Below are 48249 nucleotides of genomic sequence, written 5' to 3'. Positions count from 1 at the left end.
GGGGCCCGGCGACGTGGTGGCCGTGGGCGGCCGCGAGGTGCCGGCGCCACCGCCTACGTGACGTCCAACCGCGACTTCTACCGGATCGACACCTCGCTCTACCCGCCGCAGATCGATCCCGGCACCTGGGAGCTGCGGATCCACGGGATGGTGCGCAATCCGATCACGCTCACCTGGGCGCAGCTGCTCGAGCGGCCGATGGTGCAGCGCTACGTGACGCTGGCGTGCGTCTCCAACGAGGTCGGTGGCGACCTCATCGGCAACGCACTGTGGCTGGGCACGTCGCTCAAGGACCTGCTCGACGAGGCCGACCCGTTGCCGGAGGCGGACCAGGCGGTCGCCCGGTCGAGGGACGGCTGGACGTGCGGCAGCCCCACCGCGCTGCTGCGTGACGGCCGGGACGCCCTGCTCGCCATCGGGATGAACGGCGAGCCGCTGCCGGTCGAGCACGGCTTCCCGGCCCGGCTCGTGGTGCCCGGCCTGTACGGCTACGTGTCCGCCTGCAAGTGGATCACCGAGATCGAGCTGACGCGGTTCGCGGACTTCGACGCGTACTGGGTGCCGCGGGGCTGGTCGGCGCAGGGGCCGATCAAGACCGAGTCGCGGATCGACACCCCCCGCGACGGCGCCTCGCGGCCGGCGGGCGAGACGGTGGTCGCGGGCGTGGCCTGGGCGCAGCACCGGGGCATCGCGAAGGTCGAGGTGCAGGTGGACGATCAGCCCTGGGCGGCGGCCACGCTGGCTCCCGCGGTGTCGGACGACACGTGGGTGCAGTGGTCGTACAGGTGGGCGGCGACGGCGGGGGACCACCGGCTGCGCGTGCGGGCGACCGACAAGGCCGGGCAGGTGCAGACCGAGCAGGAGGCGCCGCCTGCCCCGGACGGCGCGACCGGTTGGCACACCGTCTCGTTGTCAGTGGGCTGACGCTCGCACCATCGGTGACCGCTTCACTGCGCGCCGGATAACTGTCGCGGGGCACGGTCGGTAACTGTCAAGAGCGTGACACCGTGTCACGCGAAAGCCGCACTTTCGGTGCGACGACCCGGACAAGTTCGCTCATACGGTGGCTTGCATGTCCACGAACGCGGCTGACGTGCCGCAGAACGAAGCAACGCGGCACCCCTCGGGGGACCGCGTTGCCAGGTGTGTGGTGATGCCGCGCTCGGGACGTCGTCAGGCCGCCGGTGCTTGCCGTTGTGCCGGCACCGCCGTCTTGTGGGGCCGCCCGAGGCGGGCCTCCAGGCGGGCGAGGTCGACGCGCCCGTGAGTCCGATCGGCAAGGTCTTCCCAGCCGACCGCGAGCAGCCGCAGCCGCTCCGCTTCGGTCAAACCTCCCCAGACGCCGTACGGTTCACGGACCGCCAGGGCGTGTGCAGCGCACTCCGCCCGCACCGGGCAGGCACCGCACATCGTCTTGGCCTTCGCCTCGCGGCGGTTGCGGGACGACCCGCGCTCGCCGTCGGGGTGGAAGAACTGGGCACTGTCCCGGCCCCGGCACAGGCCGAGTCGCTGCCAATCCCAAAGGTCGGCGATGGGGCCCGGCAGTCTGCGAACGTTCGACATCAACACCCTCCTCCCGCGCGGCACCGCGGAGTGTTGTCGTGAGGGCCCTGGCTCAGGCCTGCCGCCCATCTACCCCGGCAAGCGCCGGATCACACACGACTTGTCGATGTCTTCGCCGGCCGTATCCCATCGGGCCGACAACCAGTACCGATGTTTCCTATTTTTTCCATCTAAAGCGCGTAATGCTGCGGCCCTCGCGTGATCTCCTCTGAGAGAGAAGGAGGATCACTGTGCGTACCGTCCTCGTGTGCGTCCGTACCCCACTGGCGGCCCAGACCGTCGCGTCCACCGCGGCCCGGCTCGGCATGACCGGTGTCGTGCGGACAGCGGTGAGCGAGACCGAAGCCATGATCCGTCTGGCTGAGCGGCCGGCCGAGGTCGTCCTAGCCGACACCGCCGTGACCCGTCCCGACAGCGTCGGCTTCACCCGGCGCGTGCTCGCCCGCGCCCCGCAGGCACAGGTCGTCCTCTTCGGCGCGGAAGACCCCCGGGTCGCCGCCGCCACGGTCGCCGCCGGCGCCCGCGGCGTCATCCGCGGAGTCGAGCACGACCTGGTCAGTGTGGTCGCCAAGGCGCTGCTCCTGCTGCTGTTGCCGGTACGCCCGCAGGGCATGCCGATCAACGGCGCCAACGCCCAGCCGGCCGCCGTCGGGCAGGCCGGGCGCAACAACAACTCGGCCGCCGCCCGGGGGCTGCACCGCGACGGGATGGCCATGGCCGGCACCCCGAACGCGGCGGGCATCCCGGCCGTCCTGCCCAACCCGATGGTCCCCGCCCAGCGCGGCGACGGCCCGGACATCGACCCGGCCACCGGCCGGCCGCTGGCCTGGCCCGGCAACGAGAGCCGGGTGGGCGAGGCGGCTCCGGCCGGCCGGCGGCTCACGCTGACCGAGCGCGAGCTGCAGGTGCTGCGCGGGATGGCCGACGGCAAGAGCAACGCGGAGATCGGGCGGGAGCTCTTCGTGTCCGAGGACACGGTGAAGACCCACGCCCGGCGGCTCTTCCGCAAGCTCGGTGCGCGCGACCGGGCGCACGCCGTGGCCGCCGGCTTCCGCGCCGGGCTGGTCGCCTAGCTGTTCCGGTGTGGGCGCGCGGTGACCCGGAGGTTGTCGCGCGCCCACAGCCCGGTCAGCGCCAGGCCGGTGGTCACGACGGGCAGGCCCACCACCAGGGCGACGGCTGCCAGCAGGGCGCCCGCGGTCAGGTCCAGCTCGAAGGCGGTGCCGGTCGCGACCTCGGCGCAGCCCTGCGCGAGCGGCACGGTGACGAACGCCGTCAGCAGCACCAGCACGCGGTCGCGCACCCGGCCCGGTGCCTGGCACACGGCTGCCAGCAGCACGGCGGCCGCGACCGCGAGCAGCAGGTCCTGCACGGCGACCAGGCCGAGGACCCGGGTCCACCGCAGCCAGGCCAAGGTGCCCGCCGCGTCGGCCAGGACCAGCGCGGCCAGGACGAGCAACGGTCCCACCGGCGCCAGGAGCAGGAGCAGGCCGCGCCGGCTCAGGACCGAGGTGGCCCGCCGGCCGCGTCGCGCGAGCGTGAGCAGAGCGGCCACGAGCGCTCCGAAGATCAACACCCAGAGCATCCGGACGATGCGGAACTCCTCGCCGGGCACCTGGATCGCGATGGCGACGACCTCGCCGGCCAGTGCGGTCACGCCCAAGGCGGCCGCCGACCGGCGCAGGCCGGCGAGCGCGGCACCCACGACGAGCAGCCACAGTGCCGCCCGGGCGCCGACCTCGGCGAGCTGGGCGGCGGTGAAGGCCTGGTCGTAGACGCGCAGCGCGCCCAGGCCGGCCGCCAGTCGCCGGAGCGGGGCGAACGCCAAGACCATCGCGCCGAGCAGTCCGGCCACGGCTGCCGCGTCGCGCCACGCCTCGCCCCGGACGGCGCGGAGGCCCTGGCCGAGCCGTGCGGCGAAACCGGCCCGGAGCAGGTCGGCGGCGTCGCCGAGGGACGGCCGGCGCTGTCCCGGACGGGTGCCGGTCATCAGGACGGCGAGCATCTCGTCCTCGTACTCCCGGCGGTGGGCTGCCGGATAGGCCATCATCAGCCGGCGGTAGCGCAGCTCGAGCGCGTGGTCGCTCATGCGGGACTCCCGCCGAGCTGGTGCCGGGTCCGCAGCCGGGCCTCGGCGAGCGACGCCTGCTCCCGGAGCCGGGCCGACTCGGCCGCGAGGAGCTTCTCGCCGAGCCCGGTCAGCCGGTAGTAGCGCCGCAGCCGCGACTGCACGACCTCCTCGCGCTCGACCTCGATGAGCCCCTCGGTCCGGAGCCGGTCGAGGGCGGAGTAGAGCGTGCCGGCGCGCAGCCGCACCCGGCCCCCGGTCATCCGGGCCACGTCCTCGAGGACGGCGTACCCGTGCTGTGGTTCCTCGGCCAGGGCCGTGAGGACGAGGAACGTCGGTTCTCGCAGCGGAGCAGTCATGGCCGAGGAATATACCGATGAGATGTATATACGGCTAGTGGGTGCGACCGATCTCCCCAACCGCCGCCTCCGCACTCCACGGACAGGACAGGTCGAGCGCGATGGGGAACCGCTGCGGTGGTGTGGCGCGGCTTACTCGGTGTCGTCCGAGCCCTCGGTGAGCGTGTCGTGGACGCCGTCGGCGTAACCCCGGGCGTACTCCCACGTCACGTAGTGATCGGGATCCGGATCGTAGGCGGGCTCGTGCACCCGCGGGCGCCCCGACGAGAGCAGGTGCCGCAGGTTGCCCCGCAGCAGATCCCAGTCGAAATAGTGCGGCTCGTGACAGTCCTCGCACTCGATGACCAGCCCGCGGATGCCCGTCGGGCTGAGCAGAGCCTGGTAGATCTCCAGGTCGGAGAGGTCCTCGAGGACGTCACGCCGCTCGGCCTCGGTCAGCGGATCCTGCTCGGCGTCCTCCGTGAGGTCGTCGAGTCCCGCGGCCGGGTCGGTGGGGTCGCCGCTGAACGGGTCGATCGGCTCATCCTGCACGCGTCTACCGTACCCACCACGCGGCAATGTGTGCTGGCCCGCACGCGCTGTCCGCCCCGTCGGGTACCGCGCGCGGATAGGTAGGATGGACCACTCCGCCTCTTCTCTAGGGATGATCTGTGGAAACTGACTCCGCCCGCACCGTTCCTCTCGGTCTGACGTTCGACGACGTTCTTCTCCAGCCAGGCGAATCGGACGTGGTGCCGAGCCGGGTCAACACGATCACGCGCATGACGCGCAACGTCGAGCTCACCATCCCGCTGCTGTCCAGCGCGATGGACACGGTCACCGAGGCGCGCATGGCGATCGCCATGGCCCGCCAGGGTGGCATCGGCGTGCTGCACCGCAACCTGTCCCTGGAGGACCAGGCGTCGCAGGTCGACCTGGTCAAGCGCTCCGAGTCGGGCATGATCAACAACCCGGTGACCTGCAGCCCGGACGACACGCTGCGCGAGGTCGACCAGCTCTGCGGGCGCTACCGCATCTCCGGCGTGCCGGTCGTCGACGCCGAGGGCGTGCTGGTGGGCATCGTCACCAACCGCGACATGCGCTTCGTCACCGACCAGTCGGCCAAGGTGCGCGACGTCATGACCAAGGCGCCGCTGATCACCGCCGAGGTCGGGGTCAGCAAGGAGGAGGCCCTGGCCCTGCTGCAGCGGCACAAGGTGGAGAAGCTGCCGCTGGTCGACGGCACCGGCCGGCTGCGCGGGCTGATCACGGTGAAGGACTTCACCAAGAGCGAGCAGTACCCGAACGCCGCCAAGGACGCCCAGGGCCGCCTGCGCGTCGCCGCCGCGGTCGGCGTGGGCGACGACTCCTACAAGCGGGCCCGGGCGCTCATCGACGCCGGCGTGGACGTGGTGATCGTCGACACCGCCCACGGCCACCAGCGCGCCGTGCTGGAGATGGTCGCGCGCCTCAAGAAGGACACCACCACCGACATCGTGGGCGGCAACATCGCGACCTACGCGGGGGCCAAGGCCCTCGTCGAGGCCGGCGCCGACGCGGTGAAGGTCGGCGTCGGGCCCGGCGCCATCTGCACCACGCGCATCGTCGCCGGTGTGGGCGTGCCGCAGATCACGGCCGTGATGGAGGCCTCCCGCGCCTGCAAGCCGGCGGGCGTCCCGGTCATCGCCGACGGCGGCATCCAATACTCCGGCGACATCGCGAAGGCGATCGTGGCCGGCGCCGACAGCGTGATGCTCGGCGGCCTGCTGGCCGGTTCCGAGGAGAGCCCCGGCGACCTCATCTTCATCAACGGCAAGCAGTTCAAGTCCTACCGCGGCATGGGCTCGCTCGGCGCGATGCAGTCCCGCGGCCAGGCCAAGTCCTACTCCAAGGACCGCTACTTCCAGCAGGACGTCACCGAGGACAAGCTGGTCCCCGAGGGCGTCGAGGGACAGGTGCCCTACCGTGGTCCCCTGTCGCGCGTCGCTCACCAGCTCGTCGGTGGCCTGCGCGCGGCGATGGGCTACGTCGGTGCCGAGACGATCCCGGACATGCAGGAGAAGGGACAGCTCATCCGGATCACCGCGGCGGGGCTCAAGGAGAGCCACCCGCACGACATCCAGATGACCGTCGAAGCCCCCAACTATCACTCCCGCTAACAAGAGGGCCTCTGAATCATGCGTGACGTAGTGGAGATCGGTCTCGGCAAGACCGCCCAGCGCGGGTACCACCTGGACGACATCGCGATCGTCCCGAGCCGCCGCACCCGCGACGTGGACGACGTGTCCACCGAGTGGAAGGTGGATGCGTACCCGTTCAAGATTCCCTGCGTCGCGCACCCCTCGGACGCGACCATGAGCCCGAAGTCGGCGATCGCCCTGGGCCGCCTCGGCGGCCTGGGCGTGCTCAATGCCGAGGGGCTGTGGACCCGTTACGAGGACCCGACGAAGATCCTCGAGGAGCTGGCCTCGCTCGACGAGGAGGCCGACGCCACGAAGCGGCTGCAGGAGGTCTACGCCGAGCCGATCCGCCCCGAGCTGATCGCCGAGCGGGTCCGCGAGATGCGCGAGGGCGGCGTCACGGTCGCCGTGCGGGTCTCGCCGCAGCACACGCTCGCGCTGGCCCCGGTGATCCTGGACGCCGGCGTCGACCTGCTGGTGATCCAGGGCACGCTGGTCAGCGCCGAGCACGTGTCGACGACCGACGAGCCGCTCAACCTCAAGGAGTTCATCGCCGACCTCGACCTGCCGGTCATCGTGGGCGGGTGCACGGACTACAAGACCGCACTGCACCTCATGCGCACGGGCGCTGCGGGCGTGATCGTGGGCGTCGGCGCCGACGAGTGGTCGACCACCGACACCGTGCTCGGCATCCGGGTGCCCATGGCCACCGCGATCGCCGACGCGGCGGCCGCCCGGCGGGACTACCTCGACGAGACCGGCGGCCGTTACGTGCACCTCATCGCGGACGGCGGCATCTCCACCTCCGGCGACATCGCGAAGGCGATCGGCTGCGGCGCCGACGCGGTCATGCTCGGCGAGCCGCTGTCCCTGGCGGAGGGCGCCCCGGCGGGCGGGGCCTGGTGGCACTCGGCGGCCAGCCACCCGCAGCTGCCCCGCGGCGGCTTCTGCATCGCCGGCGAGCCGGACGGCACCCTGGAGGAGCTGCTCTACGGTCCCGCCGACCGGCCCGACGGGCAGCTCAACCTCTTCGGTGGCCTGCGCCGCGCGATGGCCAAGTGCGGCTACCGCGACGTCAAGGAGTTCCAGAAGGTGGCGCTCGTCCTCGACAAGTGACCTTGCGGCCGCCTTTCACCCCGGCGACGTAGGGTCTCTCCTGCGAAGCGCCGGCGGGCGGCCGTGGGTTTCTCCTGCGGAGCGCCGGGGAGCGGCCGTGGGTCTCTCCTGCGGAGGGCCGGGGAGGTGGCTGCCGACGGGAGCGGGGGCGCGGATGCGGGTGCGGATCGTGGCGGTGACGGCCGTCGCCTTGCTGGTGGCCGGATGCACGGCGGACGGCGGCGACGAGTCCCGGGCCGCCGCGCCGAGCAGCAGCGCCGGTCCGTCCGCGGCGGCCAGCTTCGCGCCGGGTGCCGCGGGGGCCGGCGATCCCTATTTCCCGACGTACGGCAACGGCGGCTACGACGTCGCCGGCTACGACCTGAGCCTGCGCTTCGACCCGGCGAGCGGGCGCCTCGAGGGCACGGCCACGATCACCGCCACGGCGACGCAGGACCTGTCCCGGCTCAATCTTGATCTGGCCACGCTGACGGCGAGCAAGGTGACCGTCGACGGCCGGGCGGCGACGAGCCGGGCGGACAAGAACGAGCTGGTGATCACGCCGGCGTTCGGAATCGCCCGCGGTGCCGCGTTCACGGTCGTGGTGGCGTACGCGGGAATTCCGCAGCCCCTCACGAACGAGACGCTGGGCGTGGGCGGCTGGCAGCGCACGAAGGACGGCGCGTTCGCCCTCGGCCAGCCCGAGTCGGCGAGCAGCTGGTTCCCGGTGAACGACCACCCGTCCGACAAGGCCACGTGGAAGCTCGCGATGACCGTGCCGGACGGCATCGAGGCGATCAGCAACGGCGTGCCGGGCGAACGGACGACCGCCGGCGGCTGGACCACGTGGCGCTGGGCGGAGGCCGACCCGATGGCCAGCTATCTCGCCACCGTCGTGATCGGGCAGTACAGGGTGACGACCACCACGCACGCCGGCAAGCCGATGGTCGTCGCGATGCCGGAGTCGCTGCCCGCGACGGGTCCCGCGGCGAAGTCCCTGGCGCTGACCGGGGAGATCGCCGACTTCCTGGCCACCCGGTTCGGGCCCTACCCCTTCGACGCGTACGGCGGGGTGGTGATCGACGACACGAAGGTCGGCTACGCGCTGGAGACCCAGTCCCGCCCGGTCTACGGCAACGTCTTCTTCACCGGGGGGCCCAACGCCTCGGTCGTCGCCCATGAGCTGGCCCACCAGTGGTACGGCGACAGCGTGGCCCTCGAACGGTGGCAGGACATCTGGCTCAACGAGGGCTTCGCCACGTACGCGGAATGGTTGTGGGCCGAGCACCAGGGTGAGCGGACCACCGACCAGGCGTTCGACGCGGCCTACGAGGGTTTCGACTGGCGGGTGCCGACCGGTGACCCGGGCGCCGGCCAGCTCTTCGGCGACGCGGTCTACCAGCGCGGGGCGATGGTGGTGCACGCGCTGCGGCGCACGATCGGCGACGACACGTTCTTCGCCCTGCTCAAGTCGTGGGCGGCGGAGCACCGAAACGGCAATGCGACGACCGCGGAGTTCGTCGCGGCGGCCCAAAAAGCCTCAGGCCGGGACCTTTCCGGCTTCTTCCGGGAGTGGCTGCAAGAAAAGGCTCAACCAAAACACCCCTGACCCCCGTCTTATCTGTGTGAGAGGTGTGGTGGTGGCCGCGGTCGTCCTGGCGCTGGCCGGATGCTCGGCCGGCGACACCCCGGCCGCGGACGCCCCGGCGGCCCCCGCCGTCACGCCCACCACCGGCCCGGTCGCCGGATCCGCCGGGCTCGGCGACGGTGCGTTCCCCGCCCTGGGCAACGGCGGATACGACGTCCGCAAGTACGCACTGAAGCTCCGCGTCGACCCCGCCCGCCGCCGGCTCTCCGGCACGGCCACGATCACCGCGACCGCCACCGAGGAGCTCAAGAGCTTCTTCCTCGACCTGAGCCGGCTGCGCGTGAGCAGCGTCACCGTGAACGGCCGGCCCGCGGCGGACGCCGTCGTCGGCGCCAAGCTGGCCGTCACCCCACGGGCCTCGCTGCCCGCGGACCGCCCCTTCACGATCGTCGTGCACTACGGCGGCGCCCTGGTCCCCGGGGACCGCACAGTGACCGAGCCGGGCCGCATCCCGGTCCGGCAGCTGCCCGGCGGCTTCTACACCCCGACCGCGCCCGCGTCGGCCAGCTCCTGGTTCCCGGCGAACGACCACCCGTCCGACAAGGCGGCTTTCGCCGTGGAGCTGTCCGTGCCGGAGGGCGTCGCCGCCGTCAGCAACGGCATGCCGGGCGAGCGCTCCACAAGGGACAAGCGCACCACCTGGCGCTGGTCCGAGTCCGGGCCGATGGCCCCCTCGGCGGCCTTCCTCCTGGTCGGCCGGTACCAGGTGAGCACCCTGAGACACGCCGGCAAGCCCATGGTCGTGGCCGTGCCGGCCGGCTCCGCCCACCAGCCGGCGCTCGACCGGGCCGCGAAGATCGCCGACTGGCTGGCGCGGCGCTTCGGTCCCTACCCGTTCAGCTCGTACGGCGCCGTGGTGCTCCCGGACCCCTACGCCGCGCGGGGACTCCCGGCCCAGACCCGGCCGGCCTTCTCTGCCACGGCGCTCGGCCGCCCGACCGGCCCGGCCGCGGTCGCCGAGGGCCTGGCCGGCCAATGGTTCGGCGCCTCGGTCACCCCGCGCACCTGGGAGGACGCGTGGCTCGCCACGAGCTTCGCCAGGTACGCCCGCTGGATGTGGACCGAACACGACGGCGGCGCGACCGTCGAGGCCGAGGTGAGCCAGCGCTACGAGACCTTCCCGTGGCAGGCCTTCCCGGCCTACGCCCCCGGGCGCGCCGACGCCCTCGACTCGGAGATGGCGGCGGACCGGGGCGCCATGACGTTGCATGCGCTGCGCCGCCGAATCGGGGACACCGCGTTCTTCGCCCTGCTGCGATCGTGGACGGCGAGCCGCGCGTACGGGACGGCGACGACCGCGGACTTCGTCGCCGCCGCGGAACGCGCGTCGGGGCAGGACCTCGACCGCTTCTTCGACGTCTGGCTGACCGGCCCGTACCGCCCGACCTACTGAGGAATGAGCGGCGACGATCTCCGTCGGCGCCGGTCGCACCCGCACGTCTGTCGCCGGCGGATTCCGGCGCCGTGACTACTTGTTGATCAGGTCGGGATGCTTGGCGAGGAAGGGGGCGGGACGGCCGGCGGCGACGGCTTTGAGGAAGTCGCGGGCGAGCGGGTCGAGTTGTTCGCCGATGTAGCCGCCGTTGCTGAAGACCGAGCGGCCCGGGAGGTCGACGAGGGTGAGGTTCGCGGGGGCCAGGTCGCGGAGGGCGTACGCGTACTCCAGAGGGGTCCTGTCGCCGGAGAGCAGGACCGAGTCGCCGAGCGCCGTGATCACCCGCTGCAGGGTGGTGGGGTCGGTGGCGAGCCCCGCGCGCGAAGCCTGGTCGAGGAGGGCGCGGACAAGCTGGCGCTGGTGTCGTTGCCGGTCGTAGTCGCCGTTGGGCAGGCCGTAGCGTTGCCGGGCGTAGTCGATGGCCTGCCAGCCCACAAGTTTCCGGGTGCCGGGCAGGTAGGTCGCTTGTGGACCCGTGTAGTCGCCGCCGCCGGGGACCAGGGTGCGGTTGCTGCCGTCGGGCTGCTTGTGGATCGAGGTGACCTTGCGGTCGATGGTCAGGGTCACGCCGCCGAGGGCGTCGGTCAGCCGGCTCAGGCCGCCGAAGGTCAGCACGGCTCCGGCGTCGAACTTCTTGATCCCGGTGTACGCGGAGATCGTGCGCGCCAGGAGCTCGTACCCGCGGGCGGGGTCCGGTTTGTCGGTTCCGGGCACCTTGGCGCCGTTGCTCATCGCCTCGGTGATCTTGTGGCGGCCGAAGCCGGGGATGTCGACGCGCAGGTCGCGGGGCAGCGAGTAGAGATAGCCGCTGCGCAGGCCGGACTCGACGTGCAGCAGCATGATCGCGTCGGAGTGCGGCTGCCAGTCGGGGATGCTGACCCGGGTGTCGACGCCGATCAGCAGCAGGTCGAGCGGGCCGGTGATGTCCGCGCCGGGCGACGGGGGCGGCGGGGACGGACTGGCGGACGGCGAGGGTGACGGCGAAGATGATGCGGTGGGCCGGTCCGGCTGCTTCTCGCCCCGCAGCGACCAGGCGATGCCCGCGCCGGTGAGCAGCAGCACGACGACGGCCGCGGCCGCTGTCCAAAGTATCGGCCTCGTCCGCATGCTGGAACAGTAAGCGATCTAGCCACCCAGGTCGACGGCTCGCTTTCCCGGAGGATGGAACGGTGCCGTATTAACGTGAAAACCCCTCTACGCTGACCGCCACGACCCGCCCGGTGGGCGGATCGGACACGGGAGGCACGAGCTTTGAACAAGCGCATCGCCCGGCGTGCGATCGCCGGTGCGTTGTCCCTGGGTGTCGTGGCGGCCGGCGCGGTCGCGGCGCAGCCCGGGGCGTCCGCAGACGAGACGAAGGTCCGGCTGGTCGTCGGGCTTCAGGACGGGGTGGACTCGTCCGCCGCCGTCAAGGCTGCCGCCGCGTTCGGTGGCAAGGCGACCGACCTGGTCGCCCAGGCGCGCGAGGCGCTGGCCTCGCTCAACGCCCGCACGCTCGAGGTGCCCGCGTCGAAGCAGTCGGTGGTCATGGCCGCGCTGCGCGCGCAGCCGGGCGTGGAGTACGTCGAGGTGGACCAGAAGGGTGCGAGCACCCAGGACGTCCGCCCCAACGACCCGGAATACGTCTTCGGCTACCAGCCCGAGGTCGACCGGGTGAAGCTCCCCGCCGCGTGGCAGACCACCACCGGGTCGAACGTCAAGGTGGCCGTGCTGGACACGGGCGTCAACAAGTACGCGGACATCGCGAACGCGGTGACGACCGGCTACAACTACGTCAGCAACACCAGCAACACCACCGACAACAACGGCCACGGCACCGCGGTGTCGTCGCTGATCGCCGGGCGGGGCAACGACGAGGTGGGCATGGCCGGCTCCTGCTGGCAGTGCACGATCATCCCGGTCAAGGTGCTCGACGCCAAGGGCAACGGCTATTGGAGCGACGTCGCGAAGGGCATCACCTACGCGGCGAACAAGGGCGCCAGCGTCATCAACCTGTCGCTCGGCGGCGCCTCGGGCGCGAAGGTGCTGCAGGACGCCGTCATCTATGCCCAGGCCAAGGGCGCGCTGGTCGTCGCGTCGGCGGGCAACAACGGCGGCCGGACCAAGGCCCCGTACGCCACCACGAAGATGTACCCGGCGGCCTACGCGGAGGTGCTCGGCGTCGGTGCCACCGCCCGGGGCACGAACACCAAGGCGAGCTACTCCAGCTACAACAAGAAGGGCGACACCTGGGTCGACATCGGCGCGCCCGGCGACGACCTCGTGCTGGGCTACACCCCGAACAAGGATTACCCCAACGACCCGAAAAAGGGCACTTACGCCTACGAGATCTGGAGCGGCACGTCGTTCGCCGCGCCGATGGTCTCCGGGGCGGCCGCGCTGGTGAAGTCGGTGCACCCCAACTACAACGGCTGGTCGCTGCAGCGCGCGATCCTCTCGTCCGGCCACACGATCCCGGCCAACGGGTGGGCCAAGTTCGGTCTGCTCGACGACGCCAAGGCGCTGACGATGACGACCGACGGCACCGTGCCGACGGTCAGCATCACCTCGCCGGGCCAGGGCGCCCGGGTGCACGGGACCGTCACGCTGAAGACCACCGCCGGTGACAACTGGTCCGGCGTGCGCTACGTCGACTTCTACGTCGAGGGCAAGTACCAGGCGCGGGACATGACGGCGCCGTTCCAGTGGGGCTACAACACCAAGACCCATGCCAACGGCCGGGCGAACTACACCGTCCGGGCGTACGACAAGGCCGGCAACGTGGCGGTCGCCACCCGTTACCTGACGGTCGACAACACTCTGCCGACCGTGTGGATCGCCGCCGCCCCGGCGAGCAACACCAAGGTCAAGGGCAAGGTCACGGTGGAGGCCGGTGCGTACGACCTGGAGACCGGCATTCAGCGGGTCGACCTGCTGATCAACGGCAAGGTCAAGAAGACCGACACGACGAAGCCCTACAGCTTCACCTTCGAGGCCTCCGCGCAGCCGGCGACGTTCAAGGTGCAGTTCAAGGCGGTCGACTACGCGGGCAATGTGCACTTGTCCGGAACGCGGACGCTGAAGCGCTGACCCAGCACTGCCTGCACGGCCCCGGGCGACCTGCCCGGGGCCGTGCTGCGTCAAAGAAGCGTCAAGGGGCGCTCAAGGGAAACGCAACCTGACCGCAACCCGCCCGGTCCGACAGTTACGCCGGTTGTTGCCGACCGTGGGTCCATGATCGTTCGCGTCGTGACCACTGTCCTGCTCGCCGGCGGCCTCGGGCTCGCCGGCACCCCGGCCCGGGCGGCGGCCGAGCCGGTGTCCCTGGTCGTCGGGCTGCGCAGCGGCGGGGGACAGGCGGTCGTCGCCGGACTGGACCGCGAGGTGGACGTCCTCGGGAGCACCGAGCTGACCGGTGCCGTCAGCGTCGAGGTGCCCGCGGGGGAGGCGAGCGAGGCCGCCGACGCGCTGCGGGCCGACCCCGCCGTCGCGTACGTCGAGCCGGACCACGTGGCCCGCATGTCCGTGATCACCCCGAGGGACCCGTACTACGGAAGCCAGTGGGGAGTCACGAAGACCGGCGTCAACCAGGCGTGGGAGACGACGCGCGGCTCGAGCGGCACGGTCGTCGCCGTGGTCGACACCGGGGTGAGCGCCGTCCCCGATCTCGCCGGTCGCCTGCTGCCCGGGCACGACTTCGTCAACAACGACGACGACGCTTCCGACGACCAGGGCCACGGCACGATGGCGGCCGGGGTCGTCGCGGCCGCCGGCAACAACACGACGGGCATCGCCGGCGTCTGCTGGACCTGCCGCATCCTGCCGGTGAAGGTGCTCGGCTCGGACGGCTTCGGCGACTACAGCGTGATCGCGGAGGGCATCCGCTGGGCCGCGGACCACGGCGCCGACATCATCAACCTGTCGCTGGGCGGCGGCTCGGCGAGCCAGCTCTTCACGGATGCCGTGAACTACGCCACCGGCAAGGGTGCCCTGGTGATCGCCGCGGCCGGCAACGACGGCGTCGCGACCCCGCACTATCCCGCGGCGGTCCCGGCGGCGCTGGCCGTGGCCGGCTCCGACCAGAACGACAAGCGGTACAAGTGGTCCAACTACGGCAGCAGCTGGGTCGACATCGCCGCCCCCGGCTGCAACCCGGCGCAGGCCCGGACCGGTGCGGTGGGCGAGTTCTGCGGCACGTCCTCGGCGACGCCGTTCGTCTCCGGCGTCGCGGCACTGCTCAGGTCGACCAGCCCGACGCCGAGCGCGGAGGCGATCCGAACGGCGCTGACCTCGACCGCGGACGCGCTGCCGGGCGGCTGGGCCGGCGCCGGACGGATCGACGCCGCCGCCGCGCTGGACATCGCGCGGTCGATGCCGCTCACCACCGACGTGACGCGGCCCACCGCCTCCTTCCTCAGCCCGTCGGGCAACGCGCTGGTCCGGGGCACGGCCTCGGTCACCGCGCGGGCCACCGACAACGTCTCCGTGACGAAGGTCGAGCTGCTCGCGAACGGCAAGGTCGTGGGCGTCGACCGGGCCGCGCCCTACGCCTTCTCGTGGCGTACGACCGGCTTCGCCGGCACGGTCGCACTCAGCCTGCGGACCACCGACCGCGGCGGCAACGTGACGACCACCACGCGCCGCGTCCGCGTCGACAACCGGGCCCCGGCGGTCCGGGTCACCGGCGGTCCCGCCTCCGGCACGCACCAGGTGCGCAAGACCAAGTACCTCGCCGCGACGGGTTCCGACGCGAGCGGCATCCGGAGCCTGGAACTGCAGGTCAACGGCAAGACCATCAGCCGGTACGCCGGGAGCGCGCGCCGGTTCGCCGTCCCGACGTGGAAGTTCGGCGCATCGATGACCGTACGCGTGCGCGCCTATGACAAAGCGGGCAACGTCGCGCTGACGCCGGCCCGCAAGTGGTACCGGTAAACTTGCCCGCCATGAGTACACCGCGCCCTGTTCTGGTCGTCGACTTCGGCGCCCAATACGCCCAGCTGATCGCCCGCCGGGTCCGGGAGGCGCGGGTCTACTCCGAGATCGTCCCGCACTCGATGCCGATCGCCGAGATGCTCGCCAAGAACCCGGCGGCCATCATCCTGTCCGGCGGACCGTCCAGTGTGTACGAGCCGGGTGCCCCGATCCTCGACCCGGCGCTCTTCGCCAACGAGGTGCCCGTCTTCGGCATCTGCTACGGCTTCCAGGCGATGGCGCAGGCGCTCGGCGGCACGGTCGCGCACACCGGCTCCCGGGAGTACGGCCGCACCCTGCTCGCGCCCGCCACCGAGGCCGGCACGCTGCTCCGCGAGCTCCCCGCCGACCTGCCCGTCTGGATGTCGCACGGCGACTCGGTCGCCGAGCCGCCCGCCGGCTTCACGGTGACCGCCTCCTCCCCGGGCGCGCCCGTCGCCGCCTTCGAGGACCTCGCCACCCGCCGGGCCGGCGTGCAGTTCCACCCCGAGGTGGCGCACACCGAGCAGGGGCAGCGGATGCTCGAGCGCTTCCTCTACGACATCGCGGGCATCGAGCCCACCTGGACCCCGTCGAACATCATCGACGAGCAGGTCGCCGCGATCCGCGCTCAGGTCGGCGACAAGCAGGTCATGTGCGGGCTCTCCGGCGGCGTCGACTCGGCGGTCGCGGCGGCGCTCGTGCACAAGGCGGTCGGCGACCAGCTGACCTGCGTCTTCGTCGACCACGGGCTGCTGCGCGCGGGCGAGGCGGAGCAGGTCGAGAAGGACTACGTCGCGGCCACCGGCATCCGCCTCAAGGTCGTCGACGCGTCCGACGTCTTCCTCGGGCACCTGGCCGGCGTCACCGACCCCGAGCAGAAGCGCAAGATCATCGGGCGCGAGTTCATCCGCACCTTCGAGGGCGCCGCCCGCGAGCTCGACGCCGAGCGCAACATCGAGTTCCTGGTCCAGGGGACCCTCTACCCGGACGTCGTCGAGTCCGGCGGCGGCACCGGCACGGCCAACATCAAGTCGCACCACAACGTCGGCGGCCTCCCCGACGACCTGCAGTTCGCGCTGATCGAGCCGCTGCGCACCCTCTTCAAGGACGAGGTCCGGGCGCTCGGCGCCGAGCTGGGCCTGCCCGAGGAGATGGTGCAGCGTCACCCGTTCCCGGGCCCCGGCCTGGCGATCCGCATCATCGGCGCGGTCGACCGCGAGCGGCTCGACATCCTGCGCGCCGCCGACCTCATCGCCCGCGAGGAGCTCACCGCCTCGGGGCTCGACCGGGATGTGTGGCAGTTCCCGGTCGTGCTGCTCGCGGACGTGCGCAGCGTCGGGGTGCAGGGCGACGGCCGCACGTACGGGCACCCGGTGGTCCTGCGCCCGGTCTCGTCCGAGGACGCGATGACCGCCGACTGGTCCCGCCTGCCGTACGACCTGATCGCGAAGATCTCCAACCGCATCACCAACGAGGTGCGCGAGATCAACCGGGTCGTCCTCGACGTCACGTCCAAGCCGCCGGGCACCATCGAGTGGGAGTGACCCGGTAATTCAGGGTCGTATCGGGGCGGTCACCGAGGTTTTCGGGGCCGCCCTTGCCGCAGCCTGGGGACATGACTACTTCTCCTGGTTCTGGTGCTCCCGGCGTCGCTCCGTACCGGCAGTTGCGGCGGCCGCTCGACGATCGGATCGTGGCCGGGGTGTGCAGCGCCGTCGGCCGGTACTTCGGGATCGATCCGGTGCTGGTCCGGGTCGGGTTCGCGGTGGTGGCCGTGGTGACGTGGGGCGTGGCGCTGGTCGCGTACCCGGTCATGTGGTTCCTGATCCCGGAGGAGGTCGCGCCCGCGGCCCCGGCGTGGCGGGAGCCGGCCGATCCGGGGTGGGGTCAGCCGTACACGCCGGGTGCGGGCGGTGCCGGCGGCTTCGTGACGCCCTCGGACCTGACTCCCCCCGCGCCGCCGACGGCCGCCGCCTCTCCGGCCGCCGGCTCTCCGGCCGCTGCCACGCCGCCCGCCGCCTCTCCGGCCGCCGGCTCTCCGGCCGCTGCCACGCCGCCCGTTGCCTCTCCGGCCGCCGTCACGCCGGGTGATGCGTCGCCGGCCGCCGCCGCGCCGGCCGCCGCCGCGCCGGCCGCCGCCGCGCCGGGCGACCCGTCGCCGGCCGATTCGCCGGCGTCGGAAGCGCCCGTCAGCGGCGGTCCGCGGCAGTGAGTTTGATCGATGGGTGCCCCGCCCGGGGCGCCCATCTGTCCTTTTTGGGCGATCGTCGCACCGCGTGATCTTGGCATGATTCGGGGCTTTGCTGTGTGTTACATACCGCCTGCGCTCAGTGCGAAGACACGCCCTGAACTGCGATTACTTTCCGTTGTCGCCCTGTCAGGAATCCGACAGACGTTTCCCGGAGTTAACATAAACCGGGCAAGATGCCGCCCGTGACCCCCGCGTTGGAGCCGCTCCGCAAGATTGCGGCATATGCAGTCGCGACCGACCCGCACGGCCGCGTTCTTCTGGTCCGGGCCTCGGCCAGCTCCGGCACGCCCGGCGTCTGGTCGCTGCCCGGTGGCGCCGTCGACCACGGCGAGGACCCGAACCACACCGTCGTCCGCGAGACCGCCGCCGAGACGGGCCTGTCCGTCACGGTGACCGGGCTGCGCGACGTGCTGGCCGACATGAGAGCGGTGCCGCATCGTGGCGTCACCATCCACACCGACCGCCTGATCTACGAGGTGTCCGTCCGGGGCGGCGCCCTGGTGGACCGCGTGGGGCAGCCCACCGACCTGGTCCGCTGGTGCACCCTCGAGGAGGCCGCCCAGCTGCGCCTGCGGGCCTTCACCGCGGCCGCCCTCGACCTGCCCGCCGTGCAGGACATCCCGCCCGAGGTGGTCCCCGACTTCCCGTCGTTCTACGCCTACCCCGGCCCGGACGGGCTGCACCGGTCGCAGCGCTTCGCCGCGTACGCCATCGCGACCGACCCGCACGACCGCCTCCTGCTCACCCGGATCGCGCCCGGCTACCCCGGCGGCGGCCGCTGGCATCTGCCCGGCGGTGGCACCGACTACGGCGAGCAGCCCGGCACCGCGCTCATCCGGGAGCTCGTCGAGGAGACCGGGCAGGCGGGCCGGCTCGTCGAGCTGCTCGGCGTGGCCAGCCACCGGGACGCCGCCTCGCTCGGGCCCGAGGGCTATCCCATCGACTGGCACGGCGTCCGGGCGTACTACCGGGTGATCGTCGACGCGCCCACCGAGGTGGTCATCCACGACGTCGGCGGCTCGACCTCGGAGGCGTGCTGGATGGCGCTCGACGACGTGCGCAAGTTCGGCGACGACGAGGTCACCGAGGTCACCGCCGAGGCGCTCAAGGCGGCCGGTCTCAGCTGACGGACGCGGCCCTGCTTCTCCGGAGGCAGGGCCTAATCTCGTACGGGTGAAGGTCAGACGGATCGGGGCGTACGGCCTCTGCCGGGATGAATCCGGCAGGGTGTTGCTCGCCCACAACTCGGAGTTGTCGGCGTTCCCGGGCCTGTGGACGCTGCCCGGCGGCGGCGTGGAGCAGGGGGAGGACCCCAACGACACGGTGGTGCGCGAGTTCGCCGAGGAGACCGGGCTCGACGTGCGGATCGCCGGCCTCCACTCGGTCACGGCCGACGTCTTCCGGCTGCCCGGCACCGACGCGTGGGAGCACACCGATCGCATCATCTACGCCGTCGAGGTCGTCGGCGGGACGTTGCGGGACGAAGTGGCGGGCACGACCGACCGGGTGACGTGGGTCACGGTCAGTGATGATCTGCCGCTGATGCCGTTCACTGCGGGTGTTCTCGGGCGGGCGGTCACTCCGTCCGACGTTCCGGACAAGCCGGACGAGCCACCCGTACGGGGGAACCAGCGCTTCGGCGCGTACGGTCTCGTCACCGACCCGGACGACCGGATGCTGCTCACGCGGATCGCGCCCGGCTATCCCGGCGCCGGGCTGTGGCACCTGCCCGGCGGCGGCACCGACCACGGGGAGCAGCCGGAGGCGGCGCTGGCGCGCGAGCTCCTCGAGGAGACCGGTCAGCACGGCCGGGTGACGCGGCTGCTGGCGACCTCGCACAGGCACGATCCCGCGGCGCTCGGGCCGGAGGGCGTACCCGTCGACTGGCATGTCGTCCGCGTGCTGTTCAGGGTGATTGTCGACCGGCCCACGCCGCCCGTCGTCGTCGAGGCGGCCGGCGGCTCCACCGCCGCGGCGGGGTGGTTCGGCGCCGAGGAGGCGAAGGCGCTGCCGCTGACGGACATCACTGCGCGGGCCCTCGGGTGGCTCGCGGACGAAAAGGCTCAACGGTGATCGGCCTCGGCAGGACCGGTTAGACTCGTCACAGGGCCAGGCAGTGAACGCGCCTCCTCGCCCGGCACGGAGGATGAAAACTCCACAAAACGCCGTTGCACATGACGGCCGGTCGGCATCTCGCCAAGAAGAGTCCGGCTGTGCGATTGTGTAACCCGCTCGAATCACGGTCCGTAGGCGTACGGGCGAAGGAGCACCACCCCGCAGGCTGTCAGCCGGGCGGGAGACCGACCCCAAGATGGAGGAGCACGTGCCGAGAACCCCTTGGCGCCGGCGTCGTACGACGGATAGTCCCCGTCCCGCCGGACGTCGTTGGGCAGGCCGGCTGCGCCGCGGCGGAAGTCTCGCCCGGCAGGCCCTGTTGGTGCGGGTGGGCCGCCGGCCCGGTGATCTCACCGGGCGCGCCGCCACGGCCACTCGGGCCGAGGTGATCCACGTCGGGACCGATCTCGTCCCGCTCGCCGGCCGCGGCCACTCGACCGTCGCTCCCGCCAGCCACGGCCCCGCCGCCATGGCGCAGCCGCCGGCGGCCGGTCTCGCGTCCGACGGCGCCCTGCTCCCAGGCGAGCGGACGGCCCGCCGGCGCGTCAGCTTCGCCCTGGTGAACGCCTGCACCCTGGCCAGCATCGGCCTCGGCATGCTCGCCATCTTCCTGTCGATGAACGGCGAGCCCCGCATCGCCGCCGCCTGCCTGGTGGCCTGCGTCGCCTTCGACGGCCTCGACGGCGCCCTGGCCCGTCGCCTCGGCGTCTCGAGTCCCTTCGGGGCCCAGATGGACTCCATGGCCGACATGTGCTCCTTCGGCCTGGCCGCGCCCGTCGTGGTCTACGCCTCCCTGGCCGGCACCGTCCCCACCGCCGCCGCCGTCATCGCCTGCGGCCTGGTCGCCGGGTGCGCCGCCATCCGCCTGGCCCGCTTCAACGTCTCGCCCAAGGACGGCAAGTTCTTCTCCGGCGTGCCCACCACCTGGGTCGCCGCGGTCCTCGCCGTCACGGTGCTGATCGGCCTGCCGATCCCGGGCCTGGCCCTGCTGGGCGGCGTCGCGCTGCTCGCGTTCGCCATGGTCTCCAGCTTCCCCTACGTGAAGCTGGCCCGCCTCTTCCGCCTGCCGCCGTGGGTGCTGGTGCTGCCGGTCGTCGGCGCGCTCGTGGACCCGCGCGTCACCTTCATCCTCGCCGTCGCCGCCTACCTGTTCAGCGGCCCGGTCCTCTGGCTCCGCGCACGTCGCTGACCCGTGCGGTGGTGACCCGCGCGGCGTTGATCTGCGCGCATGACGCTGACTTGAGCGGCGCGGCGCTGACTTGAGCGGCGCTGACTTGAGCGGCGCGGCGTTGTCCTGCACGGTGCTGACCTGACCGGTGCGGCGCTGACTTGAGCAGCGCTGGGCGGAGAGGGTCGGCCTGATCCGCTGAACCGAAAACGTTGAAGGGGCCGTCCACGGGACGGCCCCTTTGTCGTGGAGCAAGCTCGGGTTCCGCTGGCGCAAGCAGCTCGGGCTCCGCTCGCGCCGGTAGCTCGTGCCCGCTGTCCGGGCGCCGGGCAGCGAGGTCAGCCCGGGCCGTCCAAGGGTGAGGCCAGCCCGGGCCATCCAAGAGGGTGAGGCCAGCCCGGGCCGACCGGCGAAGGGCGAGGCCAGCTCGGACCGGCCGGGGGCGAGGCCGGCTCCGGGCGAGGTCAGCTCCAGCGCGCGATGACCGAGCTGCCGCCGATCACCCGGTCGCCGACGCCGACGACGGCCGTGGCGCGGTCGGCCGGCAGGTAGACGTCGGTGCGCGAGCCGAACCGGATGAGGCCCATCCGCTCGCCCCGCGCCACGAGCGTGCCCACCGGCGCCCGCTGCACGATGCGGCGGGCGATCAGCCCGGTGCGCTGGGCCACGACGACCCGGCCGTGGTCGGTGTCGAGCACCGTGTAGGCGGCGACGTTGTGCTCGGCGGCGGCCGTCATGGCGTTGGCGTAGCCGCCGTCGATCACGAAGTAGTCGGCGACGCGGCCGGCGACCGGCACCCGGTTGACGTGCACGTCGAGCACCGACAGGAAGACGGCGATCCGCAGGAACTCGCCCTCGCCGAGCCGGGGGTCGGTCACGTGCTCGACGGACAGGACCTTGCCGTCGCTGGCGGCCACCACGGCGTCGGCCTCGGTGGGCACGTCGCGCTCGGGGTCGCGGAAGAAGGCGGCCACCGGGGCGGCGGCCAGCGCGGGCAGCAGCCACAGCTTCGACTTGGGCCGGGCGGCCCGGGCGACCGCGGCGAGGCCGAGCGCGATGCCGGCGGCCGCGACGCCGTTGGAGTCGAGGTGCATCGTGCGGGTGACCGGGACGCTCGACGGGCGGTAGGCGGGGGCGAGCGTCGCGGCGATCGCCGGGTCCGCGGGTGAGAAGCGGAGCTTGTGGATGCGCAGCGGGGGCTGGTTGCGCAGGACGAGGTCGGAGCCCACCCCGAAGAGCGCGCTCTGCCGGAAGAGCTCCGCCGCCGCCCCACCCGTACGCCCGGGAACCGCGGGTGTCGCGACGCTGACCACCGCGCCGTCCCGCAGGTGCTTGCTCACCGCGTCGAGCGCCGCGCGCGCCTCCTCGGCCGTGCCGGTCAGCGGCTCGCCGAAGATGACCACGTCCGCGGGCTCGGCCTCCTCGAGCGAGTCGACCACCCGGACCCGGTCGGCGATCCAGCTGCCCAGCCCGGCGATGTGGTCGCGGAGCAGGTCGGCCGTGCTCCGCTCGCCGGTGACCAGCGTCAGCGAGTCACCCGGCAGCAGCGCCTCGACCGCCGCCTCCACCACGGCCGACGCGTGATCGGCGCCGATCACCAGGGCCGACGCCGGGGCGTTGTGCCGGGCGAACTCGGCGGCGAGGCTGCGGGCGGCACGGGGGCCGACGCCGGTCACGGGCGCGGTGGAGACGGTGGGAAACGGCGTCATGGCAAGAGAGCATATTGCGCGTTCGCTGAGGGTTTCCTGCCGGAGGGGCGATCAGTGGCCGGGGCGCTCCGGGTCGGGGAGATCGACCTTGTCGTCCATCAGCTCGCGCACGATCTCGGCGTGCATCCCGGGCGGGAGGTCCTCCCCGGGCACCTCCACCGCGGCCTCGGCCGGCACGGGCGCCGGCTCCTCGGTGCGCCGCCCGGAGCGGATGGCCCCGAGCAGCCCGGCCGTCCCGAAGGCGATGAGTCCGCCGGCGACGAGCCAGCCCGCCGCGGGCAGCCGTACGGTGAAAAGCTGGCTGACCGCCCACCAGAGCGCGACCAACAGGAAGATCAGCCCGAAGCTGAGCGAGACGCCGTCCGTGCGGTGCGGTTTCATCGGATGACCTCCACGTTGCCGGCGTCCATGTCGATGGTCAGGCGCAGCGTGCCGCCCCCGCGGCCGTCCACGCCGAGGTCGGTGATCTCGCGGCTGCTGAGGTTGCCGCCGTCGTAGGACTGGCCGAAGATCGCGGCCCGGCCGTCGTCCAGCGCCACGGTGACGGACGTGTCGACGCTGTCGGGCAGCAGCACCCGGACCTGTCCGACCCGCATCGACACGGCCACGGCCTGGTCCTGGCCGGTGAAGTCGAGCGCGCGGAGGTCGAGGGTGGCGTTGCCGATGGTGAAGTCGTACCGGTCGGCGACGGCGGCGAGGGTCTGCGGCCGGTAGTTGCTGTTGGCGACGTGCCCGCCGAAGCGCTCGACGCCGGTGGAGACGGCCAGGCCGAAGGTGGCGAGCAGGGCCAGGAAGATGAGGCCTCGGGCGCGGCCGAGCCAGGCGCCCACGATCAGCCCGGTGGCGATCGTGGTCAGGGCGGCCGCGAAGTAGGCGGACACGGGCACGCTCGCCCCGGCCGAGTCGGCGAGGGCCAGGACGCCCATCACGACGATCAGCCCGAAGAACGTGATCCGGCCGAGCTTGGAGCGCTGCTTGGGCGGTTTCGGGGCGCGGGGGGCCGGGGCCTGCTGCGGCGGGGGTCCGTACGGCGGGCGGTCGGCGCCCTGGGCGAACGGACCGTGCGGCGCGAACGGAGGCCGGTAGCCACCAGGCGGCGGCGGGGTGAAGCGAGGCGCCTGCGGCGGGGTGAAGCGAGGCGCCTGCGGCGGGGTGAAGCGAGGCGCCTGCGGCGGGGTGTACGGGTCCTGTGGCGCATTGGACGTGTCCTGCGGCGGAGTGTAGGGACCCGGCGGCGGGGTGTACGGGTCCGGCGGCGGCGGAGTCACCGGTTCGCCGGCCGGTGCGGTCGCGGCCGGCTCGGCCGTGGGGGCCGAGAAGGCGACGGTGGGCGCCGCGGCCGGGGGAGCGGGGAACTTGCCGCTGCGCTTGAGGACGAGCGCGGCGCACACGAGGACGGCCGCGGCCAGCAGGGTCGCCCGAAAACCGTCCTGGACGATGAACGCGAAGGTCAGCGCCGCCCCGGCGCCCAGCAGCACGACGGACAGCGGCTTCATGGCCGACTTGCCGCGGCCGAGCAGCGACTCCAGCGGCGAGGCGGTGTCGCCCTCGGCCGGGATCAGCAGCCAGCCGAGCAGGTAGACGAGCACGCCGACGCCGCCGAAGAAGCCCAGCACGGCGAGTAGCACCCGCCACAGCACGGGGTCGGTGTTCGTGGCCCGGCCGATGGCGCCGGAGACGCCGGCGATGTAGCGGCCCTGGGCCGGGCGGATCAGCTTCTCGCGGGACCAGACCGGTCCGTCGGTGCCGGCGCCGAACCACGGCGGCGGGTTCCCCGGCGGCGGTGGCGGGGGCGTGGTGCCGCCCGGGGGCGGCGGGGCAGCTTCGTCGGTCATGCCATCGATACTGGCGGCCACGGCACCCCGCGCGCCTCCGGAGCCGACCCTGACCCCACCCTGAGATCCGGGGGCCCGCAGCCTCGGGGTGTTACCCCGTAGCCCCGGGCCCTCGGACGTGTGACGATCGAAGCACCTACTACTCCGGGAGCCGAGATCACCGCCGCCGCCGCACCGCCGCCGCCGCGCCGCCTCTACCGGCCGCGTGACCACCGCATGATCGCGGGCGTCGCGTCCGGCATCGCGCGGCATCTCGGGCTGCCCGTGACGGCGGTGCGGATCGCCCTCGTGGTGCTCCTCGGCTTCAACGGTCTCGGCCTGCTGCTCTACGCCGTCTTCTGGGCGGTGCTGCCGCAGCAGCTGCCGGACGGCACCGAGCAGCCCCGCCGTGACGTGGCCCTGCTGCTGCCCTTCGGCGCGATCGCGCTGGGCGTGCTCCTGTTGCAGAACCTGCTGGTCGGCGACAAGGGCGTGGCGAACACGCTCGGCTGGCTCGTCGCGGTGATCGCCCTGGGCGCCGGCGTCATCTGGCACCAGTCGGACCCGGCCCGGCGCGAGCAGTGGGTCGGCAACGCGCACACGCCCTGGCTCGCCGCGGTCGTGGCCGAGAGTGACCGCCGGTCGTTCCTGTTCCGGTTCATCGGCGGCGGCGTGCTGGTCGCGGTCGGCGTCATCGGGGTGCTGGCCGTCTACGCGCCCGCCGACAACCTGGCCGCGGTGCTCAACGGCGTGATCTTCGCGCTGGTGGGCCTGCTCGGCGTCGGGGTGGTCGTGGCGCCGCTGCTGTGGCGCACCTTCGGGCAGCTGCGCAGCGAGCGCGAGGGGCGCATCCGCGAGCAGGAGCGTGCCGAGGTCGCGGCCATGATCCACGATCAGGTCCTGCACACGCTGGCGCTGATCCAGCGCAATTCGGCCGACATCAAGGAGGTCCAGCGGCTGGCCCGCGGGCAGGAGCGGTCGCTGCGCAACTGGCTCTACAAGCCCGCCGCCTCGCCCACCGAGCGGTTCGCGGCGGCGCTCGAGCAGGCCGCGGCCGAGGTCGAGGACACGTACGCGATCTCGGTCGAGACGGTCATCGTCGGCGACACGCAGTGTGACGAGCGGGTCGCCGCCCTGGTGGCCGCCGCCCGCGAAGCGCTCGTGAACGCGGCCCGCCACGCCGGCGTACGGACGGTGTCGCTCTATGCCGAGGTGGAGGACGACGAGCTGAGCGTCTTCGTCCGGGACCGGGGCGCCGGGTTCGACCAGGCGAGCGTGGCGGAGACCCGGCACGGCGTGCGCGGGTCGATCATCGGGCGGATGCGGCGGCACGGCGGCAAGGCCGTGATCCGCAGCGCCCCGGGAGAGGGCACCGAGGTGCGCCTCACCCTCCCCGCCTCGCGTGACGGCGTGACCGCCGGAAAGGAGAACGCACGATGACTGCAGAGGCCCTCACCGTCTTCCTCGTGGACGACCACGCCATGTTCCGGGCGGGGGTGCGCGCCGAGCTCGGGGCGCACGTCGACGTGGTCGGCGAGGCGAGCACCGTGGCCGAGGCGGTGACCCGGATCGCGGCTGCCGAGCCCGACGTCGTGCTGCTCGACGTGCACATGCCCGACGGCGGCGGCCGGGCGGTGCTGGAGGCGATGCGGCGGACCCATCCGCACGTACGCTTCCTGGCGCTGTCGGTCTCCGACGCCGCCGAGGACGTGATCGGGCTGATCCGCGCCGGCGCCCGCGGCTACGTGACCAAGACGATCTCTCCCGACGAGCTCGCCGCCGCGATCCGGCGGGTGGCCGACGGCGACGCGGTGTTCAGCCCGCGGCTGGCCGGCTTCGTGCTCGACGCGTTCGCCGCCCGCCCCGACGTGCCGGTGGCCGATCCGGAGCTGGACCAGCTGACGAACCGCGAGCGGGAGGTGCTGCGGCTGCTCGCGCGGGGATACGCGTACAAGGAGATCGCCAAGGAGTTGTTCATCTCCATCAAGACGGTCGAGACCCACGTGTCGAACGTGCTCCGGAAGCTGCAGATGTCCAACCGCTACGAGCTGTCACGGTGGGCCGCGGACCGCCGCCTCGTCTGACCAGCACTAACCGACCGGTCAGGCGTTTTCGTCGTTTGGCGGGCGAAAATGGACATCACGGCGAGAAATGTTTCACACGCGTGACACATTCTGTAAAGCCGCTGGTCAGCGCCCTGCGATTGACCGAAAGTACGAGGTCAACAGGGCTCCCGGGCCGTATCGGCCTAATATCGGGTTGATAACGGCGCCGTCGGGTGCCAGTGCCGCTGTGTAAGGGTTGCTCCTACTCACACACACCCCTCGTGAGCGCCCCTGAAGGAGTTACTCCCATGCTTGGGAATCGCCCATGGAAGATGGCGGTCGGCGCGACCGCCATCGCCTTGTTGGCTGCCGGTTGTTCTGGTGGAGGGTCGGAGGACAGCGACTCCGAAGCCAACAGCGTCATCGTCGGCATCGCCGAGCCGCAGCACCTGATCCCGTCGAACACGACCGAGACGGGCGGTGCGCAGGTGCTCAACGCCCTGTTCACCCCGCTGGTCGACTTCGACGAGCAGAGCAAGCCGGTGGAGGTCGCGGCCGAGTCGATCACGTCTGACGACAACAAGGTCTGGACCGTCAAGCTGAAGTCGGGCTACACCTTCCACAACGGTGAGCCGGTCACCTCGGACAGCTACATCAACGCCTGGAACTACGGCGCCTACGGCCCCAACGGCCAGGGCGCGTCGTACTTCTACGAGCGCATCGAAGGCTACGCCGACCTGCAGTCGACGGACCCCGACGGCGAGGACGGCCCGCAGAAGGCCCCCGAGCCCACGGCCAAGACGCTGACCGGTCTGAAGAAGGTCGACGACACGACCTTCACCGTGACCCTCTCCGCGCCGTTCGCCGGCTGGGAGTCCGTCATGGGCTACACCGCGTTCCTGCCGCTGCCCAACGCCGCCTTCTCGGCCCCCGGCGTCATCGCCGACGGCTTCGAGGACACGATCATCGGCAACGGCCCCTTCAAGATCAAGGGCTCGTGGGAGCACGACCAGCAGATCGTGGTCGAGAAGTACGCCGACTTCAAGGGCACCGCGGCCAAGGTCGACGGGGTCAACTTCAAGATCTACCAGGACCCCAAGGCCGAGTACGCCGACCTCGTCGCCGGCAACCTCGACGTCCAGGGCACCATCCCGATCGAGTCGCTCGCGTCCGCGCCGACCGACCTCGGTGACCGCTTCCAGAAGAGCCCGAGCTCGTCGTTCGCGTTTGTCGGCTTCCCGCTCTTCCAGAACGAGTACAAGGACGTCAACGTCCGCCGGGCCCTCTCCATGGCGGTCAACCGCCAGGAGATGACCGACCAGATCTTCCTGGGCTCGCAGACGCCGGCCACCGGCTTCGTGTCCCCGGCCGTCGCCGGCTACCGCCCCGACGTCTGCGGCGCGAACTGTGAGTACAACGCGGCCGAGGCCAAGAAGCTCTGGGACGCGGCGACCACCAAGCCGTCCAGCATCAAGATCGCCTACAACGCCGACGGTAACCACAAGGCGTGGGTCGACGCGATGTGCAACCAGATCAAGGCCTCGCTGGGCGTCGACTGCGCCGGTGCGCCGGAGCCGAAGTTCGCCGACCTGCTGAACAAGGTCGAGAAGAAGGAGCCGGTCGGCCTCATCCGCCTCGGCTGGGTCATGGACTACCCGCTGATGGAGAACTACCTCGGCCCGCTGTACGGTACGGGTGGCTCCTCCAACTACTACGGCTACAGCAACAAGAAGTTCGACGACCTGGTCAAGGCGGGCTCCGCCGCCGCCACGACCGAGGAGGCCATCGCCAAGTGGCAGCAGGCCGAGGACATCCTCGCTGAGGACATGCCGGTCATCCCGCTGCGGTACGGCCAGAACGTCTACGGCTTCTCGGAGAAGGTCAAGAACGTGAAGGTCGACACCTTCACCAAGGTCGACGTCACCACCATCGAGCTGGCCTGATCTGATCCGTTAGTGCAGTAGTGGCGCCACGGGTTTTGTGAAACCGTGGCGCCACCGCTGTGTCTTCCCCCACTACAGCCGCCCCGCCCACGACGCTAGGCGGCGCATCTTCCGCGGAAGAGGCTTATCCGTATGTTCCGCTACATCGTGCGGCGCTTACTCCAGATGGTCCTGACGTTCTTCGGGGCCACTTTCCTGGTGTTCGCGCTGACGTTCGCCAACCAGGACGACCCCATCCAGGCGTTGGCGGGCGAGCGCCCCATCACCGAGAACCTCCGGCAGACGCTCATGGAGCGTTACCACCTCGACGAGCCCTTCCTCGTCCAGTACTGGTACTACATGAAGGGCCTGCTCACCGGCGACTTCGGTACGTCGCTGACGGGCCGCAAGATCATCGACATGATGGAGTCGGCCTGGCCGATCACCATCAAACTGGGCCTGATGGCCATCATCATCGCCGCGACCATCGCGGTCACGGCCGGCGTGATCTCCGGCATCCGCCGCGGCAGCATCTTCGACAACGCGACGCTGGTCGTCACGCTGATCATCCTGTCGCTTCCCATCGTGGTGCTCGCGCCGCTGGCCCAGCTGGTCTTCGGCATCCAGCTCAAGTGGTTCCCGCCCACGGCCACCGTGAACGCGAGTCTCTGGGACCTGCTGCTACCCGCCCTCGTCCTGGGCAGCCTGGTGATCGCGACCGAGTTGCGCGTCACCCGCTCGGCGGTGGCGGAGAACCTGCGCTCGGACTACGTTCGCACGGCGCGGGCGAAAGGTCTGTCCCGCAAGCGGGTGATCGGGGTGCACGTGCTCCGCAACTCGCTGATCCCCGTGGTCACCCTCATCGGCGTCGACATCGGTGGCCTCATGTCGGGTGCGATCGTGACGGAACGAATCTTCAACGTGCCCGGCGTAGGCTTCAACCTCGCGCGCGGAATCGGCACGGAGGACGGCCCGCTGGTGGTCGGTTTCGTCAGCATCCTGGTCATCATCTTCCTGGTCGTCAATCTTCTGGTCGACCTGCTGTACGCCGCCCTCGACCCGAGGATTCGCTATGAGTGACATCAACGCAGTGACCAGCGCGGCGGGTCCGAGCACCCAGCCGCAGACGGAGCCGAAGCACGCCGGCCGCGGCAAGAAGGACAAGCCGCGCAGCCTCGCCGCCGACGCCTGGGCCGACCTGCGCCGCAACAAGATCTTCTGGGTCTCGTCGATCCTGGTGCTGATCATCCTCGCGATGGCGCTCTTCCCGACGCTGTTCACCTCGGCGGACCCGCGCGAGTGCGTCCTGTCGCGCCAGCACGCCGGCGCCTCGGGCTCGGCCCTGTTCGGCTACGACTTCCAGGGCTGCGACGTCTACGCCAAGACGATCTACGGCGCCCGCAACTCGATCGAGGTCGGCGTCGTCGCCACCCTGCTGTCCGGCCTCATCGGCCTGATCTTCGGGCTCTCGACCGGCTACTTCGGCGGCTGGGTCGACGCGGTGCTGTCCCGCTTCATCGACATCATCCTGGGCGTCCCGTTCCTGCTCGGCGCCATCGTGCTCGCGAAGCGCTTCGCGCAGGACCCGGAGAGCAACGGCGTCCTCGCCGTGACCGTCACCCTGGGCATCCTCGGCTGGACCACGGCGGCCCGCATCATGCGGTCCTCGGTGATCACGGCCAAGAACCAGGACTACGTGGCGGCCGCCCGGATGCTCGGCGCCGGCCCCGGCCGGCTGATGCTGAAGCACATCCTCCCGAACTCCATCGCGCCGTTCATCGTCGTGCTGACGATCCTGCTGGGCACGAACATCGCCAGCGAGGCGACGCTGTCGTTCCTCGGCGTCGGCCTCAAGGGCGACGCGATCAGCTGGGGCATCAGCATCGCGGAGGCGGGCGCCAACGCCCGTACGGCACCGGAGCCCCTGGTCTGGCCCTCGGTGTTCCTCGCGGTGACGGTGCTCGCGTTCATCATGCTGGGCGACGCCGTGCGCGACGCCTTCGACCCGAAGCTGCGGTGATCTGACATGACCGACATCAAGGCGGACATCGACGTCCTGCGCGGCATCGACCCGAACGCCCCGCTGCTCGAGGTCAACGACCTGCACGTCGAGTTCCGGACCCGCGACGGCATCGCCCGCGCGGTCAACGGCGCCAACTTCAACCTCGCGCCCGGCGAGACCCTGGCGATCCTGGGGGAGTCCGGCTGCGGCAAGTCCGTGACCGCACAGGCGATCATGGGCATTCTCGACAGCCCGCCCGGATACATCACCCAGGGCGAGGTCAAGTACCGCGGCGTCGACCTGCTCAAGCTGCCCGAGAAGCAGCGGCGCTCGGTGCGCGCGAACCACATCGCGATGATCTTCCAGGACGCGCTCTCCGCGCTGAACCCCGTCTTCACGGTCGGGTTCCAGCTCAGCGAGCTGTTCCGGGTGCACCGCGGCATGTCCCGCGCCGACGCCAAGAAGCGCTCGATCGAGCTGCTCGACCAGGTCAAGATCCCGGCCGCGCGGACCCGGATCAGCGACTACCCGCACCAGTTCTCGGGCGGCATGCGCCAGCGCGTCATGATCGCCATGGCGCTGGCGCTCGACCCCGACGTGCTGATCGCCGACGAGCCCACCACGGCGCTCGACGTGACGGTGCAGGCGCAGATCATGGGCCTGCTCGCGGAGCTGCAGCAGCAGCGCAACATGGGCCTGATCCTGATCACCCACGACATGGGCGTGGTCGCGGACGTGGCGGACCGGATCTCCGTCATGTACGCCGGCAAGGTGGTCGAGGAGGCGGGTGTCTTCGACATCTACTCGCGGCCCGCGCACCCGTACGCGAAGGCGCTGCTCGAGTCGATCCCGCGCCTCGACATGAAGGGCCAGCAGCTCAACGTCATCCGCGGCCTGCCGCCGGCGCTGACCGCTGTGCCGAAGGGCTGCGCGTTCAACCCGCGTTGCGCGTTCGCCCAGGACGTGTGCCGGCAGGACCCGCCGCCACCGCAGTACATCGTCGCGCCGGGCCGCACTGCCCGGTGCCACTTCTGGAGGGATGTGGTCGGCGATGAGTGAGCTTGCGAACGAATCAATGACTCAGTGTGTCGCGGCGGAGGCAATGGCATGAGTGACCGCACTGAGGTGGTGCTCGAGACCCAGAAGCTGGTCAAGCACTTCCCGATCACGCAGGGCATCGTCTTCAAGAGCAAGGTCGGCGCCGTCCAGGCCGTCGATGGCGTGGACATCCAGCTGCGCCGCGGCGAGACGCTGGGCGTGGTGGGCGAGTCCGGCTGTGGCAAGTCGACCCTCGCCAAGCTGCTCGTCGGCCTGGAGAAGCCGACCTCGGGCGCCATCAACGTCCGCGGCGAGGACATGACCAAGCTCAAGGGAACCGCGCTGCGCCGCGCCCGCCGCAACATCCAGATGGTGCTGCAGGACCCCTACACGTCGCTCAACCCGCGCATGACGGTCGGCGACATCATCGGGGAGCCCTTCGAGATCCACCCCGAGGTCGTCCCGCGCAAGGGCCGCGACAAGGCGGTGCAGGACCTGCTCGACACGGTCGGCCTCAACCCCGACCACGTCAACCGCTACCCGCACCAGTTCTCCGGCGGCCAGCGCCAGCGCATCGGCATCGCCCGGGCGCTCGCGCTCAAGCCCGAGATCATCGTCTGCGACGAGCCGGTCTCCGCGCTCGACGTGTCGATCCAGGCGCAGGTCATCAACCTGCTCGAGGCCCTGCAGGACGAGTTCGGCCTCTCGTACATCTTCATCGCCCACGACCTGTCCGTGGTCCGCCACATCGCGGACCGGGTCGCCGTCATGTACCTCGGCCGCGTGGTCGAGACGGGCAACGACCAGGAGATCTACGAGAACCCGACGCACCCGTACACGCAGGCGCTGCTGTCCGCCGTGCCGGTGCCGGACCCGACCCTGCGCGGCCACCGCGACCAGATCGTGCTGGAGGGCGACGTGCCGTCGCCGGCCAACCCGCCGTCCGGCTGCCGCTTCCGCACCCGCTGCTGGAAGGCGCAGTCCATCTGCGCCGAGCAGGACCCGGTGCTGAGCATCCGCGAGCGGTCGCCGCACGCCAGTGCGTGCCACTTCGCCGAGCCGCGCGACGTGGTGCACGCGCTCTGAGCGCATCTCTGGGGGGTCCGTCCGGCTGGGCGGGCCCCTCTCGCTTTTTCACAATCCGATGACTCGGGTCCGTCGTGGTCCGAGACGTCGCTCCCGCCAGAGACCGGGCCCGGCCGACCAGGCGCCTGGCGGCGCCTGAACGGTCGTCCGGCCCCTGCCACCTGCGTGAGTGGCTGAGCTCACCCCAGCAAAGCACGGTCCGCGCTCGCCCGGGCGGCCGAGGCGTCAGAGCGGTCCGCGGCCCGCCCGCAGCAGGAGCAGGGCGACCTGGGTGCCGTCGGGGCCGAGAGCCTCGCGGAAGCGCTCGACGATCTCGCGCTCGCGGGAGAGCACGAGCCGCGTGCCGCCGGAGGCCATGCGGGTGCGGCCGACCTGCTGGGAGAGGCGTGATCGCTCCTGCCAGAGGTCGATGATCGCCTGATCGATCTCGTCGATGCGCTCGCGGATGCCCGTGATCTGCTCGGCGGCGAGCGGCTGCTCCGTCCCGGTGTCGTGGGGCGCCCCCACGGCCGGGCGGCTCGCGGGCTCGGCGCCGACCCCGTCCGCGACCAGGTGGTTTGCGGTGTCGTGGGGCGCGGCCGGGCGGCTCGCGTCTGCGCTCGTGCTGCCGGCGGGCTCGTTGATCAGGTCTGCGGTCATGGTGTGCTCCTCGGGTGCTGGTGCCCCGGTCGCCCCGGCCCGGGCAGCATCAAGCCCCGGGCTCGGAAGCCCGGGGCTCGATGGTGGCCTGTCGTTCAGACGCGTCCCATGGTCGCCGGACTCCCGGTGCCATAGGCAAAAAATCGCGTCTGCTGGATCACGGTGCCGAGTATGCCCCCGGGCACGGCCGCCTCGCAAGGAAACGGCCGAACCGTGGGACGTGTCAGCCCAGCCTGGTGATGCGGTCGGCGGGCCCCGGGCCGACCGGGTCGCCCGCGCCGAGATAACCGACCAGTGCGTCGATGTCGAAGCCGGGAGCCGTGGTGCGGTCGGTGCCCGCGGTCAGGTTCGAGAAGCCGTCACCGCCGTTGGCGAGGAAGTCGTTCGTGGTCACCCGGTAGGTGGCGGCCGGGTCGACCGGCGTACCGTCGATCGCGATGTTTTTGATCTTGGATCCCGGCGCGGCGGCGCTGTCCCAGGTGTAGGTCAGGCTCGCCGAGACCTGCAGGATGCGCTGGGTGGTCTGGCCGCCGAAGCCCGCGAACTGCTGCTCGAGCACGTCCTTGAGCTGGGCGCCGGTGAAGGTCTGGGTCACCACGAGGTTGTTGAACGGCTGGACCGTGAACGCCTCGCCATAGGTGACCTGGCCGTTCGGCTCCCCGCCCGCGGACGCCTCCGCGTCGAAGTCGGCCCGGATGCCGCCGGGGTTCATGAGGGCGATCTGGGCGCCGTTGTCGCGGGTCCACGCCAGCTGCGCGTCGGCGATCACGTCACCGAGCGGGGACTCGCCGTTGGCGCCGGCCGTACGCACGATGTCGCCCGTGATCGAGCCCACGACGCGGTTGGCGATGGGCGCGACGGCCGTACGGTATTTGTCCGCGACCTTCTTCGCCGCGGCGTCCACGGTGTCCGGGTTCTTGAGGTAGACGCCCGCCGCGTCCTTGAGCCAGCCGCCGTTGCCGTCGGGCACGCCGTTCTCGACCACGACGTTGCGCGCGGTGATCGAGGCGAATTTCCCGGTACGCCGGTCGAGCGTGTAATCGATGTCGCTGATCAGCTGCCCGTTGGTGCCGGCGCTGGTCACCACCGACGTGCCCGCCGAGTTGGGCAGCGTGCACGAGTAGAAGCGGTGCGTGTGGCCCGACGCCACGATGCCGAACTCCGGGTTGAGCCCCTTGACGATGTCGACGATCGGCCCGGAGAAGTTGGTGCAGTCCGAGACGCCCGGCACGGTGGCGTTCTGCTGGCCGCCCTCGTGCACGAGCAGCACCTGCGCCTTCACGCCGAACGCCTTGAGCACCTTGCCCCACTTGTTCGCGGTGGCGACCTCGTCGGCGAAGCGGACGTTCTGGATGCCGGCCGGGTTGACGATGCCGGCCGTACCCTCCAGGGTCAGCCCCACGAACCCGACCGGCACGCCGCCGACCAGCTTGATGTCGATGGGCGGCAGGATCGGCAGGCCGGTCTTCTTGTCGATGGTGTTCGCGGCGAGGTAGGCGAATTTCGCGCCCTTGAAGCCGTCGCCGTCCTGGCAGCCGTCGGTCGGGTGGCACCCGCCCCGCTGCATGCGGATCAGCTCGCTGACCCCCTCGTCGAACTCGTGGTTGCCGACCGACGAGACCTGCAACCCGATCTCGTTCATCAGCTCGATCGTCGGCTCGTCGTGGAAGGCGGCGCTGACCAGCGGCGTCGCGCCGATCAGATCGCCCGCGCCGACCGTCACGGTGGTGCGGCCCTCCCGCGCGGCCTCGCTGCGGAGCTTCTTCAAGTACGTCGCCAGGTACTCGACGCCGCCCGCGGGGATCCCGTTGACCGCGGCGCCGGAGCCGGCCGGCGGGTCGATGGCGCCGTGGAAGTCGTTGTAGCTGAGGAACTGACCCTTGACGGTCGCGCCGCCGGAGGTCTGCGTGACACTGGCCGGGGCGAGGCCCGGCAGATATTCGGGCGCCGCCTGCGCCTGGTCCGGGCGTGCCATCGGCAGTGCCGCGACCACGGCCAGGGCGAGCGCCGGAGCGAAGAGACGTTTCTCCATGTCTCGATAGCCTGGGGCATGACGGGCGCCGGCGCCACCTCTTGCGGGTGAAGGATTGTCGGACCCCGGGCATAGACTTGCCGCGCGATGAGAGCTCTTCCGGAAAACACCCAGCCTCTGTTCGCCGTCCCCGCTGTGCAGGCGCAGCCGCCGCGGCGTCCGGCCCCTCGGCGTGCCGACCCCGAGGCGCTGCTGACCGGCCTCAACGGTCCGCAGCGCGACGCGGTGACCCATGCCGGCTCGCCGCTGCTGATCGTGGCGGGCGCGGGCTCCGGCAAGACGCGGGTGCTCACCCATCGCATCGCCTACCTGCTCGCCCAGCGCGACGTGCACCCCGGCGAGATCATCGCGATCACCTTCACCAACAAGGCCGCGGGGGAGATGAAGGAGCGGGTCGCCGAGCTGGTCGGCCCGCGCGCCCGGCTGATGTGGGTGTCGACCTTCCACTCGGCCTGCGTCCGCATCCTGCGCGCCGAGCACGAGCACGCCGGGCTCAAGAGCACGTTCTCGATCTACGACGCGGACGACTCCCGCCGGCTCATGCAGATGGTCGCCCGCGAGCTCGACCTCGACCCCAAGCGCTACACCGCGCGCGGCCTCGCCGCCCAGGTGTCCAACCTCAAGAACGAGCTGGTCGACCCCGCCGACTACAAGGAGCGGGCGAAAGGGCCCAACGAGCGGGCCGTCGCCGAGGCCTACGAGCTCTATCAGCGCCGGCTGCTCGAGGCGCACGCGCTCGACTTCGACGACATCATCATGGCGACCGTGCACCTCTTCCAGTCGCACCCGCACGTCGCCGAGGCCTACCGCCGCCGCTTCCGCCACGTCCTCGTCGACGAGTACCAGGACACCAACCACGCGCAGTACACGCTGGTCCGCGAGCTGGTCGGCACCGACCCCGAGGCCGAGGTGCCCCCGGCCGAGCTGTGCGTGGTCGGCGACGCGGACCAGTCCATCTATGCCTTCCGCGGCGCGACCATCCGCAACATCCTCGAGTTCGAGCGCGACTATCCCGACGCGCGCACGATCCTCCTGGAGCAGAACTACCGCTCCACCCAGACGATCCTCACCGCGGCCAACGCCGTCATCGACCGCAACACCTCCCGCAAGCCCAAGCGGCTCTGGAGCGACCAGGGCGCCGGCGAGCAGATCGTCGGCTACGTCGCGGACACCGAGCACGCCGAGGCCGACTGGGTCGCCCGCGAGATCGACCGGCTGACCGACAACCACGACGTGCGCCCCGGCGACGTCGCCGTCTTCTACCGGACGAATGCGCAGTCCCGCGTCTTCGAGGAAGTGTTCATCCGGGTCGGGCTGCCCTACAAGGTCGTCGGCGGCGTCCGGTTCTATGAGCGCAAGGAGGTGCGCGACGCGCTGGCGTACCTGCGGGCCGTGGTCAACGACGACGACACGGTCAGCATCCGCCGCGTCCTCAACACGCCCAAGCGCGGCATCGGCGACCGGGCCGAGGCGTGCATCGAGGCGCTGTCGTCCCGCGACCGCGTCTCCTTCGGCCAGGCCCTGCGCCGCGCCAAGGACGCGCCTGGCATCTCCACCCGCGCGGTCAACAGCATCGGCGACTTCGTCCAGCTCCTCGACGACCTGCGCGACCTGGCCGCCACCGCCCCGCCGGAGGAGGTGCTCGAGGCGGTGCTGCAGCGCTCCGGCCTGCTGTCCGAGCTGGAGGAGAGCCTCGACCCGCAGGACCAGGGCCGCGTGGAGAACCTGCGCGAGCTCGTGAGCGTCGCCCGGGAGTACACCGAGCGGGTCGAGGGGCAGGCGTCGGAGGAGGACCCCGAGGCGCCGGCCGCGACCCTGGCGGGCTTCCTGGAGCAGGTCGCGCTCGTCGCCGACGCCGACCAGATCCCCAGCGACGACCCCGACCACCAGGGCGTCGTCACCCTCATGACGTTGCACACGGCGAAGGGCCTGGAGTTCCCGGTCGTCTTCCTGACGGGGCTCGAGGACGGCGTGTTCCCGCACATGCGCGCCCTCGGCGACAACACCGAGCTGGAGGAGGAGCGCCGGCTGGCGTACGTGGGCATCACCCGGGCCCGCCAGCGCCTCTACCTGTCCCGGGCGGTCACGCGGTCGGCGTGGGGCCAGCCGCAGTACAACCCGCCGTCCCGCTTCACCGACGAGCTGCCCACCGAGCTGATCCGGTGGGAGCGGACCGCGGGGTCGTACACGTCGTGGTCCGGCTCCGGTGGCGGGGTCGGCGGCCGGGGCGGGGACCGCGACTGGGGCCGCGGCGGCGGCTTCGCGGGCGGCACCCCCAAGGCCCAGCGCCTGGCCGAGCGTCTCGGCGTCGACGCCAGCAAGCTGACGACGGCCAGCGAGATGAAGCAGGCCCCGAAGGTGTCCGCCGGCGACCGGGTCAACCACCAGAGGTACGGCCTCGGCCGCGTCGTGACGGTGGAGGGGCAGGGCCCCGGCGCCCGCGCCCAGATCGACTTCGGCGACCAGGTGATGTGGCTGGTCCTGCGGCACGCCCCGATCGAAAAGCTGTAGCCCCCCGGTCCGCGGCGCGCCCCGATCACGGGGATGCTGGAGCCATTTCGGCGGCCCGGATCGTGGCACGTCCGGGTTGCCAGGCTGCTGGAGCCGATTCGGCGTTCGGGCTCGTGCCGCGTGTCCCGGTCGCCGAGCTTCTGCACCCGGTCGCCGAGCTTTAGCGTGGGCCATCCGGACGCCGAGGAGGTGGGACTCGATGGTCAGGTCTCCTCGCGGTCGTTTCCGGGCGGGTCGCTCGCCGGCTGTGGCTCGCCGGGTGTAGCTCGCCGGGTGTGGCTCGCGGGGTGGGGCTCCTGGGCGGCTCAGCTCGCGGCGAGGGTGGTGCAGCCCGGGATATCGATGCCGTGCTCGTGCATCCAGGCGGTGGGCTCGATCGGGTTCTTGTAGGCGCCCTGGTGCACCTCGAAGTGCAGGTGCGGCCCGGTCGAGTGCCCGGTGGAGCCCTCCTCGCCGAGCTTGTCGCCGGCAGCCACGTGCTGGCCCACCGTCGCGGTGATGACCGACATGTGCGCGTAGTGCGTCAAGTATCCGTTGCCGTGGTCGACGAGCACCGCGTTGCCGTAGCCGTTCTCCTCGCCCGCGGACACGACCACGCCCGCGCCGACGGAGACGATCGGCGTGCCGGACGCGGCGGCGAGGTCCACGCCGGCGTGCAGGCGGCCCCAGCGCTCGCCGAAGCAGGAGGTGACGCTGCCGGCCGGCATCGGGTTGACCCACTCGGGCAGCGGCCGCTCCTTGCGCCGCTGCGGCACGAAGTCGTCGCCGAGCTCGATCCCGCCGATCGGCACCACGGCGGCGATCCCGGTGCTCGGCGCGAAGTCGTCGCCGGTCGCCGAGGTGCTCCCGGCCGTGATGCTCCCGGTCGCGCCGGAGCCGGTCGCTCCAAGACCGGTGGCGGCTGCTGCGGTCGTGGCCGACCCGGCCGTGGTGCTGCCGGGCGTGGTGGTGCCGGTGGGGTTCGTGGGGCCGGGTGTCGCGGAGGCGGCCGCGGCGAGGGCGGCGTTGAGGAAGGTGTCGGCGGACGCGCTGGTCAGGGGAGCGGCCGAGACGCGCGGGGCGGCGCCGGCGGCGGAGCCGTTGCCCCCGGGGGCCGAAACGGCGGCCACGCCGATGCCGGCCACGACGGCGGCGGCTACCGCGTAGCGGCCCTTCTCGGTGATCGGCTCACGGGGGGCGCGGTGGCTGTGCAGCGCGACGGTCCTGCGGTGGCGGCCGCCGCCGGCCGCGTGCCGGGGAACTCGGTGCTGCACGTGGACTGGCCCTCCAGCTCGATGTCGGTGCGACACCTTGCCTGTCGGCACACCGAGTCTGGATCTTGAGCCGGAGCGGCAGACTGCTACCCCCACGGTTGCCGCCCGGTAGCCGGCGCGCCCTCGGCAGCGGCACATCACGGAGAATGGCCGGGCGCGCAAACAGGCGAGGGGAGCTGCAGGCGGCGGGCGCAGGCGCAGGCGGGCGCTGCGGGCGCAGGGCTTAGGGCAGCGGGCGCAGGGCGGCAGGGTTGAGCGCGGCGTGGCTGACGGCAGCAGCAGGGCTAAGAGCAGCGGGCGCTGAGGTCGGCACCCGCTAGGCGGGAGTGCGGGAGAGGCAGGCGGCTCAGGAGGCCGCCAGCGCCCCGTACACGCTTTCGATCTTGAGCTTGATGTCGACGCCGTGCTGGCGGAGGAAGGGCACCGGGTCGATCGGCTTGTCGTCGACGTAGACGCCGACGTGGAGGTGCGTGCCGTACGAGTACCCCGTGTTGCCGACCTGACCGAGGACCTGACCGGCCTTGACCTTGTCGCCGACGTTGACCGAGACGCGGCGCGAGTGCGCGTAGATGATCTGGGTGTGCTCGTCGACCTGGACGGTCACGCTGTAGCCGAAGCCGCCGTTGTAACCGGACTGGATGACGGTGCCGGCGTGGATGGCCTTGTAGGGCGTGCCCTCGGTGGCGGCGAGGTCGATGCCGGCGTGCAGCTTGCCGAAGCGGAACCCGAAGGGGGAGGTGAAGTCGTAGTCGTCGAGCGGCAGCAGCCAGGCTTCCTGCTCGATCTCCTCCTCGCTCAGCGAGGCGACCTCGGGGCTGCGGTCCTGGCTGCGGGTGGCGCGGTCGCCACCGTCGGCGTCGCGGTCGGCCAGGGCGTCCTGGGTGGTGACCGATGCTTCCTCGAGGTTGTGCAGCACCTGGGGGCTGACGGCCTTGGCGTCCGGGAAGTGCCCCGAGCCGAGTGCCACCGCCCCGGCGCCCAGGAATGCCGCAGCGCCGACGACGGCATAGCGGCTCCGCGGCGGGGTAGGAACCCGGCGACGGCCGCGATAGCGGTCGGGCTCAGACGACAAGCGCTGACGCACGAACAACCCTCCGTCGGTGACAAAGAACGGCGGGCCACCGTGGGGGATTACTGCTGAACGGTGGTTTGCCGCGCCGCCCGCCCGGCATGAATCCGGTTGACGGCCGGGAGCCACGGTAACCAAACGCAACGCCGGTCACAAGTCGCAGCGCCAATTCCCTGACAGTTCCCTCTGGGTATTCGCGGTGCATTGTCCGAGTTGGTCATCTTTTCGGAGGAGGCGCAGTGTTGTCTCTCCGTAACTGCGTATGGAACGCAAAGTCATGTGACGTGGAATACGCTAAACGGTGCTTGCGCAAGATCGCCAGGGCGGTATGGCGCCGCCCCTGGGTACGGGATCAAGGCTTCCGGGGTTCAACGCGGCCGGTTACCGTTCGTTCAGGAGCCGGTGCGGAGGCAGCGCACGGGTGAGGGCAGCAGTCCGGGTTGACGCGCCGAAGGGGTCGCAGCATGCAGGGACGGATCAGGGTCGTGGTCGCCAAGCCGGGCCTCGACGGGCACGACCGCGGGGCGAAAGTGGTTGCCCGCGCGCTGCGGGACGCCGGCATGGAGGTCGTCTACACCGGCCTGCACCAGACGCCGGAGCAGATCGTGGAGACCGCGCTGCAGGAGGACGCCGACGCCATCGGCCTGTCCGTCCTCTCCGGTGCGCACATGACGCTCTTCCGGCGGCTGCTCGAGCTGCTGGCCGAGCGGGACGCGGCCGACATCGTCGTCTTCGGCGGCGGCATCATCCCCGCCGCCGACATCGCCGAGCTGGAGAAGCTGGGTGTGGCCCGCATCTTCACGCCGGGTGCGACAACGGCCAGCATCATTGACTGGGTACGCGCGAACGTCGCCACTCCGGTCGCCTGACCGGACGATTCAGCGGCCGGCCCGGCGGACACGCCGACGCCGGCCGTTGTGCTATTCGGCGTGTCGCGACTCGGGCAATAACCCGCAATTGCTTTCAGTGACCGTCATCACTACCGCGCGCTATTGTGCGTACGGTAAATGGGTCTGCACGGAAAGTCAGAAGTGGAGACAAGGGGAGAGGCCGGACGCACCCCTCACACGTCCGGCCCCTCATGCACGATGCCCCGCCGCCACCCCTCGACCGACAGGGCATCGGCCGCTCCAGCGCCGCGCTCAGCGCGGCGACACCACACTCAACGACGCCTCCCGGGGGCGGTTACGCGCGGCCGGGAAAAAGTTGGACACCCGGGACGTCGTGTGCAAGACCGCACAGCTTCCACCCGCGCAGGCACACGCGCCGCCGGTGTGGCTAGGCTGCGAAACGAGGCCGGAAGGCCCGCCTTTTCTCTCACGCTGGCGGCGACGCAACGAGGCGCCGCGCACACAGGTCGGGACGCAGGTACGCGGCTTGCCGGGGCAAGCGTCGCGAGCGAAAGGAGACACGTGGACCTGTTCGAGTATCAGGGGCGCGACCTGTTCGAACGGCACGGGCTGCCCGTGCTGGGCGGCGGCGTCGCCGAGACCCCGCAGGAGGCCAGGGCCATCGCCGAGCGGCTCGGCGGCAAGGTCGTCGTCAAGGCGCAGGTGAAGGTCGGTGGCCGCGGCAAGGCCGGCGGCGTCAAGCTGGCCGACGGTGCCGACGAGGCGGAGGCGCGCGCCACCGACATCCTCGGCATGGACATCAAGGGCCACACCGTGCACAAGGTGATGCTGGCCGAGACGGCGGACATCAAGGAGGAGTACTACTTCTCCTACCTGCTCGACCGGGCCAACCGCACCTTCCTGTGCATCGCCAGCGTCGCGGGCGGCATGGAGATCGAGACGGTCGCCGAGGAGCAGCCCGACAAGGTCGCCAAGATCGCGATCGACGCCAACGAGGGCGTGACCGAGGCCAAGGCGCGCGAGATCGTCGCCGCGGCGCAGTTCCCGGCCGAGGTCGCCGAGCAGATCACCGACATCGCCGTGAAGCTCTGGCAGGCGTTCGTCGCCGAGGACGCGACGCTGGTCGAGGTCAACCCGCTGGCCAAGGTCGGGGACGGCCGGGTGCTGCTGCTCGACGCGAAGATCACCCTCGACGAGAACGCGTCGTTCCGCCACCCGGACCACGAGGCGCTGGTGGACCAGTCCGCCGTCGACCCGCTGGAGCAGGCGGCGAAGGCCAAGAACCTCAACTACGTCAAGCTCGACGGCGAGGTCGGCATCATCGGCAACGGCGCGGGCCTGGTCATGTCGACGCTCGACGTGGTCGCGTACGCGGGCGAGGCGCACGGCGGCGTCAAGCCGGCCAACTTCCTCGACATCGGCGGTGGCGCGAGCGCCGCGGTGATGGCGAACGGTCTCGAGGTCGTGCTGAGCGACCCGGCCGTGAAGTCCGTCTTCGTGAACGTCTTCGGTGGCATCACCGCCTGTGACGAGGTCGCCAACGGCATCATCCAGGCGCTGGCGCTGCTGGGCGAGCGCGGCGAGGCGGTCACCAAGCCGCTCGTGGTGCGGCTCGACGGCAACAACGCCGAGGCCGGGCGCGCGATCCTGGACGAGGCGAACAACCCGCTCGTCGAGCGGGTGGACACGATGGACGGTGCGGCCGAGCGCGCCGCCGAGCTCGCAGCTGCGGGGAAGTGACGACATGGCTATCTGGCTCACCAAGGACTCCAAGGTCATCGTCCAGGGCATGACCGGCTCGGAGGGCTCCAAGCACACCCGCCGGATGCTCGCCGCGGGCACCAACGTCGTCGGCGGCGTCAACCCGCGCAAGGCGGGCACGTCGGTGGACTTCGACGGCACGGCGCTCCCCGTCTTCGCGAACGTGGGCGAGGCCATGAAGGAGACCGGCGCCGACGTGTCGGTCATCTTCGTGCCGCCGGCGTTCACCAAGGCGGCCGTGCTCGAGGCCATCGACGCCGAGATCCCGCTGGCCGTGGTCATCACCGAGGGCGTCCCGGTGCAGGACTCGGCGGCGTTCTGGGCGCACAACATCGCCCAGGGGCAGAAGACCCGGATCATCGGCCCCAACTGCCCGGGCATCGCGTCGCCGGGCGCCTCCAACGCGGGCATCATCCCGGCCGACATCACCCCGGCCGGCCGCATCGGCCTGGTCAGCAAGAGCGGCACGCTGACCTACCAGCTGATGTACGAGCTGCGCGACTTCGGCTTCTCCACCTGCGTCGGCATCGGTGGTGACCCGATCATCGGCACCACGCACATCGACGCGCTCAAGGCCTTCCAGGAGGACCCGGAGACCGACGCGATCGTCATGATCGGCGAGATCGGCGGCGACGCCGAGGAGCGGGCGGCCGAGTTCATCAAGGCGAACGTCACCAAGCCGGTCGTCGGCTACATCGCCGGCTTCACCGCCCCGCCCGGCAAGACGATGGGCCACGCCGGCGCCATCATCTCCGGCTCGGCCGGCACGGCGGACGCGAAGAAGGAGGCCCTCGAGGCCGCGGGCGTCAAGGTGGGCAAGACCCCCAGCGAGACCGCTCGCCTGATGCGCGAGGTCATGAGCTGATCCGGCACGGCCACCAGGCGCGCCGCCGCGCGGACCGGCAAGGTCCGGGTGGCGGCGCGCCTTTTTCCGTGACGCGGTCGTTTCTGCGTCGCCGCAGGCCGCCCGGCGTGCAAAAGTAGGCGGCGATGCCGATCACACCGGACCGTCCCGACGGTCGATCCGCCGGCTCGGAGGACCCGCTGGAGGCCGCCGAGGCCACGGACGACGCTGCCCACCCCGAAGCCGGCCCCCGGCGCCCGTCCCGCGAGTCGGGCTGGGGCTACGACCCCACGGACGAGGACTTCGACCTCGTCCGCGAGACGGTGCCGGTCGCCGTGCGCCCCCCGCAGGACCAGCCCACGGTACGGGTGGAGCCCGCCGCCCGACCCGCGCCGGGCGACCGCGAGACCGTCCGTCTGCCCCGGCAGCGCAAGCCGGCCGACTCCCGCAAGCGCCCGCCGTTGCTCGTGGCGGCCGCCTTCGCGACGATCTGGGCGGCGCTCCTGTCGTACCTCCCGGTGGCCCTGGTGATCGGACTGGCCCGCACCCTGGAGGGGCAGGGCGGCCTGCTCCCCGCGTTGCACGCCGGGCTGGCCGGGTGGCTGCTCGGCCACGGCGTCCCGGTCTGGACCTCGATCGGCCCGCTCGGGCTGGCGCCGCTGCTGCTGACCCTGCTGGCCGGCTGGCGCCTCAACCGCGCCGGGCTGCACGTCACCCGGGCCGTGGGCGCGCGGCGCAGCGGCTCGCCGGGGCGGGCGCTGGCGGTCGCACTGGCGGTCGGGGTCGCGTACGGCCTCCTGGGCCTGCTCGCCGCGGTCGTGGTCGACGGCCGGGGCACCGACGTCTGGCCGCCCCGCGCCGGCCTGAACCTGCTCGTGGCGGGCTTCGTCTTCGCGCTCGTCGGCTCGTTGCGCGGCACGGACGCCCTCGTGGTGGTGGCGCGCCGCCTGCCGCCGCCCCTGCGCCACGGGGTGCGTACGGGCGTGGTGGCCTCGCTGTTGATCCTGGCCGCCGGGGCCGCCTTCGCGGGCCTGTCGGTCGCGACGGGCGGCGGGGACGCGGCGGACATGATCGCGGCCTACCGCACCGGGGTCGCCGGGCAGGCGGGCATCACGCTGCTGAGCCTGGCGTACGGCGCCAACGCCACCGTCTGGGCGGCCGCCTACCTGCTGGGCCCGGGCTTCGCGCTCGGGGTCGGCTCGGAGGTGCGGCTGACCGAGCTCAGCGTGGACAGGCTGCCGACCCTGCCACTGCTGGCGGGCCTGCCGACCGGTCCGATGGGCGCGAGCGGCGCGCTGCTGCTGGCGGTGCCGGTGCTGGCGGCGATGGCGGCGGGCTGGCTGCTCAGCCGGCGCCTGATGGGCGTGCACCACGTCGTGGAGAGCCACCTGACGACCGGCCGTCAGCCGGTGCGCCCGGGCGACCCGATGCCGCAGGAGCCGTCGTGGCCGCTGGTGCTCGGCTCGGCGGTGCTGGCGGGGCCGATCGCGGGTTTGGTGCTCGGGGCGCTGTCGTGGCTGTCGAGCGGGCCGCTCGGTGACGGCCGGATGGCGCGGATCGGACCCGTGCCGTGGCAGGTCGCGCTGGTCGCCGCGGCGGTGGTCGGCGTCTGTGCCTGCATCGGCGCGGCAGCAGCCCGGGCCTTCAGGGCGCCGGTTCCCCAATGACGACCGCGGGCGCCCCGGCACGTGCCGGAACGCCCGCGGGGAAGAGCGACGTCAGTTGTTCGACGTGAAGCTCGTGTAGCTGCCCGTCGCGGCCAGGATGATGTTCAGGATCAGCGACAGGGCCGCGATGCCGAAGCCGACGTAGGCGAGGGTGGGCTGCTTGCCGACCTTCTTGGCCTCGAGCAGGCTCAGCACGGAGAAGACCACGCCGAGCGGCAGGCAGCAGAAGGCGAACACGATGCCGAGCACACCCCAGAGGGTGGTCTTGTCGTTGCTCGCGGCCGTGGGCGGCGGGCCGTAGGGGGGTGGCGTCACTGCGTCCTCCAGGTAAAAGTCCGCACAGAGCGGGATTTATGGCGATAACCGGCTCGCGCGGGCCATCGAGCGAGCGGACCAGTAGCGTAGAGGATCACCCCGTGATCGCGCTGCCCGCGAAACGGCCCGGACCTGGGTGGCGATAGGGTGCTCGGGTGACAGACCCCGCGCCCGCCCGCCTGGTCGTCCTCGTCTCCGGCTCCGGCAGCAATCTGCAGGCCCTCCTCGATGCCGCCGCGGACCCCGCGTACGGCGCGAAGGTCGTCGCTGTCGGCGCGGACCGGGACGGCATCGCGGGCCTCGACCGTGCCGCCGCCGCAGGCGTGCCGACGTTCGTCGACTCCGTGAAGGCCTACGAGTCCCGTGACGACTGGGACGCCGCCCTCACCGGGCACGTCGCCGCGCACGAGCCCGACCTGGTGATCTCCGCCGGCTTCCTCAAGCTGGTCGGCAAGCAGTTCCTCACCGCGTTCGGCGACCGCTACATCAACACGCACAACGCGCTGCTGCCGGCCTTCCCGGGCATGCACGGCCCGCGTGACGCGCTCGCCTACGGCGTCAAGCTCGCCGGGGCCACCCTCTTCTTCGTCGACGCGGGTGTCGACACCGGACCGATCATCGCCCAGGTCAGCGTGCCCGTGCTCGACGGCGACACGGAGGAGACGCTGACCGAGCGGATCAAGGAAGCCGAGCGCGCACAGCTCGTCGAGTTCGTGGGCCGGCTGGTCCGCGAAGGCTGGACCATCACGGACAGGAAGGTCACGATTCCATGAGCACCGACGAGGGGCGCCGCCCGATCAAGCGGGCACTGCTCAGCGTGTACGACAAGACCGGGCTGGTCGAGCTCGCGCAGGCGCTGCACGCCGCCGGGGTCCAGATCGTCTCCACCGGCTCGACCGCGTCGACGATCGAGCAGTCCGGCGTGCCCGTGACCAAGGTCGAGCAGCTGACCGGCTTCCCCGAGACCCTCGACGGCCGGGTCAAGACGCTGCATCCCAAGGTGCACGCCGGCCTGCTCGCCGACCTGCGCCTGAGCACCCACGAGCAGCAGCTGACCGAGCTCGGCATCGAGCCGTTCGACCTGCTGGTGAGCAACCTCTACCCGTTCACGCAGACCGTGGCGTCGGGCGCGAGCGTCGACGAGTGCGTCGAGCAGATCGACATCGGCGGGCCCGCGATGGTCCGCGCCGCGGCGAAGAACCACCCCTCGGTGGCGGTCGTCACGTCGGTGGCGGCGTACCCCTCGCTGGTCGAGGCCCTGCAGCAGGGCGGCTTCACGCTGACGCAGCGCAAGGCGCTGGCCGCCCGGGCCTTCGCCGACATCGCCGAGTACGACGTCGCGGTCGCCACCTGGTGCGCCACGGTGCTCGTGGGTGACGAGACGCCGGAGTTCACCGGGCTCGCGCTCGAGCGGGAGAGCACCCTGCGCTACGGCGAGAACCCGCACCAGCAGGCCGCCCTCTACACCGACGCGAACGCCCCGGCCGGGCTCGCGCAGGCGGAGCAGCTGCACGGCAAGGAGATGTCGTACAACAACTACGTCGACGCGGACGCCGCGTGGCGCAGTGCCAACGACTTCACCGAGCCGTGCGTCGCCATCATCAAGCACGCCAACCCGTGCGGCATCGCGATCGGCGCCGACGTGGCGGAGGCGCACCGCAAGGCGCACGCCTGCGACCCGGTCTCGGCCTTCGGCGGCGTCATCGCGGTCAACCAGGAGGTGACCGCGGAGCTGGCCAAGCAGCTCGACGGCATCTTCACCGAGGTCATCGTCGCGCCGTCGTTCGCGCCGGACGCGCTGGCGATCTTCCGGGAGAAGAAGAACCTGCGCGTGCTGGCCGCCCCGGCCTGGAACCCGCCCGCCACCGAGCTCAAGCAGGTGAGCGGCGGCGTGCTCGTGCAGACCGCCGACCGGATCGACGCCGAGGGCGACGACCCGGCCAACTGGACGCTGGCGACCGGTGCCCCGGCGACCGAGGAGGAGCTGCGCGATCTGGCGTTCGCGTGGCGGGCCATCCGCTCGGTCAAGAGCAACGCGATCCTGCTCGCCGCCGACGGCGCGACCGTCGGCGTGGGCATGGGGCAGGTCAACCGGGTCGACTCGGCGCACCTCGCGGTGAACCGGGCCGGCGCCGACCGGGCCAAGGGCAGCGTGGCGGCCTCCGACGCGTTCTTCCCGTTCCCGGACGGGCTCGAGGTGCTGATCGCCGCGGGCGTCAAGGCCGTGGTGCAGCCGGGCGGCTCGATCCGGGACAACCTGGTGATCGAGGCGGCCGAGAAGGCGGGCATGACCGTCTACCTGACCGGGACCCGGCACTTCTTCCACGGGTGATCTATTCCGGCGAGGACTGGGCCCTCGACGAGGTGGAACGCGCGGTCTACGAGGACTGCGCGTTCCATGACGTCGACTGGTCCGAGGCCCGGTTGACAGGGTGCACCTTCACCCGGTGCGAGTTCGGCAACGTGCGCTTCAACGCCGCCGAGCTCACCAGCTGCGCCTTCCTGCAGTGCACCGTACGCCGCAGCAGCTTCTTCGGCGCCACCCTGACCGAGTGCAAGCTCACCGGCACCAGCTTCGCGGAGACGTCGCTGCGCCCGCTGACCGTGGACGGCGGCGACTGGGGTTTCGTGTCGCTGCGGGGCCAGGATCTGGCCGGCGTCTCGTTGCGGAATGTCCGTTTGCGCGAGGCCGATCTCGAGGGCGCCACGCTGGCCAAGGCCGATCTCCGGGGCGCCGACCTCTCGAACGCCGTACTGCGGAATGCGATCTTGAAGGGCGCCGACCTGCGCGGCGCCGACCTCGACGGAGTCGCCCTGCGCGAGGTGGATCTGGCCGGCGCCACGATCGACATGTCGCCCGGACGGCGGCCGCGTCACCGTCACGCTGCGCGAGGAGGG

The 48249-nt window shown here is 71.6% G+C and carries 41 protein-coding genes and 1 pseudogene; 29 read left to right on the top strand and 13 right to left on the bottom strand.

Translation table 11 applies throughout. From position 1 onward, the window contains the following. A partial coding sequence (locus RBH18_RS20230; RefSeq protein ID WP_306210040.1) for a molybdopterin-dependent oxidoreductase occupies nucleotides 1-924 on the top strand: 924 nt, incomplete at its 5' end. Nucleotides 925-1173: 249 nt separating this feature from the next. On the opposite strand, the gene RBH18_RS20225 is transcribed toward RBH18_RS20230, so the two are convergent. Beyond that, a complete protein-coding gene (locus RBH18_RS20225) occupies nucleotides 1174-1563 on the bottom strand; it encodes a WhiB family transcriptional regulator (protein WP_306210038.1) in 390 nt (129 codons plus the stop codon). 230 nt (nucleotides 1564-1793) lie between these two features. Here RBH18_RS20225 and RBH18_RS20220 point away from each other — a divergent pair, with 230 nt between their 5' ends. Next, nucleotides 1794-2636 (top strand): response regulator transcription factor, encoded by an 843-nt coding sequence (locus RBH18_RS20220; protein ID WP_306210037.1) that lies wholly within the window; start codon nucleotides 1794-1796, stop codon nucleotides 2634-2636. Here the strand turns inward: RBH18_RS20220 and RBH18_RS20215 are convergent. From RBH18_RS20215 to RBH18_RS20205, 3 genes are all read right to left on the bottom strand, one after another. After that, nucleotides 2633-3652: a hypothetical protein gene (locus RBH18_RS20215; RefSeq protein ID WP_306210035.1), complete on the bottom strand. Its 1020-nt coding sequence runs from the start codon at nucleotides 3650-3652 to the stop codon at nucleotides 2633-2635. The two genes, RBH18_RS20220 and RBH18_RS20215, sit on opposite strands and share 4 nt — an antisense overlap. Next, nucleotides 3649-3990: a PadR family transcriptional regulator gene (locus tag RBH18_RS20210; protein WP_306210034.1), complete on the bottom strand. Its 342-nt coding sequence runs from the start codon at nucleotides 3988-3990 to the stop codon at nucleotides 3649-3651. Before RBH18_RS20210 ends, RBH18_RS20215 begins: the two co-directional genes overlap by 4 nt. A gap of 132 nt (nucleotides 3991-4122) precedes the next feature. Continuing rightward, nucleotides 4123-4521 carry a DUF5319 domain-containing protein gene (locus RBH18_RS20205; protein ID WP_305789807.1) on the bottom strand — a complete coding sequence of 133 codons (399 nt, stop codon included), beginning with the start codon at nucleotides 4519-4521 and terminating at the stop codon, nucleotides 4123-4125. 119 nt (nucleotides 4522-4640) lie between these two features. Between RBH18_RS20205 and guaB the strand changes: the two genes are divergently transcribed. The 4 genes from guaB to RBH18_RS20185 all read left to right on the top strand — a co-directional run bounded on the left by guaB (nucleotide 4641) and on the right by RBH18_RS20185 (nucleotide 10285). Continuing rightward, nucleotides 4641-6128 carry an IMP dehydrogenase gene (gene guaB / locus RBH18_RS20200; protein ID WP_306210033.1) on the top strand — a complete coding sequence of 496 codons (1488 nt, stop codon included), beginning with the start codon at nucleotides 4641-4643 and terminating at the stop codon, nucleotides 6126-6128. A gap of 18 nt (nucleotides 6129-6146) precedes the next feature. After that, nucleotides 6147-7265 carry a GuaB3 family IMP dehydrogenase-related protein gene (locus RBH18_RS20195; RefSeq protein ID WP_306210032.1) on the top strand — a complete coding sequence of 373 codons (1119 nt, stop codon included), beginning with the start codon at nucleotides 6147-6149 and terminating at the stop codon, nucleotides 7263-7265. A 154-nt stretch (nucleotides 7266-7419) separates the two neighbouring features. Further along, the gene (locus RBH18_RS20190) at nucleotides 7420-8853 is read left to right on the top strand and encodes a M1 family metallopeptidase (protein WP_306210030.1); all 1434 of its coding nucleotides are present in this window, start codon (nucleotides 7420-7422) and stop codon (nucleotides 8851-8853) included. Nucleotides 8854-8884: 31 nt separating this feature from the next. Next, a complete protein-coding gene (locus tag RBH18_RS20185; protein WP_306210029.1) occupies nucleotides 8885-10285 on the top strand; it encodes a M1 family metallopeptidase in 1401 nt (466 codons plus the stop codon). Between the two features lie 75 nt (nucleotides 10286-10360). Here the strand turns inward: RBH18_RS20185 and RBH18_RS20180 are convergent, their stop codons facing one another. Further along, nucleotides 10361-11434 carry an LCP family protein gene (locus RBH18_RS20180; protein WP_306210027.1) on the bottom strand — a complete coding sequence of 358 codons (1074 nt, stop codon included), beginning with the start codon at nucleotides 11432-11434 and terminating at the stop codon, nucleotides 10361-10363. Nucleotides 11435-11578: 144 nt separating this feature from the next. Between RBH18_RS20180 and RBH18_RS20175 the strand changes: the two genes are divergently transcribed. The 8 genes and pseudogenes from RBH18_RS20175 to RBH18_RS44145 all read left to right on the top strand — a co-directional run. After that, complete coding sequence (locus RBH18_RS20175; protein WP_306210026.1) at nucleotides 11579-13396, top strand: S8 family serine peptidase; 1818 nt, start codon at nucleotides 11579-11581, stop codon at nucleotides 13394-13396. A 144-nt stretch (nucleotides 13397-13540) separates the two neighbouring features. Next, nucleotides 13541-15238, top strand: a complete 1698-nt coding sequence (locus RBH18_RS20170; RefSeq protein WP_306210025.1) for a S8 family serine peptidase — start codon at nucleotides 13541-13543, stop codon at nucleotides 15236-15238. An 11-nt stretch (nucleotides 15239-15249) separates the two neighbouring features. Then, nucleotides 15250-16803 carry a glutamine-hydrolyzing GMP synthase gene (guaA, locus tag RBH18_RS20165; RefSeq protein WP_306210024.1) on the top strand — a complete coding sequence of 518 codons (1554 nt, stop codon included), beginning with the start codon at nucleotides 15250-15252 and terminating at the stop codon, nucleotides 16801-16803. A gap of 71 nt (nucleotides 16804-16874) precedes the next feature. Next, entirely contained in the window at nucleotides 16875-17471 is a 597-nt protein-coding gene (locus tag RBH18_RS20160) for a PspC domain-containing protein (RefSeq protein ID WP_306210022.1), read from the top strand. A 221-nt stretch (nucleotides 17472-17692) separates the two neighbouring features. Next, nucleotides 17693-18637, top strand: coding sequence for an NUDIX hydrolase (locus tag RBH18_RS20155; RefSeq protein ID WP_306210020.1), 945 nt, complete (start codon nucleotides 17693-17695; stop codon nucleotides 18635-18637). 46 nt (nucleotides 18638-18683) lie between these two features. After that, nucleotides 18684-19583: an NUDIX domain-containing protein gene (locus tag RBH18_RS20150; RefSeq protein ID WP_306210019.1), complete on the top strand. Its 900-nt coding sequence runs from the start codon at nucleotides 18684-18686 to the stop codon at nucleotides 19581-19583. A 325-nt stretch (nucleotides 19584-19908) separates the two neighbouring features. Continuing rightward, nucleotides 19909-20814: a CDP-alcohol phosphatidyltransferase family protein gene (locus RBH18_RS20145; protein WP_306210046.1), complete on the top strand. Its 906-nt coding sequence runs from the start codon at nucleotides 19909-19911 to the stop codon at nucleotides 20812-20814. A gap of 61 nt (nucleotides 20815-20875) precedes the next feature. Next, nucleotides 20876-20938, top strand: a pseudogene (locus RBH18_RS44145) (pentapeptide repeat-containing protein); the annotation flags it as partial. A 319-nt stretch (nucleotides 20939-21257) separates the two neighbouring features. On the opposite strand, the gene RBH18_RS20140 reads toward RBH18_RS44145, so the two are convergent. Genes RBH18_RS20140 through RBH18_RS20130 form a run of 3 tightly spaced genes read right to left on the bottom strand, consistent with a single transcriptional unit; the run spans nucleotide 21258 to nucleotide 24337 of the window. Further along, nucleotides 21258-22502: a phosphatidylserine decarboxylase gene (locus RBH18_RS20140; RefSeq protein WP_306210018.1), complete on the bottom strand. Its 1245-nt coding sequence runs from the start codon at nucleotides 22500-22502 to the stop codon at nucleotides 21258-21260. A 51-nt stretch (nucleotides 22503-22553) separates the two neighbouring features. Then, nucleotides 22554-22883, bottom strand: coding sequence for a hypothetical protein (locus tag RBH18_RS20135; RefSeq protein ID WP_306210016.1), 330 nt, complete (start codon nucleotides 22881-22883; stop codon nucleotides 22554-22556). Next, nucleotides 22880-24337 (bottom strand): PspC domain-containing protein, encoded by a 1458-nt coding sequence (locus RBH18_RS20130; RefSeq protein ID WP_306210015.1) that lies wholly within the window; start codon nucleotides 24335-24337, stop codon nucleotides 22880-22882. Before RBH18_RS20130 ends, RBH18_RS20135 begins: the two co-directional genes overlap by 4 nt. 156 nt (nucleotides 24338-24493) lie before the next feature. On the opposite strand from RBH18_RS20130, the gene RBH18_RS20125 reads away from it, so the two are divergent. The 7 genes from RBH18_RS20125 (at nucleotide 24494) to RBH18_RS20095 (ending at nucleotide 32409) form a co-directional block, all read left to right on the top strand. Continuing rightward, nucleotides 24494-25756 (top strand): ATP-binding protein, encoded by a 1263-nt coding sequence (locus RBH18_RS20125; RefSeq protein ID WP_306210044.1) that lies wholly within the window; start codon nucleotides 24494-24496, stop codon nucleotides 25754-25756. Beyond that, nucleotides 25753-26400 (top strand): response regulator, encoded by a 648-nt coding sequence (locus RBH18_RS20120; protein ID WP_306210014.1) that lies wholly within the window; start codon nucleotides 25753-25755, stop codon nucleotides 26398-26400. The genes RBH18_RS20125 and RBH18_RS20120 overlap by 4 nt, the downstream gene beginning before the upstream one ends. 269 nt (nucleotides 26401-26669) lie before the next feature. Further along, nucleotides 26670-28304: a peptide ABC transporter substrate-binding protein gene (locus RBH18_RS20115; protein ID WP_372338950.1), complete on the top strand. Its 1635-nt coding sequence runs from the start codon at nucleotides 26670-26672 to the stop codon at nucleotides 28302-28304. 132 nt (nucleotides 28305-28436) lie between these two features. After that, entirely contained in the window at nucleotides 28437-29363 is a 927-nt protein-coding gene (locus RBH18_RS20110) for an ABC transporter permease (protein ID WP_306210013.1), read from the top strand. Then, the gene (locus RBH18_RS20105; RefSeq protein WP_306210011.1) at nucleotides 29356-30303 is read left to right on the top strand and encodes an ABC transporter permease; all 948 of its coding nucleotides are present in this window, start codon (nucleotides 29356-29358) and stop codon (nucleotides 30301-30303) included. Before RBH18_RS20110 ends, RBH18_RS20105 begins: the two co-directional genes overlap by 8 nt. A 6-nt stretch (nucleotides 30304-30309) precedes the next feature. Further along, nucleotides 30310-31344, top strand: a complete 1035-nt coding sequence (locus tag RBH18_RS20100) for an ABC transporter ATP-binding protein (RefSeq protein WP_306210010.1) — start codon at nucleotides 30310-30312, stop codon at nucleotides 31342-31344. A gap of 48 nt (nucleotides 31345-31392) precedes the next feature. Continuing rightward, the gene (locus RBH18_RS20095; RefSeq protein WP_306210008.1) at nucleotides 31393-32409 is read left to right on the top strand and encodes an ABC transporter ATP-binding protein; all 1017 of its coding nucleotides are present in this window, start codon (nucleotides 31393-31395) and stop codon (nucleotides 32407-32409) included. Nucleotides 32410-32634: 225 nt separating this feature from the next. Here the strand turns inward: RBH18_RS20095 and RBH18_RS20090 are convergent, their stop codons facing one another. Both RBH18_RS20090 and RBH18_RS20085 read right to left on the bottom strand, forming a co-directional pair. Next, a complete protein-coding gene (locus RBH18_RS20090) occupies nucleotides 32635-33048 on the bottom strand; it encodes a chorismate mutase (protein ID WP_306210006.1) in 414 nt (137 codons plus the stop codon). A 223-nt stretch (nucleotides 33049-33271) separates the two neighbouring features. Further along, nucleotides 33272-35080, bottom strand: coding sequence for a bifunctional metallophosphatase/5'-nucleotidase (locus tag RBH18_RS20085; protein WP_306210005.1), 1809 nt, complete (start codon nucleotides 35078-35080; stop codon nucleotides 33272-33274). An 87-nt stretch (nucleotides 35081-35167) separates the two neighbouring features. On the opposite strand from RBH18_RS20085, the gene pcrA reads away from it, so the two are divergent. Continuing rightward, nucleotides 35168-37591 carry a DNA helicase PcrA gene (gene pcrA, locus RBH18_RS20080; protein ID WP_306210003.1) on the top strand — a complete coding sequence of 808 codons (2424 nt, stop codon included), beginning with the start codon at nucleotides 35168-35170 and terminating at the stop codon, nucleotides 37589-37591. 305 nt (nucleotides 37592-37896) lie between these two features. On the opposite strand, the gene RBH18_RS20075 is transcribed toward pcrA, so the two are convergent. Next, nucleotides 37897-38844, bottom strand: a complete 948-nt coding sequence (locus RBH18_RS20075) for a M23 family metallopeptidase (protein ID WP_306210002.1) — start codon at nucleotides 38842-38844, stop codon at nucleotides 37897-37899. Between the two features lie 346 nt (nucleotides 38845-39190). Continuing rightward, nucleotides 39191-39928: a M23 family metallopeptidase gene (locus RBH18_RS20070; RefSeq protein ID WP_306210001.1), complete on the bottom strand. Its 738-nt coding sequence runs from the start codon at nucleotides 39926-39928 to the stop codon at nucleotides 39191-39193. Between the two features lie 449 nt (nucleotides 39929-40377). Here RBH18_RS20070 and RBH18_RS20065 point away from each other — a divergent pair, with 449 nt between their 5' ends. The 4 genes from RBH18_RS20065 to RBH18_RS20050 all read left to right on the top strand — a co-directional run bounded on the left by RBH18_RS20065 (nucleotide 40378) and on the right by RBH18_RS20050 (nucleotide 45036). Then, nucleotides 40378-40782, top strand: coding sequence for a cobalamin B12-binding domain-containing protein (locus tag RBH18_RS20065; RefSeq protein WP_306209999.1), 405 nt, complete (start codon nucleotides 40378-40380; stop codon nucleotides 40780-40782). Between the two features lie 543 nt (nucleotides 40783-41325). Beyond that, nucleotides 41326-42504 (top strand): ADP-forming succinate--CoA ligase subunit beta, encoded by a 1179-nt coding sequence (gene sucC / locus RBH18_RS20060; RefSeq protein WP_372338949.1) that lies wholly within the window; start codon nucleotides 41326-41328, stop codon nucleotides 42502-42504. A 4-nt stretch (nucleotides 42505-42508) separates the two neighbouring features. Further along, entirely contained in the window at nucleotides 42509-43390 is an 882-nt protein-coding gene (gene sucD, locus RBH18_RS20055; protein WP_306209996.1) for a succinate--CoA ligase subunit alpha, read from the top strand. Nucleotides 43391-43515: 125 nt separating this feature from the next. Beyond that, nucleotides 43516-45036 (top strand): cell division protein PerM, encoded by a 1521-nt coding sequence (locus tag RBH18_RS20050; protein WP_306209995.1) that lies wholly within the window; start codon nucleotides 43516-43518, stop codon nucleotides 45034-45036. Between the two features lie 51 nt (nucleotides 45037-45087). On the opposite strand, the gene RBH18_RS20045 is transcribed toward RBH18_RS20050, so the two are convergent. After that, entirely contained in the window at nucleotides 45088-45351 is a 264-nt protein-coding gene (locus tag RBH18_RS20045; protein ID WP_306209994.1) for a DUF4190 domain-containing protein, read from the bottom strand. Between the two features lie 155 nt (nucleotides 45352-45506). Here RBH18_RS20045 and purN point away from each other — a divergent pair, with 155 nt between their 5' ends. The 3 genes from purN to RBH18_RS20030 all read left to right on the top strand — a co-directional run. Beyond that, a complete protein-coding gene (purN, locus tag RBH18_RS20040) occupies nucleotides 45507-46124 on the top strand; it encodes a phosphoribosylglycinamide formyltransferase (protein WP_306209993.1) in 618 nt (205 codons plus the stop codon). Next, the gene (gene purH / locus RBH18_RS20035; protein ID WP_306209992.1) at nucleotides 46121-47683 is read left to right on the top strand and encodes a bifunctional phosphoribosylaminoimidazolecarboxamide formyltransferase/IMP cyclohydrolase; all 1563 of its coding nucleotides are present in this window, start codon (nucleotides 46121-46123) and stop codon (nucleotides 47681-47683) included. Before purN ends, purH begins: the two co-directional genes overlap by 4 nt. Continuing rightward, a partial coding sequence (locus RBH18_RS20030; protein ID WP_306209991.1) for a pentapeptide repeat-containing protein occupies nucleotides 47680-48249 on the top strand: 570 nt, incomplete at its 3' end. The genes purH and RBH18_RS20030, both read left to right, overlap by 4 nt.

The organism is Actinoplanes oryzae, from assembly GCF_030757795.1.
Classification (GTDB): domain Bacteria; phylum Actinomycetota; class Actinomycetes; order Mycobacteriales; family Micromonosporaceae; genus Actinoplanes.
Note: the sequence above shows the minus strand (reverse complement) of the source record. Positions and strands in the feature narration are given on the sequence as shown.

Excerpts from the sequence above, each read along its gene's own strand:
- RBH18_RS20090 (WP_306210006.1), bottom strand. The coding sequence starts at position 33,048 with ATGACCGCAGACCTGATCAACGAGCCCGCCGGCAGCACGAGCGCAGAC.
- RBH18_RS20140 (WP_306210018.1), bottom strand. The coding sequence starts at position 22,502 with ATGACGCCGTTTCCCACCGTCTCCACCGCGCCCGTGACCGGCGTCGGC.
- RBH18_RS20110 (WP_306210013.1), top strand. The coding sequence starts at position 28,437 with ATGTTCCGCTACATCGTGCGGCGCTTACTCCAGATGGTCCTGACGTTC.
- RBH18_RS20120 (WP_306210014.1), top strand. The coding sequence starts at position 25,753 with ATGACTGCAGAGGCCCTCACCGTCTTCCTCGTGGACGACCACGCCATG.
- RBH18_RS20215 (WP_306210035.1), bottom strand. The coding sequence starts at position 3,652 with ATGAGCGACCACGCGCTCGAGCTGCGCTACCGCCGGCTGATGATGGCC.
- purH (WP_306209992.1), top strand. The coding sequence starts at position 46,121 with ATGAGCACCGACGAGGGGCGCCGCCCGATCAAGCGGGCACTGCTCAGC.
- RBH18_RS20085 (WP_306210005.1), bottom strand. The coding sequence starts at position 35,080 with ATGGAGAAACGTCTCTTCGCTCCGGCGCTCGCCCTGGCCGTGGTCGCG.
- RBH18_RS20095 (WP_306210008.1), top strand. The coding sequence starts at position 31,393 with ATGAGTGACCGCACTGAGGTGGTGCTCGAGACCCAGAAGCTGGTCAAG.
- RBH18_RS20065 (WP_306209999.1), top strand. The coding sequence starts at position 40,378 with ATGCAGGGACGGATCAGGGTCGTGGTCGCCAAGCCGGGCCTCGACGGG.
- RBH18_RS20225 (WP_306210038.1), bottom strand. The coding sequence starts at position 1,563 with ATGTCGAACGTTCGCAGACTGCCGGGCCCCATCGCCGACCTTTGGGAT.
- pcrA (WP_306210003.1), top strand. The coding sequence starts at position 35,168 with ATGAGAGCTCTTCCGGAAAACACCCAGCCTCTGTTCGCCGTCCCCGCT.
- RBH18_RS20180 (WP_306210027.1), bottom strand. The coding sequence starts at position 11,434 with ATGCGGACGAGGCCGATACTTTGGACAGCGGCCGCGGCCGTCGTCGTG.
- RBH18_RS20130 (WP_306210015.1), bottom strand. The coding sequence starts at position 24,337 with ATGACCGACGAAGCTGCCCCGCCGCCCCCGGGCGGCACCACGCCCCCG.
- RBH18_RS20210 (WP_306210034.1), bottom strand. The coding sequence starts at position 3,990 with ATGACTGCTCCGCTGCGAGAACCGACGTTCCTCGTCCTCACGGCCCTG.
- RBH18_RS20195 (WP_306210032.1), top strand. The coding sequence starts at position 6,147 with ATGCGTGACGTAGTGGAGATCGGTCTCGGCAAGACCGCCCAGCGCGGG.
- RBH18_RS20190 (WP_306210030.1), top strand. The coding sequence starts at position 7,420 with ATGCGGGTGCGGATCGTGGCGGTGACGGCCGTCGCCTTGCTGGTGGCC.
- RBH18_RS20135 (WP_306210016.1), bottom strand. The coding sequence starts at position 22,883 with ATGAAACCGCACCGCACGGACGGCGTCTCGCTCAGCTTCGGGCTGATC.
- RBH18_RS20160 (WP_306210022.1), top strand. The coding sequence starts at position 16,875 with ATGACTACTTCTCCTGGTTCTGGTGCTCCCGGCGTCGCTCCGTACCGG.
- RBH18_RS20115 (WP_372338950.1), top strand. The coding sequence starts at position 26,670 with ATGCTTGGGAATCGCCCATGGAAGATGGCGGTCGGCGCGACCGCCATC.
- RBH18_RS20105 (WP_306210011.1), top strand. The coding sequence starts at position 29,356 with ATGAGTGACATCAACGCAGTGACCAGCGCGGCGGGTCCGAGCACCCAG.
- RBH18_RS20170 (WP_306210025.1), top strand. The coding sequence starts at position 13,541 with ATGATCGTTCGCGTCGTGACCACTGTCCTGCTCGCCGGCGGCCTCGGG.
- RBH18_RS20100 (WP_306210010.1), top strand. The coding sequence starts at position 30,310 with ATGACCGACATCAAGGCGGACATCGACGTCCTGCGCGGCATCGACCCG.
- guaA (WP_306210024.1), top strand. The coding sequence starts at position 15,250 with ATGAGTACACCGCGCCCTGTTCTGGTCGTCGACTTCGGCGCCCAATAC.
- sucD (WP_306209996.1), top strand. The coding sequence starts at position 42,509 with ATGGCTATCTGGCTCACCAAGGACTCCAAGGTCATCGTCCAGGGCATG.
- RBH18_RS20050 (WP_306209995.1), top strand. The coding sequence starts at position 43,516 with ATGCCGATCACACCGGACCGTCCCGACGGTCGATCCGCCGGCTCGGAG.